Origin of the sequence: Microcoleus sp. T2B6, assembly GCF_036700475.1 — a bacterium.
Lineage (GTDB): Bacteria > Cyanobacteriota > Cyanobacteriia > Cyanobacteriales > Microcoleaceae > Microcoleus.
The window spans coordinates 1-49958 of sequence record NZ_JAUBOZ010000013.1 but is presented as its reverse complement, the minus strand read 5'-3'; the positions used below and the strand labels follow the sequence as shown (position 1 = coordinate 49958).

Below are 49958 nucleotides of genomic sequence, written 5' to 3'. Positions count from 1 at the left end.
GCCCCACAGTCTCTCTGCTGGTGGAACAGGCATCTTGCCTGTTGCCCATCAGAGGCAGGCAAGATGCCTGCCCCACAGTCTCTCTGCTGGTGGAACAGGCATCTTGCCTGTTGCCCATCAGAGGCAGGCAAGATGCCTGCCCCACAAGCAATCTCTCTGCTGGTGGAACAGGCATCTTGCCTGTCCATTAAAATTTTGCATCAAGCCTAGTAAATTCCTGTTATTGTTAGTTCAATGGAAAACATATCAATTCTAGAACAAGCCGCTAAATCGAATACAAAACCATCTCCCGACGCTGTAGTCGCCGCCCTCCTAGAAGCTGAGAAAAACGCGAAAAAAAATAAAATCCGCTATTCTTTCGAGCAGTTAATCGGCAACTGGCAACTCTGTTTTATCACCGGCACCAAAAAGACTCGACAAAAAGCGGGGATTGTTTTGGGTGCGGGACGTTACATCCCTCAGTGGATTGCTAAAATTCAAATTGCTTATTCTGCGGAACCTGTTGCTGAAGGGGGAGAGAATAGCGAAACCGGCAGGGTGGAGAATTCGGTGCAAGTTGGGGCGATCGCCCTAACTCTTTCCGGGCCGACTAAGCTTTTGGTTAATAAAAATATTTTAGCTTTTGATTTTACCAGAATTACGGTGGAATTGTTGGGTAAAACTGTGTATCAAGGATTTATTCGCGGTGGAGAAGCGCGGGAGGCGGAATTTTTTAGTTTGAGTGTGGGGAAGCAGGCATTTTTTGCATATTTTCTGGTAGAAGATGGGATAATTGCGGCTAGGGGAAGGGGCGGCGGCTTGGCTTTGTGGGGGAGAGTTTAGAGGAATTAAGGACACGGCAATTGAGGACACGGCAATTGAGGACACGGCATTGCCTGTCCTGACTGTGGGTAATATCTCTGGAACTAAATACGTCAAATACACGGTTTACTCTTCGGTATTAACTACCGCGCATCGCCAATTAAAATAAACGGCGACCAATAAAACGGATGGCGAGTAATTTGGCTCAACTTAGCTTGTCGCAAAGCTTCATTTTTACTCATCCCTTTATTGATATTTTGATAAAATTCAACCATCAAATCTTTAGTAGCGGCATCATCAACACTCCACAAACTCGCCATCACTGCTTGTGCGCCCGCACGCTCAAATACATAGGCAACTCCCGATATTTCTTCACCGTTAGAATTCGCTTGCATAGCAGTTTGACAGGCGCTTAAGGTGAGTAGTCTGGTGTTTTGCAATCCTAATAACGCCGCATCGCGAATATTGAATTGGCTGTCAGCAAATAGCAGTGTATTTTCCTCCATACCCAATTGTTGACAGCCTCCCTGTTGGAAACAGCCGTGAGTTGCTAGGTGTAAAAAAGGAAAGCGGGGTGCTTGAGTTTTGAATTGATCGAGGGTGGCGGCATTGCCGATATAGGCGGAACTTCCGGGGAATGATTGAGCGATATTTCTAACTTCTTCTTCTGTCCCTGGTAAATTTTGTGGAGCACGGGGGATGGGATTTCCTAATGCTAAGACTCCGCCTTGTAATGTCGAATCTGGAATTGACCTTGTGGAAATGCGGGTGAGATAGTTGACGGGATATTTCTGGATGAGGAATTCATCTGTTTGTTCGTCATACAGGGTTTCAAAGGGGATGTAGCGCAGTTTTCCCGTAGCGATGATGCTCAATTGTTTGGGAGAAAATGCCTTGATTTTGTCTTCAACCGGACGAATGAGGATGTCGTAAAGTTTGCCGCCTGTAACGGCGTAATTTTGGTTGCGATCGCAAATGCCTTGGTCGTCGCAGCCAAGATGTAGCTGTTTGTCATGTTCGGTGAGGAGTTGGTCGAATTCTGCGGGGTTTATAGGAAGTTTTTTAATACTTAAACTGTCTTTTGTCAAGACTAATAGGGCGACGGTATTGGGGACATTTTTGATATTTGTCAGCAAGACGGGTTGAATGACAACGGTATCTGGTGCGATACTTGCTTTCAGTTGGGCGATGTCTTTGGGTGTGGTTTCAAAGAGTTCGGCCACTTCTAGGAAGTCTCGGCGGATTTCTTCTGCTTTGCGGTAGACTTCTGCTTCTAATTCCCGCATTTGTCGGGCGAGATTGTCTGAGAAGTTTTCTTGGAGTTGGCGACGGAGGAATTGGAGTTGTTGATTTTTTTGATTCCACTCATCAATGGCTTTTTGTGCTTGGGGGTTGGCTACTTTGGCGTTGATGAGGCGGGTGTAGTCGGCGAGATCGGCTGTGGTGGCGATGTTGATCCATTGGAAAGCGCGATCAGGTTGGTTTTGGTCGATGAGAAGATCGACAAGTGCAACTGCGCTACCTCTTTCACCTTCTAAAAACTTGTGGCGATTTTCTCGCTGTAAACCACTTCGCATTTCTAAGGTGATTTGGACGGATTTCTCCCAATTGTCGATCGCTTGAGTTGGTTGCTTCGTATCGCGGTACACTGCACCAATATTAGTCAAAGTAACAGCTTCCCCCTCGCGATCTTTTACTTTCAGCCTAATTGGTAACGCTTGGTTAAAGTATTTCAATGCTTCTTGCGGTTGTCCGATGTTGTAGTAGACTAAACCAATATTATTCAAAGTAGAAGCTTCCCCCGCACGATCGCCCACTGACCGCCTAATGGGTAAAGCTTGGTTAAAGTATTTCAATGCTTCTTGCGGCTGTCCCATCCTGTTATAGACTGCACCAATATTATTTAAAGTAGCAGCTTCCCCAGAGCGATCGCCCACTGACCGCATAATTGGTAAAGCTTGGTTATAGTATTTCAATACTTCTTGCGGTTCTCCGATGTTGTCGTAGACTGCACCAATATTAATCAAAGTAGCAGCTTCCCCCGCACGATCGCCCACTGACCGCATAATTGGTAAAGCTTGGTTATAGTATTTCAAAGCTTCTTGTGGCTGGGAAATTCTCTCGTAGGCTGCACCAATATTACTCAAAGTAACGGCTTCCCCAGAGCGATCGCCCACTGACCGCCTAATTGGTAAAGCTTGGTTATAGTATTTCAAAGCTTCTTGTGGTTGGGAAATACTATCGTAGACTGCACCAATATTATTCAAAGTAGCAGCTTCCCCAGAGCGATCGCCCACTGACTGCATAATCGGTAAAGCTTGGTTATAGTATTTCAAAGCTTCTTGCGGTTCTCCGATGTTGTCGTAGACTGCACCCATATTAATCAAAGTAGCAGCTTCCCCAGACTGATCGCCCACTGACTGCATAATTTGTAAAGCTTGGTTATAGTATTTCAATGCTTCTTGCGGCTGTCCAATCCTGTTATAGACTGCACCAATATTATGTAAAGTAGCAGCTTCCCCAGAGCGATCGCCCACTGCCCGGCTAATTGGTAAAGCTTGGTTAAAGTATTTCAATGCTTCTTGCGGCTGTCCAATCCTGTTATAGACTGCACCGATATTATTCAAAGTAGTAGCTTCCCCAGAGCGATCGCCCACTGCCCGCTTAATTGGTAAAGCTTGGTTATAGTATTTTAAGGCTTCTTGCGGTTGGGAGATCCTGTTGTAGTTAAAACCAATATAATTGAGTGTTAGTGCTTCGAGCTTTTGATCTTTTACTTGTTGTGCTAGGGCTAGAACCTGTTGCCATGTTTCTATTGCTTGTCGCGCTTGTCCTTGTTTTGTCTGTTGTAGTGCTTGCTGTATGAGTCTGTTTATTGCTTCAACATGTGCATTTTGACTTTGCCCCCAACTAGGTTGAACCATTACCGGTATAGTCAGAGGAGTCAGACACACACCCAAAACTAAAACACTGCTAATAATTCGTTTCATCATTTTTATAATTCACCAAATCCGATTAATAGAATAGGTATCAAACGCAGAATTTTTACTTAATATAGGTATCCCTTCCGCCATTGCTTGTGCGATTAACAAGCAATATTTAGACATACCAATTTTCTATTTTCAATTCAAGAAAATCTGCAAAGTCTGAAACATTGTTCGTCACAAGTATCAATTCGTTTACTTTAGCGATCGCCGCAATTTGACCGTCTGCAAATGATGGAGTTTTTCCAATACTGGAGAGACGCGCTCTTTCTGTCGCGTGCCAGATGGCAGCATTAGTATCATAAGGCAGCAGAGGAATTTGAACTCGAACTGTCTCATAGAGATAACTTTCTAGAATTCGACGTTTCCTTGATTCAGGAAGTCGCTTACACCCAAATAAAAGTTCGTGAAATACAACTGTTGCCGTCGCAAATTCTTCTTTGTATCGCTCTAACATTTTGACCACATTTGCATTCGGAATTGGTCGAGTTGGTTCCGAAAGTACGTTAGTATCTAATAAAAATCGCAAAGTCACAAAATAACCTCGCGCCCTGGTGATGAATCTCTGAGTCCATCAAAAACTTCTGCCTCAATTCCTGCTTCTTCTAGATTGTTTTCTTGACGAAACTTTTGGATTGCTTCCCAAAAATTTTGAGGTTGCTCAATCTGGCGTTCTTTCTCAATTTTAGCAATGATTTCAGTTAATTCAGCAGATACTTTAGTCAATTCTTTAGCTTTTTCAAGCAAGCTATTGACTAACGGTGATGGCAATAACTCCAGCGGTTCATCAAAGTCATCAGAAGTTGTAATTATTCCTCGATCGCTCCCAAATCGGCTAGGTGTAGACAACCATTCTTCAACTTCATGCAAAGTTTCTGCTTCAACTGTTTCTGTGATACCTTTAACTTGAATTGATTGAGATGGCATCCTTTTTCTGAGATAAATTGCAGCTATCAGGTCAGACCAAGTAAAGTTTTCAGGTAATTTATCGATTAAGCTGCGGACTTCTTCTTTAAGATTTATGGTTTCCATCGGTTTTAGTAAAGAGAGTTAGGATTTTAATTTTAGTGCCACTAATATTTTACATTTGTTGCAACAGTCCGGCAAGGGTTAAAACCCCGGCCTCAAAGCTTAAGTCCTCGGTCGAGGACTGCAAGATCGAGAATCATGCAAGATTTGAAGTGAAATAGACAAGAATTACGCACTCCGACTCCTCGAAACCGGGTTTTTTACCGAATCTGCGGGCTGCACGAAATATTTTCGTAAAAAAACCCGGTTTCTGACCTACCGACGGACTCAATACGGAGTCGCGGCAATTGTCATCGTCTTTTTCTGCACATCAAACTGCATTTCATCCACGACAAATTGCCGTTTATTTTTCCCATCTCCCGTCATAACTGACCTGATACTGTCCAACTTGTCAAGAGAAAGAACAGACTCTAGCTTCACATCCGCTTGACCTTTATTCGGATCTAGCAAGCGAAAAGCGTTCATGGGAATACCGCGCCAAGTCTCTGGACGGCCTTTCGCTGGAGTGCCATCGCCCCGAAGAGCTGGCCCGCCATTTCTACGATAAACCACCGCACTTTTGGAAAACACGATTTTATCAATTTGACCCAACGGGATCGATCGCTTTTCCTGTCCTAGCTGTATCCATAATTGTTGCACTTTCTCATCAATCTGCATAACTCGACCGTCTCTTTTTCCGCCCCCTTTCATCACAATTTCCGCTTGCGTTGGCAACGCTACGGGTATCGGCTGACTAGCGTTAGCCTGTGCTTGTACCGATGGTAAATTCTGTTTCTGGACTTCCTGACTGGCCGCATTAACTTGTGCAGCCATACCCGCTGTTACCGTAAAAAGTGCTACAACTAGAAATGAAAGTGTTTTGCGTTTCATCGTCCCCTAGACCCCCTTCAAGGATAAGCGTTACCCGTGCTACTGTCCTAAAATTGTACTCCACATCCCTTGAAGGTGATTCCGTGACCGCTTCTCCCCAACCTACTCCCGAATCGAATATTTTAGGCAACTTTGCCAGTGTTGTTGGCTTACTCGGTGCCGCTTTGTTTTTCACGGGCTGGATTTATCGCTGGTCTTATTTTTACTGCTTTCAGCTAAATGTAATTACCCTCGATTTACCAGTAGAATCGTTTTTCCTAGTACCGCTTCAGGTATTTTTAGGAGATGGCTGGACAATACTCAGAAGTGCGATCGCCCTTCTGCTGACAGCCCTGGCGATTTACCTCAGTTTGTGGCTGGTTAATAGTATAAACAAGACAGTTGCTGTTAAAATTAATCGCAGAGCTAGACGTTGGCGTTTCTCTGCTCGCAGAAGAAGATTAGGGTTGCTTCATCGCTTCCTGAAGTCTTGGCAGCGATTTAATATCAATAGATTGAACTCAATCAAATTATTGCGATCGCTCGTTGACGAAATTATCATCGTCGGTTGGGTATTGCTAGTGTTGTTTTGGTCAGCATACCACCAAGGTATTGCCGATGCCCGACGCGATGCCGGGGAAAATTCATCTTTACCCGCCGTTGCCTTAATCGCCAAGCAAGACAACATTGCTTTAGGCAGAAAACTCGACGATCCAACACTCCGACTAGACCCCAAAGGATTTAAGGCGATCGGCGATGCAGGTCTATTTGCAGATTTGAGCAAAAGAGATTATACTGATATCAATAATCCCAAAGAACCTAGAGTTTGGCGGTTGCTTTTGGAGAGAGGGAACTGGATTTATCTGTTTCCGGCTTTAACAAAAGAACAGCAAAAAGACCCTAAAGCTCGCCCGCCTGTGATGGCAATTCAACAAAGTCAATCCGGCGATCAATTGTTAATTGTAAGTCCCGAACCTTCTAAACAGTCTAAATAAATTTGGGGCGGGTTTTCATCCATGATTATACACAGGTGGCCAGAAACCTCGGTTAGTCCGATAGTCCGCCAGTCCGCCAGTCCGCCAGTCCGCCAGGGGTTGAAACCCCTGTCTCATAGCTGAAGTCGTCTGAAGACGACTGAAAGAGTGATTTGTCATTTATAGTCCTCATAGCGAGGACTTTCGCTATGAGGCGGGGGTTTCAACCCCCGACGGACTTAATGCGGAGTGGCTACAATTGTTATCGTCATTTGTGTTTATTAGACATCTCCAGAAAAGCCAGTCTTGAACAGGCAAGATGCCTGTTCCACAATGATTATTCGAGAGGTTTATTGATTAGGTGCGATCGCACATAACAACTTCAAACACACCCCCTGGAATAAACCGACACAAAGCCCTCCGCCGATCGTCCGCATCTTGGCGGTTGACAAAACGCGCAATTGTATACTGCTCAGCATTCGATAAAATTCGGACTATCGCCCAAGAAGTGCGATCGCCTGTTTTCGATCGCGGATTTGGGTTGAGTTCGATAGGGGAAAATTGCTATTATCTGCATTGCAACCTATTAAACTAATCGGTAGTCCTGCATAAGTAATGATGAAACTCGATATAACCCTATCTGTGTAGGGATTGAGGAAGCAAAAATCCTAACTCTTGCACCACTACCCCGCAAATGAAGCCCTCTGAGTTTGAAAAATAAGTTGGCTAGCTTACCCGAATTCTCATCAGTTGATGGATGTCTGATTCTAGAGCCAACAAACATCGTAACCACACAAAATGATGCCTAAGTAACCCCAAATTTTCGGTTAGCACATACATTTAAAAATCTAGAATTTCTCGGATAACACTCTTTAGATCGTCATCAGCAGGCCGTTTGGCAAACTGCTCATGACTGTAAATCCAAACCAGTCTAATTGTGCAAGTAGTAGCGTTCACCAAGTACATCAGTCTAATTTGCCCCGACGCCCCTTTTGCAAACCTGATTTCCAGCTTATGAAATGTCCATTCTTCGGGTAACTGAGTTTTTCCCGGTAGAGGTTCATTACGAGAGTTGTTGGGGTATTGATCGTCTATCAAATCTTCCAAAGTTTTTCCAATCAGCGCAACAAAGCTATCTCTGTGAACTTTTGCAAGTTTTTTGAAAGAACGCTTGAAATTATCGGATGCTTCAATCGAGAAGGGAGTTGAGCCAGTCATGCACTTCTCCTTTGCCAATACGATTTAAGGATTCCGAAGCAAACGCATTATTCACAGTTTCAGACATTGCTAGTTCGTATGCAGGACGATCGCGTTCTATGCGATCGAGCTTTTGATAGCCTAATTCCTTCATGTCATTAAGCTGAATTGGCTCCGTTGAACTTGCTTGAGGTGGTAGACCTTTACGAGCTTTCTTCCAAGGAAATTCTCCGTGAGTCATATCGCTGAGTCGATAAGCATGGTAGCCACCGAAGTATTCCCAAATTTCTTCTAAAAGTTCTTTCTTCTCAGAGGGAAAATCAGACAAGGATTCTTTGGGAGGAATTGGTAATTGTTTAGCCTCAAAATCACAGTAGAATCTATAAGCAGGAGGACAAACAGGCCCATAGCGCCACGCTTGGATTTCTTCTGCAAACAATGGCTCATTGTACAGCGCCAAATGTAAGCTCTGAGCATAATATAAAAGCTTTTGAACCTTCATATTGGTCATTTCAGCTTCTATACCATCTTCATAAGCTCTGATAATGAAGTAGCGAGCAGCATTGAGACAGTCAATCATGGCTCAATCCACATCCTTAAATAAACGTTTTTTCTTTTAACAATTTTGCAAAATGTCAATATATAATTATTATATACGAAGCCTGTAAATAGTGCAATAATATATTTAAAATGTGTAACAAAACGCACCAGAAAGAATCTAAAATAGACATGGCAAAAAAATAAAATATCGCGCCCGGAACGATCGCCCCCACTGACAAGACTAAAGCATTTGGACATAAAGCCAGAGGTTTGAAACATAAATTTTCGCCCCTCTGCCTACCCCCTACATCTTCAGGGCGGTTTCATTCTCAAGAAAACGATGATTTTGTAGGGGTAGTGCTACCCCTACTCCCCGTGCCTACCCCCGCCACCAACTCGCCCCAAAATCACATCACCCGTTTCCCGCCGGTATCCGCACAGTGAAAATAGACCCTTTCCCCTCTTCGCTTTCTACCAAAATTTCCCCACCCATTATCTGACAGTAGTAGCGGCTAAGTGTCAGCCCCAATCCGGCGCCGTCGTAAGGTCGCGTTGTTGAACAGTCAGCTTGCACAAAAGCTTCAAACAATTTGTGCTGTTGTTCTTCCGACATTCCAATTCCGGTATCTTTAACAGATAAACAAATCCAATCCGACTCTTCAACATTCAGCAGGGGACAAGCGATCGCCCCAGAATGAGTTTCATCGGCCGCCATTGAATTGTCAATAGCCGATCGCCCTGCTGCATTCAATTTGCCACTTCCTGCAATGCGCCTGACACTCAGTTTCACCCTACCGTTTTTGGTGAACTTCGCAGCATTACTAAGCAGATGTATCAAAACCTGTCGCACTTTTTTGAAATCTGCGTGCATTATGCCCACAGTTCGATCGCACTCAATCTCCAAAACATTGCCATTTTTCTCTACCAACGGTTTCGCGGCACTCGCAACATTATCAACCAGGGATTCGATGTCAAACTCCTGGATTTCGAGTTTCATACCCCCCGCTTCAATTTTTGACAAATCAAGGATATCGTTAATCAAAGATAGCAGATGCGCGCCTGCTTTTTCAATCTTCTGCAAATCGGGTACAAACTCATCAAATCCCGCATCCTGGGCATCTTCTGAAAGTAGTTGACTGTAGCCGATAATCGCATTTAGAGGCGTCCGCAATTCGTGGCTCATAGTTGCTAAAAACTGGCTTTTAGCAGTGTTAGCGGCGACGGCGACTTCCTTCGCTTGTTCTAATTCTTTTGTATGTCCCGAAACTCGCTCTATTAGGTGATTGAGAGAGGCAGCCAGAGAGCCGATTTCGCCTTGTCCGGTGACGGGTGCTCGCAAGTCAAAATTAGACTCAGCGGCTACTTGTTGGGCCACCTGAGTGACGCTGATAACAGGTTGGGCGATCGCCCGACTCGTCCGGTAAGCCACAATTCCCGCCACCACTACCGACAGCAGCATACTAATAATAATTATGGCTTTTTCCATGCCTTGAGCGTCTTCCATCACTTCACCACCTTGGCCCTCTTGCCGCTGGGCAATCTCAAGGATTTTGCTCAATTCTTCAAGGCTGCTGTTGAGCTGTTTTACACCTTCTCCGCTTTCGATTGCGAGCAATTTTCTCGCCGACTCTATCTCCCCAGGCGACAGTTGCGATTGCTGGATTTCCTGCAAAGTTGACTTGAGACTATCGGCGTATGCTTCTAAATTTTTCGTGCAATCTTGCACTAAAAACTTGATAACTTCCGGTTTTGCTGCCAGCCAAGCGGGTTGGCTGTCGGCAAACTTTTCTATATGCAAACGCAGATTTTTTGCCTTAACAATACTCTTAACCAACTGCTCTTCTTGCTGTTTTAGCTTGACCGAATTATCTACAAAAGAATCAAGCTGTGAACCCTGCAATTGGGCCGCCAGCGCTGCCTCTTTAAAATTGCCGAGCAATTGCGCTTGTAGGTGAGCATCATTGAATTGCTTTAATCCTTGTCCTTGGTAGTAATCGGCAATCACCAGTCCGCTCAGCGAACCCAAAAAGCCGATTCCTATTGCCAGCAAATACCCGTAGCCAATTTTTTGATGGATAGGCAAACCGCCAATTTTCGATGGCAAACTTTTGCGGACTTTCCAGGATACTTTTTCTAGAAAATTATGGGTAATTTTTTTTGTTTTCACGGTTTCTACAGCACCCACTTCTTCCGAAATAAAAACTGGCATCTGTTTACCTAAATTCGTATCTTTTGGGTTAACATTTCGCGTTTTCACGTTTTTTTTCGGCGGGTTCAATGGTTCTAAGTCTGGATTCAATTCCCCCTGGTCTTCCCAAACGGCAACCGAGAAACTTGCTTCGTGTCCTGTTTTTTTTAGGAAGTTAATTTTTGACATATGCAACCCCTGTATTCTGTTAAAATCTATCACGTTCTTAAGTTCTCCAAACGGAAAAGCTTGTCTATTTGACGGTAGACATCTGCGAAAAAGCATCTGAAACTCTGGTCGAGTCAGAGGAGAAACTTAAATTCGGTTGATGTCTAAGAGATAATTAGGCTGTTGAGGACTGTTGCCCAATTACTTTTTCGACTCGTAAAAGTCTGCAGCAGGCAAAAAAATAAAAATTTATCCCCGCAGTGAATTATCCCCGCGTGGAATGTTACAGGCAGAAAATTCTCTCTGACCTGTTTTGCCTGTGATTCGCCCAAAGCTGATATTGTCTGTTGACAATGCACCCGATTCCTTCGCTTTGGACTTGGGCTGCCAGCAATGCGACGATTGCTTGACGGTTTTTGTTGAGCATCCGACAACTTCATAGCACAGAATGTCACAAATGCAGCAGCCGATCGAACTTTTGCACCCTGGCGATCAACTTTTGGCATCGTTGCCCCGCAAAGACAAGTCTGAGGTGAAGTGTCGTTAGTTGAGTATAACTGTAGGTCTTGTGAAAAGAAACCCGGTTTCTGCGAGTCAATCGATTTTAGATTTTAGATTTTAGATTTTAGAATTGAAGCATGGACCCCACGGATAAATTCGGGGGCAAGTTTATCGGATACAGGTTTTTTATTTCTGGACGGATGAATCCGGGGACTTGTATCCTGGATGCTTTAGGTCAATTTTTGGCAATTGCGAGTTCTGGAGTTGCGGTAGTCAATTCGATCGCCAGTGCTAGCTTACCGTCTCTACCCAAAGCTTCATCGGCCAAGTGTACCATCCAGCGATTCGGCTTGGCTTGGGGTCTGGCGGCAAGCACCAAGGCCCAAGCTTCCCGTTCTTTGCCACGACCCAACAGCGCAGCACAAACAGTCAAAGCTGTGGCCGTTGAACGGCTGATCCCACTTTGGCAGCAGATGAGCAAACTGCCTCCCTGGGACGATATTTTAAGGGCGAAATCAATAATTTTCAGTATATCCTCAAGGGTAGGCAAGATTTGATCGGGGTCGTCAACGGGGGTGTCGAGGTCGTTAAACTCCAGGCACATTCGGTTCGGGATTTGATGAAAATTTTTGGGTTCGGGCACACCCGGACTGCCGATCGAGATCAGGTATTTAATCTCGCGCCCCGCAGCGCGATCAACAATGTATTCGCTGGCTTCTACTTGCGAAGCAATCAGGATTTTCGGCAGTTTTTCACCCGATAAATCTGCAGAGACTGAGGGAGCAAAATCAACTGTTTCTGCCTCAATCCTGACATCCGCCAAGTATTGGGCAGCCAGCGCACGAACGTCAGCAAATTCGCGATTTAAAGCTGTTTCCAGAGCCAAAATAGCAGCCGTTGAGCCAATTTGACCGAGGGATTTAACAGCCTTTTGGCGCACTCCAGAAGCTTCGTCCCCCAGCAGCCGTACCAAACCTGCCACAGATTCCTCTGTCCCAATTTCCCCCAAAGCAGCAGCAACTCTCCACCGCACATAAGATTCGCTGTCGCCAATTGCGCTCGCCAGTCCAGCGACCACCATTTTTGGCAATTTCGCATCTCCCTCTGTATTGATGTTCCCAAGGGCAACCGCCGCCCTGCCGCGCACGAAAATATCTCGATCCGAGAGCGACCCGATTACGGCCACCATAGCCACCTCGCTGCTGATTTCCCCCAACGCAGAAACTGCACTGCCGCGCACGTCTGAATCGTCATGGTTGAGGGCTTCCACCAGCCCCGCCACAGCCGTTTCCGTGCCGATTTGTCCCAAGGCCTCGGCGGCCCTCAAAGAAACTGCATAGGAGTCGGGATCATCGTGAAGCAATTCTACTAAGCCTGGTACTGCCTCAGAATCGCCGATTTTCCCCAAAGCCGCCGCCGCCCTAGCGCGGACGATGTGATTTTCGTCTCTGAGGGCATTCAGCAGCCCGGGAACTACCTCAGAGACGCCGATTTTCCCGCAGTTGACGGCAGCCCGCCAGCGCACCTCCGAGTCTTGGTGTTTGAGGGCTTTCAGCAGCGCGGGGACGGCTATTTTCGGGTTAATTTTGCCTAATGCCCAAACAGCCCAGGCGCGCACCTTGGAATCTGGGTGTTTGACGGCTTTGAGCAGTGCTACGGCGGCTGGTTTCGAGTCAATTTCTCCTAAAGCCCAAGCCGCCCAAGCTTGGATTTGGGAATCTTTGGATTCGAGCGATCGGGCTAATTCAATTACTGCTGCTTCGGAGCCGATTTTCCCGATCGCCCGAATCCCATCAAGGCGCACTGCACTTTCTTTGTGGTTCAATGCGGCCACCAGCATCGGAATTGCCATATCCGAACTTGTGAGGGCCAGCAGTTGAATTTTGAGCAGCGGCGAAGTTGGGATTTTGTCGATTAATTTTATTGTAGCTATTTGAAATTCTGGCTTTACCGTTCCTGCTAGCTTCGAGCCGAGTTTTAAATTTACTTTTAGAGCTAATTTTACTGCCCGCAAAGCCAGACTTTGCTGTTCTACTTGCGGCAATATAGTCGCCAAGGTGTGCATCCCTTGTTTTTGTTTCAAATATTTTTGATGAAATTGAGCATCGCTGAGCTGGGGTAGCTGTTCGATGAGGCTTGCTGCTGAGGTCACTGATTTATCCTAATATTTTGGCGAGCGGTTGAGATTGCTCTTTTAAACTGTCTTTAAAAAATATGGCGTCTACAAAACGCTACTTCTAAAAAAAAGCTTGCACCACTTCTAAAATATGTCTTATTCCACTATTTTTGCAACTCCCCAATTATTAATTATCGGGTTTGTTTGGGCGATCACCTTGACAATGAGTAGCGCTTGCTGCTTGGCATCGCTGTGCTATTAACGGGCATAGCTCTGCTATATCATTTTATACTCACATCTTGAACCATTGTCAGCAACAGGCAAGATGCCTGTTCCACAAAGAGTGAATTTTCTTGTGGAACAGGCATCTTGCCTGTTCATAAAAGCTTACTGAGAATGGTGCCACATCCTAAGTTTATACCAACTTGGCTGGAAATAGCGATCGGCACGGTTGACAATCAAGCATCCAGGATACAAGCCCCCGGATTCATCCGTGGGGTCAATACTTCAATTCTAAAATCTAAAATCTAAAATCTAAAATCTAAAATCGATTGACCGCAGCCAACCGCCAACTCCTTGATTCCGGGACAATCTCTCAACGAGCATAGGGCCCTTTTTTTAAAACCTTAGCCAAAGCATTATCGTTATCTCGCAAACCTTCGTAAAAAAACATCACTTCTCCTTGAATCCCGCAAGACCGGTTGTAAGCAATTACTTGCAACAACAGTTCGGGAGTTATGCTATATTTACTGCCTCGATTCGTCAACAAAATACCGGGCGACACGCACTTTACTTGCTGCCCGCTAAGCTGTCCCGAAATCATTTTATCGACCAATTGTTTGTAAGCATTAAAATCGCGGCGATAAAACTGCGGGTGAAGCAGATCCACCAAATTTTTGTCAACCCAAGCTTTAGAATCTTGCAAATATTCCACCAGCCCCCAGTCATAAGGACTCGGCGACATCGATAGCAACAAATCAGGATTAATCGCTTTCACTTCTCGGTGTAAACGAGCTACAAACTCAGTAATAATATTAGCACGCCACTGCACCCAATGTTGCTCTTTACAATCCGATGGTGCTGCTCTACCGCACTCTTCTCGATAGCGTTTAACCGTTTTTTCGTCGTAACCGCCTTCTACCGGGAACGCAATGCGATCGTCTCCTTGAACGCCGTTTACTGGATAATTCTTAGCAACTTCCAGCATCAACCCCAGCACAAACTCTTGGACTTCCGGGTCAAGAGAATTCATCCAGTCAAAGTTATTTTTCTTAAGTAAATTGCCGCTGGCATCACGGCCGGCCCACTCAGGTTTTTTCGCCAGCAAATGACCGCCCTTGCGATTGTAAGAACTCACAAAGCCGTATTCAAACCAAGGAATCACTTTTAAACCAACTCTCTTTGCCTCAACAATTAATTCTGCCAAGGGGTCGCGACCGCGATACCGCACGTCAATTTCCGCCCCAAATTGTTGGCACATAATTTGAGAAGGATAAGCCGTAAAACCCCCGTTCCAAACTACAGGAAAAACGGTATTAAATCCCGTATCGGCGAGAAAGTCCATTGCATCAGCAATTCGCTGTTTTGAGGTGAGAACTTTGCAGTCAGTGCTGGGTATCCAAACGCCGCGAATCCCACCAGGATTGTCAGCCGGTAACGAACTTGGCAGCCCTGATGGATTTGGTGCAAAAAATCCAGTCGCCAACCGCTGTTGGAACGAAGAGACCAAACTGCGAATTGCAGATTGGAAAGGTGTGAAAAATCGCATTTATTTATTCTTTTTTTTTGTAAGGTGCGGAGTACGCACGCTACGTTATTAATTTGTAGCACCCGATATTATTTATGGATAAGGTGCGCCGAAGAACACCCGATATTATTTATGAATAAGGTGCGGAGTACGCACCCTATATTGATTGGTAGCACTCGATATTATTTATGGATAAGGGGCGCTTCGCGCACCCCAAAATTGTACTATCCAGCTACTCCCGACAACTTCTGGCTCAAAGCTTCTTTCAAAAGTTCCGCCTTATCAGTTGCCTCCCAAGGCAAGTCTAAATCAGTGCGTCCGAAGTGACCGTAAGCCGCCACATCTTGATAGAAACGGCCGCCTCTTTCAGCAGGCAAATTCTGCAAGTTAAATGCCTGAATGATGCCCGCAGGACGCAGTTCAAAATGCTGCTTCACAACTTCTAAAAGGCGATCGTCATCAACTTTTCCAGTGCCAAAAGTTTCGATCATCATGCTAACAGGGCGCGCAACCCCGATCGCATAACTCAACTGCACTTCGCACTTTTGGGCCAAACCGGCCGCTACGATATTTTTAGCAACGTAGCGACAAGCATAAGCCGCGCTGCGGTCTACCTTAGTGGGGTCTTTCCCAGAAAAAGCGCCACCGCCGTGGCGGGAATAGCCACCGTAGGTATCCACAATAATTTTGCGGCCCGTCAAACCCGAATCTCCTTGAGGCCCGCCGACCACAAATTTGCCGGTGGGGTTGACAAGGAAGCGAGTTTCTGCATCCGGCTGCACGCTAATATCGGCAAACACAGGTTGGACGACTGCAGTCCAAAGGTCTTCTTTGATCTTGGCTTGAACTGCGGCCGTTTCTGTGATGTCGCCGATCGTCTCGGTGTGCTGGGTAGAAATTAAAATCGTATCTATGCCAACAGGTTTGCCGTCCTCGTAAATCACCGTAACTTGGCTTTTGCCGTCGGGACGCAGGTAAGATAACTGACCGGTTTTGCGGACTGCGGCCAGTTGACGGCAAATTCGGTGCGCTAAACTGATCGGCAGAGGCATCAATTCCGGCGTTTCGTTGCAAGCAAAGCCGAACATCAAGCCTTGGTCGCCAGCGCCGATGGCGTCTAATTCCTCTTCACTCGATTGTTCCCGGCTTTCGTGGGCTGTATTCACCCCTTGAGCAATATCGGGAGACTGAGAATCAAGAGCCACCAACACTGAGCAACTATTGGCCGAAAAGCCGTTGTCAGCGTGGATGTAGCCAATATCGGCTATTTTTTTCCGGGCTAATTCTATGTAATTTACCTGAGCTTTCGTGGTAATTTCGCCCGTCAGCAGCATTAAGCCGGTGTTGACGACAACTTCGGCTGCGACGCGGCTTTTGGGATCTTCAGTCAGTAAGGCATCTAAAATCGTATCTGAAATTTGATCGCAGATTTTATCGGGATGGCCTTCAGTGACCGATTCAGAGGTAAACAGGTAGCGGCGTGACAATGATTATTTCTCCTTAGATAGGGGCTCTTCCTGCGCGACCTCGACGACCGACGAGTTATTTTTCCGGTAAAGACCAAGAACGATCGCGTCTGGGCTACCGTCTAATTTTTGTCGATCTGCAGAGCCGTGTTGAAGCAGGGTTTGAGATTGGGTAAAGTGACACTACTATAGCAAAGTGAGTTCCGGGAAGTCCCTAAAAACTTAGATTTTGTAGGATTGTAGATCGATCTCGGACACCGCTCCTCTACCCCGTAACCTGACAAAGGTAAGATACAGTCAGGGTATCGCCTTGTGCAAGAACTATGGCAGGACTCCAAAAATCACCAAACTTGATGATCCAAACAGTTGCCGACCTAGAATTTCCCGGCGGCCCCATACCGCTTGACTCTCGATTTTATATTGAGCGCTCAGGGGCCGAAGCCCTCGCCTGTGCAGAAATTAGCAAACCCGGAGGCCTTGTTCGCATTAAAGCTCCCAAAAAAATGGGCAAAAGTTCGCTGATGCTGCGGATAATTCACGCGGCAGTCGATCGTGGATACCGCACAGTAACTGTAGACTTTAAGCAAGCCGACGCAGCGGTTTTTGCTAGTTTAGATAAATTTTTGCGCTGGTTTTGTGTCAATGTCGCTCGGCAACTCAAACTCGAACCAAATATTGATGAATTCTGGGATGAAGATATGGGCAGCAAAGTAAGCTGCACTATTTACTTTGACAACTATTTGCTCAAACAAATTGACAGTCCCATTGTCTTGGTTATCAACGAAATAAATCGCGTATTTGAACGCACCAACATTGCTCAAGATTTTCTTTCGATGCTCCGTTTTTGGTACGAACAAGCTCGCGCTAGCAAAACTTGGCAAAAACTCCGCACCGTTGTCATTCATTCGAGAGAAAATTATATTGCTTTGAATGTTAATCAATCTCCATTTAATGTAGGAATGCCGATTAAACTATCAGAATTTACTGCTGAACAAGTTCAAGATTTGGCGTGCAGACACGGACTGAACTGGAGCAATAGCGATCCGATAGAGCAATTAATGAACATGGTAGGCGGGCATCCTTATCTAGTACATTTAGCGCTGTATCACCTGGCAATTTTGCAACAAAATCGCCAGTCGGGCGATCGGGATGAGCCTGGGGAGGAACTGGGGCGAGCCGAGTTGGCAGAACTGTTAACAGCAGCTCCTACTCACAGCGGAATTTATAGCGACTACTTGCAAAATCAGTCGATCGCCATTCAACAGCAGCCCGAACTCGCCTCCGCATTCCAACAAGTTGTCGATGCTAAAAATAGCATTTACCTCGAACCTTTGATGGCTTATCAGTTAGACAGCATGGGACTTGTCAAATTAGAGGGAAATAACTGTAGTTTGTCTTGCGAATTATATCGCCTGTATTTTCAAGGGCAAAATTTGTGCGAGGAGAAGTTGTCGGTGGTTGGTTTTGAGGAGTTGCTGCAGGAAAATCAAAGGCTGCAAACTTTGGTGAATGTGGACGAACTTACTCAAATTGGTAACAGACGGCATTTTGATAGTTGCTTGCGAGCGGAATGGAAACAGATGGCTCGTGAGGGGTGTCCGATATCTTTGATTTTGTGCGACCTGGATTATTTCAAAATATATAACGATACCTACGGACATCAAGCAGGAGATGAGTGTTTGCGAGCGGTAGCTCAGACAATTCGCCGATCGCTCCAGCGTCCTGCTGATGTAGCTGCTCGCTACGGGGGCGAGGAATTTGCTGTGATTTTACCGGAAACTGATGCGTCGGCTGCTCTGGTTGTTGCCGAACAAATTAGAGCGAAAGTGAAAGCTTTGAATATTGTTTTTAACCCGGAGACTGTTGACGGTCTACCTAATTCTGTGGTAACGATTAGTTTGGGAATTGCCAGCGTTGTTCCGGGGCCGGAAAATGATGCGACAACGCTGCTACTGGCGGCTGATGAGGCTCTTTATGACTCGAAAAGGCACGGGCGCGATCGGCTCACTATGAGTACGCTTTTAAATTTTCGATTTGCTGCTGTTAATTAGCTAATTCCGGGGAAATATAATTCGTTTCTACACATACAAAGTCCGCCCGCGCGGACTCTGAAAAAAATGATAGTTAAGAACTGGATTTGATGTTAATAGCGGGGGACGGTTCGATCGACCACCATTGAGTAAGCATCGATACCACCAACGATATTTTTAACGTTAGTAAATCCTTGAGTGGCTAACCAGTGGCACATTTGAGCCGATCGCACTCCGTGATGGCACAGAACGAGGGTTTCTGTGTCGCGATCGAGTCTAGCGTCAATTTCACCAGACCATTCGGCAAACTCGCTCAACGGAAAAGCTACAAATCCCGGCAGCGCCGCGAGTTCAATTTCGTAAGGTTCCCGCACATCTACAAGCTGCAATTTCTCAGCATTGGTTTCTGCTAATTGGCGAGCTAATTCTTCGACTGTAATTTGAGCAAAAATTTCTGACATTTGATTAAAAAAAAGTAGTCATTAGTCATATCATGTCCGGTCGAGCGACCGCGATTTTTGTAGGGGCGGGTTCACCAACAATACCTGCCAATAATGGACAATCTCAAAAACCCGCCCCGACCAGGATATTATTGTTAATCGATCGGACATCAGTCATCAGTCAACAGTCATCAGTCAACAGTCAACAGTCAACTGTTAACAGTAATTAATTGAGAGGCGCAGGCGGTGAAATTAGCTCCACAGGAGGGGTAGGTGCAGGGCGCCCGTCCAACTGGCTCACGCTGCCCCTCGGATCGAGACAAGTTGCGATTAAGCTGTCAGTGGGAAAGTCGAGCCTGCCGCTCAAACCGACTACGCATTCAGCAAACTCTTGTGGCAATAAACTGCGGCGGCATCCATCGAGCACTAGCAGGGGATCTGCCGGTTGAGTTCGAGTTTTGCCGTTAATATTCACTACGCAAGTAGCCAATTCTTGGGGACGCCTCACCCGCCGACAGCTAGAGAGCGCTTCGACACCCGAAATATTGGTTTTGCGGTTGATTTGGAGGGCACATTTAGATATGTCACGGGGGTGGAGGGCGTCAGCACAAGCGGCGGCGGCGGCCTCTGCCCCCACTCCGGCTTCGATTAGTTCCAGGGCGCAGACGCGATAGGGATTCCTAGAGCGAGGGATTCTAATAGTAATGGCTGATGCTGGTGAGATTGGCAGTGCTGCTGCCAACAAACCTAGTGCTGCTAGCTGCGTGCCGAGAGCCAATATCCAGCGCGCGGTAGGCTTTGAGCCTGTCGGTGCTGGCTTTGGGGAAGAAGTGCGGGAAAAATTGCGGTTGTGCATGGCAGATCGAGTAGTGAGTTTTTTTGGCTGATTGGGGCGATCGATCGGCTTTTCCTTCAGAATTTACCGCACATTATGGATCGCGCTGCGGTCGATCGTTTTTTTATCGATCTTTATTTTAATTTTGACCGTTACCAACATATAATATAGAGTCTGCATAAATATTGCATACAGATATTAGAGAGGAAAATAAATGTCTCGATATCGAGGCCCCCGATTGAGAATCGTCCGTCGCCTGAAAGAGTTGCCGGGTCTAACCCGCAAAACCCCCAGACGAGATTATCCGCCTGGACAGCACGGTCAAAACCGCAAAAAGCTCTCTGAGTATGCGGTTCGCTTGCAAGAAAAGCAAAAACTCCGTTTCAATTACGGTGTGACGGAACGCCAACTGCTCCGTTACGTCCGCAAAGCCCGCCGTGTCACGGGCTCCACAGGTCAAGTGTTACTGCAATTTTTGGAAATGCGCTTGGACAATACTGTGTTTCGGATGGGAATGGCTCCAACCATTCCGTCCGCTAGACAATTGGTAAATCACGGTCACATAACTGTCAATGACCGTGAAGTCAATATCGCCAGCTATCAGTGCAAGCCTGGTGATGTGGTTGCTGTGAAAAATAGAGAGCGCTCGCGCACAATGGTAGAAGCTAATCTCAAAGACCCAGGCTTGGCTCACTTGCCAAATCACTTGGAATTTGATAAGCAAAAACTAATTGGCAAAGTTAACGGCGTTATCGAACGCGAGTGGATAGCTCTACAGATTAACGAACTGCTAGTCGTGGAATACTACTCACGGCAAGCTTAAGTTATTAGTCATCAGTCGTTGGTCATTAGTCATCAGTTGGTTGCTAGCAGAATAATTAATAATTGGGTAGGAACCCAGTTATTGATTAATTGCTACTGAATAATGAGGACTAAGGACTGAGGACTAAGAATTAAAAATTTTCAACACTCCCACCCCCTAAAAAGGGATGGGATTTTTTGAAGGTTTCGCTTGTTAAGTTCTTTGAGTTGCCATTTGCTCAGACGACACCTGGCTGATGGCATTAAATGATGTCCCCACCTCAAATTATTTCCTTAAAATGTTTCTTCTCCGGTTGGTTCTTGGTGGACAAGACCTCGCTTTTGAAGGCGATAATTCGCTACAACCGGGTAAACAACACCGCGTATCCGATTGATCGCACCTACTGGACGATGAACTGCTAAGCCGTTCCAAGGAGAATATCTAAGGTTTTCGTTGAAATCAGATTGTTTTTCATAATCAATAATCTGATGCTTGACGGTGAGACGACCTACAATCATTTTTGGAGTTGGTTTGCGTCAATTCGTTTGCGGTTTATTGGGGATTTTCAGGAGTTGGCGAGCCTGGATTTATAAACATTAGGAAGCCTCGAAAAATATCAGTATAGCTGATTATTCCATCGAAGGTAAATTTACCACTATCAGAGTCTTTTGTGCAAACTACAAGAGCAGTAGGTCTATCCTTAGAATTATCTGGAACAAATGTTTCAATCACTTCAGAGGTACGATCTCCAGGACTTACGCTGTTTCTCTCATTCACCGGAAGCATAATATATTTTAACGGCAATTTTGAGTATTGAGTCAAAGTTATATCGTGTAAAAAAGTATTAACAATTACATCATCAACTATTCCTGTCACAAATCTACCATCTGCTGTTGTGATAGGAATATGAGTAAAGGAATTTTCCTTCAAAATTCTTCGGGCACGCAACAAATTGTCATCCTCAGTTAATACAGTAAGATCCTCTCTTTTCTTAAATAGGCTATTTTGACCTATAGTTGCCCTTAAGAACTGTGTATGACTTGTTGGATCGTTGATTTTACGCAATACATCGGTGTAGGATATTGTTCCTACGATAAGCTTATTATCTCCATATACACATAGAGTCCGATATCGTCGAGTAAAATTTTCTCCTTCGGGTTTTACAGGATTCATTAAATCCTTAAAAACATCTTTAACTTTACTATTTTTGAGAGAAAGAGTCTTGACAGGTATCGTCATAAGTTTTGCAAAATCCTCAATTTCATTAAGACATTTTGCACTAATTTCTTGATTGAATTTTCGCAGTTGTAATTTTTGTTGAGGTGTCAGAGGGAATTCTGGCGGATATAGTTCGTTGGGAGGAGTTAAAATTTTCACTAGGTCTGTCTTGCTAATGACAGTTTTTAACTCCCCTTTTGGTTCATCACTTTTAGGATCAATAGGCTCAATAATTGGGACGTGCCTGATTTTAAATTCATCCATCATAGCGTCTAAATAGTCCACTGTGTCAGTTGGCTGTAACCACCATAAGGGTCTATTCTGTTGGAGTGCAGGGAACTCCTGATCGATACGTGCTTCCATATTATTAATAGACATGATTAAAATCCTCCTTTATTGTTTAATTTTGACGGTAAACTTGTACGCGGAATTGTAAAATATCAATAGGTGTTACTACCATTTTTGGGTAAATATTGCCTAGCAATTGTTCAACAATAACTACTTCCTTAAATTCCAAATTTAAGTAAGCATTAATACACTCTTGCAAGGTTTTACTTTTCTCAACCAAACATAATTTAGTTACAGGTTTCATTATTTCCGATAAAGATATACCCATTAAACTAAAATACATGGGATGAGTCAGTGTTGTCACCTGCTTTTTATCAACCATTCCTAGCAAATTGCCATCGCGATCGCAGATAGTTATATGCTCTATCGGCAAATATTTCATCGCAAATCGGGCTTGAGCTAGGGTATCTGATGGTAGTAGAGTATATGGTTGTTCCATACCACTCGCTTCCGGTAACGCTAAAAAGCGTTCGGCTTTCAATTGACAAAATTTTTGATTAGATTTAATGTGACTTAAGATGCTTTCGGGAGAAGCTACGCCATAAACTGTTTCGTCCTCATTGATAATAGGTAAAACTCTGATTGCTGAAGTTGATTTATAGGATTCCACTAATTTATCGATCGCATAAATGAGCCTCTGATTTTTAGAAGTATAAGGCTGGATTTTTTCTAGTTTAAATACCTCTTTTATCTGCTTTTTTAAACTATTAACCACTTCCTCATTTAACTGTTTGCGAAGTTTAGGGGGTTTAATTCTAAACTTAACAGGTACATCTAAAGCTGGCGGTGGTAATGATCGTAAAATTGATAAGTCAGTTAGGATACCCGCAAATTTTTTATCCTCATCTACAATAACAATTTCACTCGCATTTTGCAGAGTAACTAAAGCTAATGCTTCTGCTACTGTATCTGTATCTTTTAAGATACAAAAATCATTGGTTATGACCTTCGTATCTTCTATACTTCCATCGCTATTTTCCATGATTTTTCAACGATTACATATAAGTTACAGATTGAGATAATTTTTGAATCGCTTTCCAGTCATCACTATTTGTGATTTTACCATCATTATAGTAGGTAACTATAAAGTCTATTAAATTTCGATTTTCTAAGAATTGTGCAAATATTGGATGTTTGTTCGTAGACTTGATTAAATTATCTATGCCAATATCTATGCTATCATCTGTTCCACATTCCTTTTGCCAAGCACTGTATATTTGATCCATAAGTTGATGATTGTTAGCTAAACGATCGTAAAAATCAGGAAAATTTAACTGAAGTAAAATTATTTTGCAAAATTTATACTTGTCATCAGTATTCCAGTCTATTTTTTTATTTTCAAGTATGCTTCGATGATCGTCGGTTAATCGGGGTTGTGCGAGCTTATCAGCAATCGTCGAGTTGTGTTTTTTTACAATCTCTTGAATCATATAAAAAGCCGTAATAAATTGTTGCATTTTACGGATATTTGAATTAGTCGCTTTAGAAATCATCCCCCATATTTTTTCATCATTACTATACTGAGCAGTTAAAGAACCTTGAAGCAGTCTATCTTTAACTTCATCTCGATTTTTATCAGATAGAAAAAAGTTAAGATTGATTATTTTTTCTATATATTCCCTACCAGTAATACCAAGCTCTTTAGGGTATCTTTGTCCCACCGCTTGCTCAATAATTCTTTTATCAAGTCCAATGACAAAGATACAGTTAGACTGATCTAAATGCAATTTCAAGCATTCTAGGACAGATAAAGCATTTTCTGGTAAGCAACGATCCAAATCATCAATAAATATCATCAATCTACCATCGTTACCCACATAACTTTGCACTGCATTTTTAAAGACATTTTCAAAGTTGTTGATAAATTGATAAGGATTAATGAGGTGAGGTTTTCCATCGGGATTAGCCCACATTTCTAATTCTTTAGCTATGTCTTGTGTATTAACAAGACCTGCTGTTTGAACATTAATATATCCTCTGGCTAAAATGCCAGCTAATTTTAAAGCGCAAACTGAATAGGTTAAAGCCGCTTTTGTAATATTCTTGCGCTCTTCTACATTAATACTTGTGTCTTCACATATTTGACTGAGAATAGTCTGGATTATGGCATTTTTAATGTCCTGTTTATCGTCATATTTCCAAGCATTAAACCAAACCGTTTTATATTTTTGGGCAGAACGAGTTCCTAATTGTTCAAAGTCACTTCTCATTCGTGCCATGAGGCTGGTTTTGCCGCTCCCCCAAGAACCAAAAATACCAATGGTAAAAGCACTTTCTTTATGATATTGATTTTGCATCAAAATACGATGTCGTTCTTGTTCCGAAAGTGGTTGTGTAGCCTCGATCGCCATATTACACAGTAATTCTGCGTAAATATCATAATTAAGCTCACTGCTACTTCCTGGGCCACCACGAATGATATTTCTATCAACTTGATTAAAAGACATAACTTGTGTACTCCTTGATTTATCAATTAAAGGACTTACCCAGTACGAAAAACATGGGTTTGAGATGGCGACGCACAGCGAACAATGACAGAATTACGCTAGGTATGCGTAAGTCTTGAATTAGGACTTAGTGGGCTTTTTTACTTCTGACAAAACTTCTTTAATTGCTGATGTAACTGCCTCTTTAGACATAAACCCGTTGATGGTTTCTAGCAACAACCACTCACTATATAAGTTGATTAAAGGTGCAGTTTCTTCCTGAAAAATTTGGATGCGTCGCCGAATAACTTCTGGAGTATCATCTGTACGATTTTCCTTAATGGCCCTCTTTCTCAGTCGCTGAACTAAAACTGAGTCTGGTACATCAAAATTGATAACACAATCACAACTTGGCCGATCTAAATCCCTTAATAATTTGTCTAAAGCTCCTACTTGAGCGACGTTCCGAGGAAATCCGTCTAATATCCAACCTGGTGTTGCTTCTTTTTTAGTTAATTGTTCTTTTACAATATCTAGCACAATGCTATCAGGGACTAATGATCCTTTATCTATATAAGATTGTGCTTTTTGGCCTATCTCAGTTTTGTTTTTTCGCTCCTCGCGCAGTAGTTCGCCGGTTGAAATGTGATGAATCCCGAAGTTCTTGGCTACGATCGCAGCTTGAGTGCCTTTGCCTGCGCCATTCGGGCCTAAAAATATAATTCGCATACTTTTTATGATTCAACTGTTGGATAAGCTAGGATTGTTTTGTTGATAACGAACTTAAAGCTAACAAAGACTACCAAATTACCCTATCATTACATTAGCATTTTCCCAAAGCACTAGAAACGGTCACAAAAAAATATGACCAGAAGCATGAAAGACCAATGTAATATCTACCTTAAAACAAAAAATAATCATCCGCAACTATGGAACATTATCAATTTATGCTACCATTACGTTAGCAATTTCCACCAAGACTAAAAATGGTTACACGAAAACCTACTAGAAAGGATCTATTTGCCGAAGCTGCCCAAACTTGGGACTTGAATCGCATCTATGAACTATTTACCGAAGCTAAACGCCGCATTTTCCCCAACGCCCGCCAAGGGCTCACTGATACAGAAAAATTATATTTGCGTGGTCTTTTGTGCAATTTCAGCCCTAGTGATATTGCGCGTCAATTGTCGAAAAGTGCTAGGGGGGCTGAGGTTTATATGTGCAAAACTCTCTATCAATATTTTAAGGGTATTCCTGAAACTCCTAGTGATGATGTTGGTAATTGGCGCAATGTTCATCAATGGTTGGATAAAGCTGGTTATAAAGTAGATTTATCGGGTGATTCTACTGTCGGTAGGTCTTTACCAAAAGACGCTAAAATACATATAACTGATATTAATTTTTTTAATGACAATAATAATGCAACAATTTCTATAGATATCAATATTAAGTTATCGTTTCCTTCAGATGTGACAAATCAAGGTGAGGATAAAATAGCAAATGATTAAAGATAAATTTAGGAAAACAACGTGAAACAGGCTACATTTAAAGGGTTTGGGGAACGCCAAAAATGAGAATGATACCAAATCCGGTCTTGTTACCCCCTGTATGATTCGGCGGTTGAAACCGCTACTACAAAAACGAAGTCCGCCTCCGCAGACTAAGAAATAAACGGGGTTTTTAACTCGGATTTGATATGAAACAGCCTTGGAGTAAAAAAGGGGATTTGGTATAACTAATCCGACTTTTCCCCAGACACCAAAATTCCGATCGTGAAATCGTAATTTTTTTAACAATGTGTGGGCTTTTCTGGTTTCTCGATCGGCAAATTTGTGCGAAAATTTCCTAGCCCCGGTTAAATTTGAAACGTCCAAAAGTGGGGACGATCGACCGCAGCGACTGGCTACGAGGTTCTCGCACCAAAACCAAAGGCAGCAAGCCTACCAACCGCACAGCAGCCGAGAGGGCAAACAGTGAACCCAAACTCATGCCCGGAAGTTCGGCAAGAAAGCCGCCGACGGTAGTTCCCAAAGCCCCAGCTACTCCCGCAACCGCTGCGGCGATCGCAAAATAAGTCGAAGGTTGCTCGATCGACGCTATCTCCATTTGAATATTGTTAGTACACAGCCCGATCGCCCCTAAAGTCGTTCCCCCCAGCAAGTGCAGCAGCGGCAGCCACACCCACACCGCAAACGGGTAATTCCCCGTACCCAACCACAGCAAAGGCGTTAGGGCCACCACCAGCCCAACCGCAATTAGCAGGGGGCGATTTCCCCAGCGATCGGCCAACTTACCCCAAAACATCAGCAGCAGTAGATTTGCGCCGGAACTCAAGCTGGTGTAAATCGTTACCAAACTCACATCCAAGCTTAAATCTTTCAGCAGGTAGATATTAAAAAAAGGCGCGCTGAGATTAATAGCAAATGTCCACACACTGAAGTAAAGAATAAACATTAAAAAATTATAATCTTTCAGCACAGAAGGCACAAAATCTGTTATTTTTTTTGCTTTTTTCTCTGTAAGTCGATCGCTCTGTGTATCTTTTTTGTATACCTGGGGATTCACATCAACCATGAAGGATTGACAGCCCAAACTAATCATTCCCGCCAAAACACCCACCAATAAAACAATACCGTAGCCCACAATTGGACCGCCGTCCCAAGTTGACACTCCCAATCCCATCAACGGCACTCCCAGCAAAGTGATGAGGCTGACAGCACTGTTGCGAAAGCCAAAATAGCGTCCCCGCAAGCGCTGAGGAACCACAGCAGCCATCCAACTGAACCAGCTAGAATTGGCAAAAGCTGCCAGCACGCTAGCTGCTACGACTGTTACCAGTGTCCAGTGCAGCAGTTGGTGGGGATCTGCGTGCTGGGAACCCCAAACAATTGCCACCGCCAGCACCAGCCACAGCAGCCGCGAAACGCTGAATACAAATAGGTTGTACCAGCGGCGGCTGGTTGTCCGGTCTGCGATGTAGGCTCCTAATGGTTGCAGGAGATTTACCACCATCGGAATAGCAGAGAATATACCTATTTCCACGCTACTGGCGCCGAGTTGCAGCAAGAAGTTGCTCAGCAGCACGCCACCGGTCGCCGACTCGAAGACAGCGGCAAAAACGCCGTCTAGAGTTGAGGCTTTCAGGGTCGATCGAACGTCTTTTTTGGAAAATTTGATATCTGTTTTTGGAGATAAAACGAGCTGAGATATTTGATTGTCTAGTATTTCAGGAGTCGGAAGAGATAGAGGTTCATTTAACTCTGCAACTGGTTCAAACATAAGTAATAGGATTTTAGTCGTAGATTAAAGAATTGCCCAATCCTGGTGTGGCAAGGGTTTGAGGCTGGCCGATCGTTAAATTATTTTTCACGCGCAGGTGTCAATAAAATTTAATCTTTATGCTCAAAATTTCTGAGCTAGCCTCTTAAGATAAAACCAGCCCAGCCTTCAAGGTGTGAGCTTGAAAGCTAGACTGGCACTTCCGGGTAATGGTTATTAATATAGATGGCAAGCGATCGCTGGGACATCAACCGCTTGGGAGATTTGACACTCCCCAGCCTAAAGGCGTAGGGATTCTTAATTCATCGACTGACCTTTAAGCGCTATGTCCTTTCGGCACTTCTTAAACCTTTCAACCGTACAAAATACCAATTGACGAGTTCAACTCACAGCAACCCCAGAGGGTCTATCTCCAAAAGCGTACTAGGATATTTACCTAGAGTTGGGGTATGCCCTACCCTACTTAACAACACTAAATAGTTTGTTTCTGTGGTTAAAGGAACTGTGTTAAGCCCCTAGCTGTTTAGAGAGTTTTCGCCGCTCTTTGTCCCCCGGTTTACGCCTGAAAGTGTGTCGTTAACTGTTTTTATGCACTCCGGGCGCAGGAGTCTAACCTTGACAACTCTAGTATACTAGAAATTTCCTGACTTTTAGGAAGGGATTTAAGAAATTAAAGCCGTCCTAGAAGGACAGGGTTTTAGACCCAATTTCCTTGATAAATTTGCCAGTTGTAAAAAAGTAGGTTTTAGGGCTTAACAAGGAAGCGATCGCAGCATTTCGCCTGCCAAAAATAGCTCGAGTTCGGCCTCAAACAACTCCTCCCAAGGGCCAAAACAATTTTCGCCCCAGATCCTCGACTCGGCTCTCAAACCTTTACGGCTAGCTAAATATTGTGAAAAGCGCCCGCACCGGCCCGTAAGCCTTCGGAGTCGGTTGTTGGCGATCCTCTAGGAGAGTTCCGCTAACGCACCTCAACAAAAGTGTGGCTGCGATCGGCAACTGGCAGGACAAAATTATCACTTGACAAAATTTACGCTAACTGATAATAATAGCAAACCCTAGAATTAAACTTAAATGTTTGAGGGCTATCAGTGCTAAGGCGTGATGTCGATCGCCCGCAAACTTACAGATTTCTGCATTTGATCGTGACTAAAACTCAACCTTTATCGGGGTATACGTTGCCAGTATTTGCCTGTGCGGCTGCACTTGCAGCTTTGCGGTGCTTGCGTGAGGGTATTCAGTCTCTAGATAGCGTATCAGTAAATTTACTGGAACCGCAAATAACGGCAGAAATTCCGATCGAACAGGCGTCTGTACTCAAAACTGGTACGGCTTTAGGCGTGACTCGCTCCGATCCGGGGGACAATCTCGATCTGACTCGCAATACCCCCGTTTGGGCAATGGTGGAATTGGGGAATTGGGAAGAGGGAGAGAGGGAGAGAGAGGGAGAGAATCGGGGAGAGGGAGAGCAGATTGTGATTCTCGGCGGTGAAGGTATAGGGCGTCACACAGTCGGTGGAGGGGCGGCGATCTATGATTACGCAATGCGGCTGCTGCGATCGAATCTGAGCCTAGACCTCGCACCGTCCGAAAAAATTACTGTCACCCTGATTCTGCCGTCAGGGCGCCAACTAGCCACCCGCACTTCTAACGAAGCTTTCGGCGTGGTAGAAGGACTTTCGCTGCTGGGTACAACTGGCATTTCTCAACCGCTGAGTGCCCCTGGACAGTTGGAAGTTTACCGCGAACAACTGCAACAAAAAGCCGAACTGTTTGACTGTTTGGTTTTTTGCATCGGCGAAAACGGCTTGGATTTAGCGCGACAACTGGGGATTAATCCTGATAGGCTCGTCAAAACCGCTAACTGGCTCGGCCCGCTGCTGGTAGAAGCAGGATATCAGGGCGTGCAGTCAATTTTGCTGTTTGGCTATCACGGGAAACTGATGAAATTGGCGGCGGGGATTTTTCACACTCACCACCACCTCGCTGACGGGCGCAGGGAAATTCTCACAGCTTACTGTGCTAAAGCTGGAATGCCCGCCGATGCGTGTTCCGCAATTTTTGCCGCAGCGACAGCCGAAGAGGCTCTTGGGCAACTGCGGGCTTTAGACGCCGAGTTTGGGAGCAATTGGGTCGATCGAATTTACGGCGACATCGCCCGACAAATAGACTTGCGCTCATCGGATTGCATTTTTACTCACACTAACTTGCAAATCCCCGTGGGCTCGGTCATGTTCGGGCGCGATCGCAAAATTATTGTTAAAAGTGATATAGGAGATACATTTTTGACTCAAATTTGTTAATCTAGTGTGAATATCCCTGAATTCTGTTTAAAACATCGCTCAGGGATAATATTTAACAAGTAATAATTCTTTGTCCCTAGACCTTAATTATACTAGGTTGCTTCGGGACGCAGTTTTTGAAGCAATAATTCTATTAATTAGGGTAAGGCTCGAAGTAAATCTATGCTTGCCCTGTACCCGATTAATCGACTAACATCGCTGACTGCAATCTAGTATGAATAAGATTTATTCCTAGCGACTAATGGTTCCTCGCCTTCCTTAGAATTGTACTGAGACCGCGACAGATACCTCCGCTACTTTCGACCCAATTAGCAATTAGCAATTACGCAATAACCGTGACTACTCAAATAAAAACTGAATCAGACCTCACAAACTCTTCTCTGGGGAAGATCGATCGCCAGATGATCGTGATTCTCGACTTCGGTTCGCAATATTCCGAACTGATTGCTCGTCGCATTCGCGAAACTCAAGTATATTCCGAAGTTATTTCTTACCGCACTACTGCAGAACAGTTAAAAGCTATCAATCCTAAAGGAATTATTCTTTCAGGAGGGCCGAGTTCTGTATACGATGAAAAAGCACCCCAATGCGACCCAGAAATTTGGAATTTGGGAATACCGGTGTTGGGAGTGTGTTACGGGATGCAGTTGATGGTAAAGCAGCTCGGAGGCACGGTTGAGCGCTCTAAATTAGCGGAATACGGCAAGGCATCGCTATTTATTGACGATCCTACGGATTTGCTGACCAATGTCGAAGAGGGAAGCACGATGTGGATGAGCCACGGAGACTCCTGTACTCAACTGCCGACGGGTTTTGAGATCCTCGCCCACACCGACAATACTCCGTCTGCTGCTGTTGCTAACCACGAGAAAAATTTGTACGGGGTTCAGTTTCACCCAGAAGTAGTTCACTCGATCGGGGGAATAGCTTTAATTCGCAATTTTGTTTACCACATTTGCGAGTGCGAACCGACTTGGACGACTGCTACTTTTGTGGAGGAATCGATTCGGGAAATTCGAGAGCTAGTCGGAGAGAAACGAGTTTTGCTTGCTCTATCCGGTGGTGTAGATTCTTCTACTTTGGCTTTCTTGCTGCACAAGGCGATCGGCGACCAACTTACCTGTATGTTTATCGACCAAGGGTTTATGCGGAAGTATGAACCAGAACGGTTGGTAAAATTATTTAAAGAGCAATTCCACATTGATGTTGAGTATGTTAATGCTCGCGAACGCTTTTTAGCTCAACTTGAAGGGATTACTGATCCTGAAGTAAAACGCAAGCGGATTGGTCACGAGTTTATCAACGTATTTGAAGAAGAATCGAAGCGTCTAGGCCCCTTCGACTACCTGGCACAAGGTACTCTTTATCCTGATGTGATTGAGTCGGCTGACACTAATGTAGACCCGAAAAGTGGCGAGCGAGTTGCTGTTAAAATTAAAAGCCACCACAACGTCGGCGGTTTGCCGAAAGATTTGCGATTTAAGCTGATTGAACCGCTGCGAAAACTGTTTAAGGATGAGGTGCGAAAAGTCGGCCGGTCGATCGGGCTTCCCGAAGAAATCGTCAACCGACAACCTTTCCCCGGCCCGGGATTGGCGATTCGGATCATAGGAGAAGTTACCGCAGAGAGACTAAATATTTTGCGGGATGCTGACTTCATTGTTCGCCAAGAAATTAATCGGCACGGATTGTACGGTGAACTTTGGCAAGCTTTTGCAGTTTTGCTGCCGATTCGCAGTGTAGGCGTGATGGGCGATCAGCGCACTTATGCTTACCCGATCGTCTTGCGATTTATTAAGAGTGAAGACGGGATGACGGCTGATTGGGCGCGGGTTCCTTACGATTTGTTGGAACTGATCTCGAATCGGATTGTGAATGAGGTTAAGGGGGTGAACCGGGTAGTTTACGATATTACTTCTAAGCCACCGGGAACGATCGAGTGGGAGTGATTTGTAGTTAGCGATTAGGTAGGCGGACTAATTTTTTGTCTGTCTACTTATTTTGATTTTGGATAAAAGGGCGATTCCCCATATTCCGCCCTTTGACTCTCACATTTAGGTATTTTTGACCAAGCCATGAGGTTTGCGTCAATTTTGAGGGAATTCCCAGTCAACAGTGGCTCAAAGGGCAGAATGTGGGTTCTAATTGTTCCAGCGCTGCATTGGTTTCAATGTTGTGACTTCGATCACTGGTAAGACGGACTTGGTTCACCGAAGATTTTCAGTATTATCACGGAAAAAAACCAGCACCATCACTTGCTCTTAGGAGAAACCACGAGATGATTAAGGTGTCGAGTTCAAAACAATCCCATGTATCCAGTTAATCTTCTCCCCGGCGCTATCAACGAATTAATTGCCACTGTCACCGATACTCACCGCGTTACCAAGGCTGACCGCTACGGGATGATGGCCGCCATCCTCGATGAGTCTATCAGTGAAGAAGAACGTGGCTCACTCGATCGTCTGATTCGCTCCCTGGTCAAAGGTAGGATTCAAGTCAGTGATGAACTCTCCATCGTCTCGTAAGCAGAAAGCTCGTTAAGAACTCGACACTCTACAAGAGCTTTCGATTGGGAAAGTTTAAAGAAGTCACTGATACAATTTTCTAGAAAGAGCTTTTTGTATAATGCAGTTTTGACATAGACAATTAGCCCTTCCCGATGAATACGAAGAAACCGACCCCTGGTTTCGGCATCATCCGGCAACTGAACTTCCTGTTTGGGAGGATGCAGGAGGGCTGACACCCGTAGAAAAGCGGCATCTCTGTGGCTTGCTGTGCGGCTACAGCCCAGCCGAAATTGCGGTTTTTCTCAACAAACAAATCAAAGGTGTAGAAGTTGATTTGTCAAAAACTTTGTACAGATATATAGAATTATTGACAAATCGGCCCCGAAATGCTCTCAAAAATTGGAGAGATGCGATCGACTGGCTGGAAATAGCCGGATATAAAACGCAGCCAAAAACCTCAACCGGCGCCATATTAAAAGCTACTCTCCACCATTCAGACAGGATTTTGTCTGCGGCTATCAGTCCCGACGGACAATTCCTCGCAACGGGTTCTGAGGATAGTACAGTGAAAATTTGGAGTTTGCACAGCGGGGAACTGCAGCAGACGATTTTCGGACATTCAACAGCCGTGTTGCTAGTGGCTTTCAGTCCCGCCAGCAAAACGCTGCTGACACGATCGCGCGCGGGCACAGTCAAACTCTGGAACCTGCAAAACGGCGAACTGCTGAAGCGTTTGGCAGAGGTGCACCGCCACGAATCCGTCGCCGTTACGCCATGCCTGTGGGTTTTATCTAGGATCTATTGGTCATGACACCATAGCTATTCAGGCTTATCTGGGACACAAGAATATTCAACACACTATTCGCTACACGGAGTTATCGCCAGACCGCTTCCAGAATTTCTGGCTCCACTGAAACTATTTTTGGTTCAAAATCTCTACAAATCAATGGTTTCAACTGCCTTGCTTTACAAAATTTTACAACCTGTCCTCTTTGGCGCGTATCCCGGCTGAACCCCATTGAGACTGTGGTTTAATTAATGTCTAAAAAGTTACCCAAATTTTTTTTGCTTCTTCTAAAAAGCTTTTACAGCAATGGTTTTAGCCTATCTTGCCTCTGGTAACAGCTTCGCTAGCTCCTTGCCACCCTGCAATTTTCTTGACATCTTCCTTAAGGAGGAAGTATATTTGTTTATGTTGTAGTAATGCTACTTCGGTTTTTACTAATATCCCTCACTAGACTCTAATGATGAAAAATCTATACAGCTTGCCTTCCTTGACAATGAATTATTCAGTTCCAATCGCTAAAATCCTTCAGAGTTTAATGGTTGCTACGGCCTTAGCCTTACCACTATCCGTAATGACAGCAAAGAGTGCTTTAGCTGAAACTTACGTGTTTAGTATTACTAACAAAACTGCTACTAATATAACAAGCTTTCATACCTCTCCCACGGGAGTAAATGATTGGGAGGAAGACCTTCTTGGTATAGATATACTGAAACCTAGAGCATCTACAAACATAAGTTTTACCGACACGAGGAATGTCTGTACTTACGATATCAAAGCTGTTTTTGATGATGGGGAAGAAGTTATACAATATAAAGTTAATCTTTGTACAGAAGGAAACTTTACGTTCACCGGCCAATAACGCAAGTTGCTAGTTATACGAAGCGGTTTCCGAGCGCGTAGGGCCTGTCGTCGGGCGCTACGCGCTGTCAAGCTGTTCAATAAATCGCTATAAGATGCTTCGCTTGAGTCATTTAAGCAATACAATTGGATCTATAGCCTTTCTCAGTAACATGAGGTGCTCATAGGGCATAGGGCATAGGGCATAGGACATAGGACTCGCCCCCATACCTCACCACGCTTGAGAACCGCTATGGGATTGCTGATTCTTGTAGTACAGTCGTTGCCACTGCTTTTTCTCTAGGCTTACCTACGGCAATTGTTGACTCAGATTCATTTCTCTTACTCCCTTTTTTTCATTTTACCTCTCTCTATATTCTTTGGGCGGGAAGGGAGTAAGGATCTGCAGATGAATTGTATGGAAATGGGACGGCGCCTTGTCATGAGTGTGGGTAATATTTATTCTGATGTCGCCAGATTTGATATAAAACTAAGGCCGATGGAGATACCCGAATTATTCCAAAAGTCGGGTATCTGAACCGCATACTGACAATTTATATCGCCCTTTTAAGCAATAAAAATCAGCGTTCCCTTGCTCATTTCCAAAGTATCGCCCATTTGCATACCATTGTGAAAAGCACCCAAAATCACCTCGCTAGTTTTGCCAAAAGCGATCGCACCGCTAGCATCAATTCCAATTGCGCCAAAATCCCGTTGACGTTCGTCAGCTTCAGCAAAAGAACGCTCAAAAGCAGTTTTCAAACTCAAACCATCCGTTACCCGAATCACAATTCGCGCCGCCAAACACTCGTCCATAATGTGCTCGCCAATCCCCGTACAGCTTACCGCCGCACTCCCTGCCGCGTAATTTCCCGCCGGCATCGCCGAGTCGCTAACCCGGCCAATGCGCTCAAAACCCTTGCCACCAGTCGAAGTCCCAGCAGCCAAGCGTCCATGCACATCCAAAGCTACGACTCCGATCGTACCCATACCGGCCGGTTCGGCAACCACATCAGCCATTGCTTTGCTAAAATTGCCTTGGCGTTCCTGCATCCACTCGTGCAAACGCAAATCCGTCATCGGATCGTAAATCGGCAATTGAAGTTCTCGCAGCAATTCCGCCGAACCAAAATCAGAGAGAACCCGATCGTCCGAATTCTGCAAAAATTGAGCAAGTTCGATCGGATGTTGAACGCGAGAAACATTAATCGCCCCGCTGAAACGCTGCATCAAACCGTCCATCAGCGAAGCACTCATCCGAATTTGACCGTCCGACTGCACTACAGAACCAGTACCGGCATTGAATCGCGGGTCATCTTCCAACAATTGGCAGCCCCGCACCACTGCATCTACGGCACTTGCACCGTCTTTCAGCAGCGGATAAACTTCCTCCAAAACATCGTAAAGCGATTTCCGCACCGCCTCAATTCCGCCTTTACTGTGTAGAGAACTGCCGGCACCGCCGTGAATAACTAGCTTTGGTTGCACTTGTTGCGATGCCATAATTTATAACCTAATAACCTAAAATTTTTCCTTTGCAATCTTAGCTTCGATCGAGCAACTTGCCCTAAATTCTTAATCTTGAGCCGCCAAACGGCGGCGACGACAACGTTCGGAGCAGTATTTGACCTCATCCCAGCAGTCCGCCCATTTTTTGCGCCAAGTAAAAGGTCGATCGCACACCGGGCACATTTTTGTCGGTAAATCAGATTTCGATCGTTGCTTTGCCATGCTAATTTGGAAAGTATATTACTAACTCACATCTTGTACCATTTTCAGGAACAGGCAAGATGCCTGTTCCACAAGAGTTGAATTTGATTGTGGAACAGGCATCTTGCGATTATGAACAGGCAAGATGCCTGTTCCACTCATAGTTGAATTTGATTGTGGAACAGGCATCTTGCGATTATGAACAGGCAAGATGCCTGTTCCACAACAGTTGAATTTGATTGTGGAACAAGCATTTTGCGATTATGAACAGGCAAGATGCCTGTTCCACTCATAGTTAAATTTGATTGTGGAACAGGCATCTTGCCTGTTGCTAAGGAAACAACCTGCATCTTGCCTGTTGCTGAGGCCTGTTCCACTCATAGTTAAATTTGATTGTGGAACAGGCATCTTGCCTGTTGCTAAGGAAAAACCTACTTTCTGCCAAACACCTCCCCAAATAAAAATGCTCGCAACGGCCGACGCCAACATCCGAATAGTCTTAGTCGAACCTGCAGGCCCATTGAATGTGGGTTCAGTGGCCCGCGTCATGAAAAATATGGGTTTGCACCAATTAGTTTTGGTAAATCCCCAATGCGATTATTTAGGGGAAGAAGCCCGACTGATGGCTGTTCGCGCCGCCGACATATTGGAAACGGCTAAAGTAGTCGAGAGTTTGCCCGCTGCTTTGGTTGGGTGTGTCAGAGCGATCGCAACTACAGGGGATGATAGTCGATCGTTGCCAACACAACTAGAAGAACCCGCAGATGCCTTGCCTTGGCTCCTAGAAGCCCCCAGCGCCCTAATTTTCGGCCGAGAAGACTGCGGCTTAACCAATGCCGAATTAAACCGCGCTCAACGCCTGATCCGCATTCCCAGCAGCGATGCCTACACATCTCTAAATCTCGCCCAAGCCGTCGCTATCTGCTGTTACGAACTATACCAAGAAGAAGGAAGAAGGAAGAAGGAAGAAGGAAGTTCGGCAACGGATTCTGTAACGGATGTAACGGATGTAACGGATGTCAGTCCGAGGGAAGTCGGAAGAGGGAAGAAGGAAGAAGGAAGAGAGAAGCAGGAAGAAGATGCCTCGTTCCCAGGCTCAGCCTGGGAACGCATATCCAGAGGCTCTGCCTCTTCAATACCCGATGCCACAGATAATTTATCAACTTGTTACCAAGAAAAACTTGCCACCAGTCAGACAGAAAATCCCTCAATTCCCCTCCCCAGTGCTCCCTTGGAAAATTTAGAGGGATATTACCAGCAACTAGAAACGCTGTTACTCAAAATAGGATATTTGCAGCCGCACACAGCAGCAAGCCGGATGGAAAAATTTCGGCGTTTGTACAACAGGGCTTATCCGACAGTGGATGAAGTCGCCATGCTGCGGGGCGTCCTCCGCCAAACACAATGGGCAATCAAAAGTTACCCACGAGAGGCAAATTCTGATACTCTGGATGGAGCGTTGCCGGAAAATCGAACGGAGCGCTAGGAGAAATGCTGATAATTGGGGATGTGAGATTGAGGATTTTTTTCACAGAGAACTTTCCTGCACCCAGTTGTCACCTTCGTAACAGGGTTTCTTGACTAAAAACCTAAGCTTTGCGATAATTAGCGGGCCATAAACCCGGTTGCTGATACCATGCAGCGTCTGGGGTAAATCTAAAATCTAAAATCTAAAATCTAAAATTGATTGGCTGACAAGCTGAAAAATCTTAAACTTGAACTTTACATTAGTGATGAAGGAGTAAGACGTGGCAGAGCGGTTTCCCAAAGGATCGATATTATCGGTGATATCCTCGATATCCTCTCCCAACTCCGGCTCAAAGCAGCCTAAGTCCGGCAAAGCAAGTCAGTCTGGCAACTCCGGCCGCCGCCGCCCTCCCCAACCGCAAAACGGCAACCCAGAAATTCGATCGCCCGAACCTGCGACTGTGCCACCGCAACAAAGCCGCGGCAGCAGAATTGGAGCCAATTCTCCCACATCTTCGGAAGAATTTACTACACAAGACTTTTTATCCGATCCTCGATCGGCAATTAACCCCAGAAAACCCAGAACCAGCAAAACTCCACAGTCGAAGACTCGCCAACCACGCAAAAAAGGCCTCGCTGCTGTCGATATGTTCGAGTTTCCGAACCCGACTCTGGAGCGGGAAAATGTGAGTGCGATCGCCAGCAATCCCAACAACCAGCCCCCAACAGCCACTCCCCCTACCACCCGTGGAAGTCTTCCCAGTTCGCCCCCAGTTCGCATTCCAGACACGGTAATCCCCCCAGATGCCAAAAAACCCCCCGTGCCTAAACCGCGCCCACAAGCGAGCCAGAAGCCGGGTAAACGACCAGCATCTGCGAGCGTGCCGCCGTTGGTGTATGCTACTCGCTTGCTGATTTTGGGAGTTGGGATAGCGGTGATTGGCGGGACGCTGCTGTCGGTGGTAAATGCTGTGAGTCGAGCATCCACTGTAGCGACAGAAGAACAAACCAGCACAGGGCAGAACAACCCAGCCGATAGCGCATCTGCGGCACCTGCAGCCCCAGAAGTGCTGCAACTGAATCAAGAATTAGCGGCTTTGAAAACGCAAGTTCAGGTTTTAGCAACAGAAAATTCTAGTTTGACAGCCGGAATATTTCTAGTCGATTTAGATACTGGAAGCTACCTAAATTTTAATGGCGATACTGCTTTTGCTTCAGCTAGCACAATTAAAGTGCCAATTTTAGTAGCTTTTTTCCAAGCAGTCGATGAGGGCAAAGTGCAGTTAGATCAGATGCTGACTCTGAAGTCGGAACACATTGTCGGCGGTTCTGGGGATATGCAAGACGAATCTCCGGGCAAGAAGTATTCGGCTTTGGAAGTGGCCCAAAAGATGATTGTTGTCAGCGACAATACAGCGACAAATATGATGATTGAGTTGTTGGGAGGTGCTGAGGTTTTGAATCAGCATTTTGCAAATTGGGGTTTGAGTACCACGGTTCTGCGTAATAATTTGCCAGATTTGGAGGGAACTAATACTACCAGTCCGAAGGATTTGATTAATATCATAGCCCAGATCGATCGGGGTAATTTGGTATCGGTGAAATCGCGCGATCGCATTTTGCAAATCATGCGCCAAACTAGAAATGATTCTTTGCTGCCGAAAGGTTTAGGCGAAGGTTCAGTTATTGCTCACAAAACCGGAAACATTGATACACTGCTTGCGGATGCGGGGATGGTGGATTTGCCGAACGGTAAGCGTTATTTAGTGGCGGTGATGGTGAAGCATCCGCCGGAAACGGAAAAGCCAGCTCAAACATTGATTCGGGAGATTTCTCGGATGAGTTACCGCTATTTGTACGGTGGGGAAACGCCAGCCGATTCACAAGTGAAAATTAAAAATTGAAAATTTAACCGGGTTTTTTAGGGCAAGTGTTGTAGACTTTATCAAACTATAAATCAGTTTGTATTATGAAACTAAACATTCGACTTGCTTGTCTGGTAGCGCTTTCAACTTTAGCTGTTGGAGTCTCCCCCGCCTTGAGCAATCCTGCTCCTGAATATGAAACCGACGGCGTGACAGTGATTAACAATAATATCGAACTCAATCGGGCAAAAAACTTAGCCCGTCAAGCAGCAGAAATTGCTAATGGGGGTTTAGGCAACTATCGAGCTGAAGCTTCTATGCACGGTACTTCTAAGGAATCGCCGTTTGTTGACAATGGCGATGGAACTTGGACTTTTACTTTTAAGGGTAACAAGCCTGGTTCGTCTGTCTATACTGTAGAAACGGTTGTTACGGTTTCTCAAGATGGGAGGGTGAGAGTCGATTACAACGGGCGAATCCGCGAGTCAAGCGGAATTTAACAATACTTCGGACTTACTCATCGGTAATCAGAAACCGGGTTTTTCAATGATGGGGAGTGGGGAGTGGGGAGTGGGGGAATGTGGAATTATTGGCCTTGACTTTATCATTCCCATGCAACCGGAAACGATATGAACTTGTGAAATAGCGATCGCCCGATTAGAGAAATCCTTGATTAAGCTTTCGTCGCGGGCGATCCGCGCAACATTCTTTCGGTACTGAGATCGCGAGCAATTTTCTTTGTTAAGCCGAGAGCCGGAGCTGTCAAATAAACGAATGAGGGCACTCCGGTCACGCTTTCAAGTTGCTTGTTACCCCGTCAGGCAAAATAGAAGCAGGTTGATAAGTTTGCTCGTGATAAGTAGTTACATCTAAAAAAATGTAATATAAAGAGAGATAGAGTTTACTAGATATATCTTAACAAAAGCTATGAAACTGAAGCATTTTATCAATCTGCACAAAGGACTCACCTTTCCATTTGTTTTGACACTGATGTTCATTTACCAAAATTTTAATTTTGGTGCTTGGGTTTATTTGGCTCTGCACGGTACTTATGGTTTGTTGTGGCTGCTCAAAGACCAGATCTATCCAGATAAACAGTGGGAACAAGAAATCTCTGTCGGAACGGGAATATTAGGCTTTGTGTTACTTAGCCTCTATTGGATAGCACCTTTTATTTTGATTAGCAGCGGCTCACAACCACCTCTGCCGTTAGTGGCAGCAGCAATTTCCCTAAATATTATCGGTGTCTTTCTACACTATACTGCTGATGCACAGAAGTATTACACCCTTAAGTACCGTTCGGGACTAATAACTGAAGGATTTTTTGCCCGATCGCGCAATACGAATTACTTAGGAGAAATCCTAATCTACGGAGCGTTTGCGATGCTAGTTCAGCACTGGCTACCTTTTTTAATTCTGGCAGCTTTTTTTGCTGGTGTTTTTATTCCTAACATGATAAAAAAAGATCGTTCACTCGGACGATATCCTGAATTTGCCGACTACAAAATTCGGTCTGGACTTTTACTACCTCGACTATTTGTATCGACATATCTCGAACAAAAAAAAGACTGTTTAGAGGAGAAAGTTGGTTAAAAATGGTAATTTAGGGCGTTGCGGAATTACAATATGAGTTGATGAGGGATAATAAGGCGAATTTTTAGGAAATGCCCTGAATGCTGCTCAACTCATATCCGCAAAATAAGATAAAGCTTCTAATAATAAATTTCCCGCCTTTGCCACACAGCATTAGCGATTGCCCCATACCCCTTTGGGAACTTTAACCGTCACGCTTGTAGGCGATTTAAAGCAGTCGGTAGATACTTTTAAACGATCGTTTTTTTCAGCATAGAGGCTCAAACCCTTGCCGCACAAGCCATACAGCCGAAAGATTTGACCCCTCAAAAAAACACCTACCCATTCACGGAAATTCCAGGAACCCGAAAGCGATTAAACACTCGCGACTGCTAACTGTTCTGCCGCCTCTTTCTCGTTCATCTCGTCGAGTTTCTGCCAAACTTGCTGCATCAATTCATCCAATCCAACTCTACTAACGGCAGAAATCAACAAAACAGGAGCGCCGCTAATTTCTTTAATTCGGCTGATTAAATTACCAATTTCTTCGCTTTCGAGGTCGATCGCATCTACCTTATTAAAAGCCAAAATCTGGGGTTTATCGGCTAAACCACGCCTGTAAGCCTTTAATTCTTCCTGAATTGTGACGTAATTGGCGATCGGATCTTCATCGGTAATATCGATCAGATGCAGCAATAACCGAGTTCGTTCGATGTGCCGCAAAAACTCGTAACCCAAACCCGCGCCTTCGTGAGCCCCCTCAATTAATCCCGGAATATCAGCAAAAACAGTACCGTCGCCGGTCGGTTTTCTGACTACGCCCAAATTCGGGACTAAAGTTGTAAACGGATAATCTGCTATCTTGGGGCGAGCCGCAGACAAAGCTGAAATTAAGGTGGATTTGCCAGCATTCGGCATCCCCAGAATTCCCACTTCAGCTAATAGCTTCAATTCCAAACGCAAAAATTTGTGTTCTCCTTCTTTTCCCGGCATCGCATAATCTGGAGCGCGGTTAGAATTGGTCAGAAAACACTTATTCCCCAAACCGCCTTTGCCGCCTTTGGCTACGCAAAAAGTCTGTCCGGGCGTCACTAAATCTGCTAAGATTGCCTGAGTTTCCGCGTCGTAAACCACTGTACCGCAGGGAACTTCGATCGTGCGATCGTCCCCACCGGCACCAGTCATATTTTTCGGCGCGCCCCGCTTCCCGTCATCGGCTTTAAAAATCCGGTTGTACTGAAAATCTAGCAGCGTTTGCAGGCTTTCCACCGCCACCATATACACGGAACCGCCTTTGCCGCCCGTCCCGCCAGAGGGGCCGCCCGCCGGTACATACTTTTCTCTGCGAAAAGCTACCATGCCGTCGCCGCCTTTGCCGGCTGCGACTTGAATATCTGCTCGATCGATAAATTGCATAATTTAGTCAGTAGTCAATAGTCAGTTGTCAGTTGTCAGTTGTCATATCATGTCCGATCGAGCGATTAAAAGGGCGGGTTTTTGAGATTGTCAATTATTGGCAAATATTTTTCGTGAACCCGCCCCTACCTTATTAGGGGTAATCGACCGGACATCATATCAGTTGTCAATTGTCAATTGTCAATTGTTAGTTGTCATTAGTCAGTAGTTATTATTATACCCGATCCAAGTACCATATTGCTCTTTTTCTTTAGCCCGGGTCGGCGGACGACAGCCAAGTTTAGTGGCTATTTACAGTTGCCGGAAAAATATAATTTTACCAATTCTGAAAAGTAGTGCAGAGCCAGAGATTGTACGCGAGCATTTGTAGGGAAACGGCAATGCCGTGTCCGGCTCCTAAATCGGCGACTTTTAATAATTTGTAAAGATTGAGGATTGTACTAAAACTTTTGTTGAATTAGTATTATCAAAGCAGATTTGATATTAGCAGGACTCACGCACAAAAACTGAATAAACCCGGTTTTTCTACTGGGGCGGATGGGTGTAATGATGTTTTTTCGTAGAAAAACCAGGTTTTTGCGTTCAGGACTAATAGTAGTCATTGGTTAATAGTTACAATCATTAATCCAAAATTTCACAAGAATGACTAATGACTAATGACTAATGACTAATGACTAATGACTAATGACTACTAACAATATGAGGATATATCTTCCTTACATTCATCTGCCAAATAGCAGAGAGCTCGAAAGCGCATCCCGACTAACTGTTCGTAAAGCGGGTTAATCTGGCACATCGCCGGAATGTGGACGATTTTGTGACCAAATAACACGACATCTCGCTCAAACGGACACTGGGGCGGAATAATTTTACAGACAAAGTGTGCCACTTTGGGGTCGTGAATTTCCCAGGCGTCAAGCCAGTCTTTGACAGGCTGCAGGACATTTTTGTGGTGAGGTTTAGGTAGCCGAGATGAAAGCGGTGTTCCGGCGACGGGGGCGACATTCGCATCAAAGACGATTTGGCTGCTGGGCCCCTGCGGATCATCGCACTTGCTGTCTTCGATGGTGTGTCGCAGAGCTTCGATCGCCTCTACATTGTGCCCCAAAGCTGTGCAAAACTTAGAGATTACCTCGTCTTCGCTGAGCGAGTAGGTACCGTCTGCCAAAGCTACCATGACTGCTGTCCTCAAAAAATCCTCGCCTTTGGCGGTGTCTTTCCCTAACACAGCGACTAATTCCTCTGCGGTAATGGGTTCAAAACCCTCCTCAAAAGATACCGGGTGTAGTTCATCCTGAGTTAGATTTGCAATCATTTTTTGCTCGTCTTCGTCAAAGTTGCCGTCTGCCCAAGCAATTGTCAGCAATCCCCGCAGCCAAGCAGTAATCTCTTCATTGGTGCAGGAAGATTTAGCGTTACTCATTAGCATTTCCACTTGGATGTACCAGTCAATTTGTTCGTTTACAGCGGACTCAATATTCCCCTCCCAATAATTTTTACTGGTTTTGTGGTCGATGGATGATCTATTTGTGGAAGGTTTGTGCCCGAAGATTGCTCCAAACGCTTGTAGTGGATGTGTTAAAAGCATATTTGTTTTTCAGCAGCATCGCTAACTAGCGAGCTAATCTATTGGTTAATCCTATTCCCTAAAAAGTCATCTATCGGGAGGAATAGGTTTGTTGAATTCATCTTAACTCTAGTTGCACCCATTGAGATGACGATCGACTTTTATTCAAGCCCGATTGCCATTAGCCACCCAATTTTTCGCAAGAAATAAAAGGTTGGCAAGCGTTGGATCTAATCAGACACTGGGTTTGTCACCCAGAGGCGATCGAACTTCGCTCTCTTTACATTTTAATATATATTTTTGTAAATTTTTCTGTCCAGGCTGGACAATATTAACAGCGAGCCGGCTTTAAGCTGTTGAAATAAAAATATCTGAGGAAACTGTTACTGCCTGTTAACAGTTATGATTGCTGTGTCCGCCTAAAAATGACCGATTTTTTTTAACTTCGGCGACACAAAATCCAGCGCAATTCCATTGGCGGGCGTGCGTTTGCCATCGGGAAGACATCTCGACCGGTGGCCCAACTGGGAAACCAAGGCGTCGGGGGCCAGGCTCCTTCCGGCAGGTGGTGGCGTTCGTACTCAAACACCAATTCATCGGATATTTGGACTAAGGGCAACCCTTCCATTGCGGTGGCGAGTTCTTGGGGTGTAAATAAAGTAGACCAGGAGAGTTGGGCAACTTGTCGCACGAGGGCATCAGGCTGGTAGTCGCCGACGGTTAAAAACGTGCTGAACAGCAACAAGCCTCCGGGAGACAGGGAATCGCACATTTTAGCGAGGAAAAGCCGTACTTGATCGCTGTCTCGAAAATGTGAGATGACTTCGGCGGCAACTGCTAACTGGTAGCGGGCCGGTTTCATCCGCATTAAGGGGTCGAGCACGTCGCCTTCAGTCACTGTGACGGGAAGGTTTTCGGCTGTTACTGCAGCTTTCAATTGTTCTGCAAAAGCTGGGGCTAGTTCGATCGCATCTACAGAATAGCCCAATCTCGCCAGCGGCAAGGTATTGCGGCCGGTACCAGCCCCCACGTCCAAAATCCGCACTCGATCGGGTGTACCCAATTTAGCAGCCGTTGTCATCAATTTTGCATCGGGATGAGAACCGAAAAGCGGAGGTTCTCTGGTGTCTACCCAGCTTTTGTACTGTTCTCCAACTGTTGAGGTAGTAACAATGACTTTGCAGGCTAAACCGGTTTGTGGCGGCTGTACTGATTCGTATTGCAGGATCAGCATCGATGCTGTGGAGGTGCGGTAGCCTTGTTCTAACTTGGTGGCTAAAAGCTTGCTGAGTTCGTCTCTGCGGTCTTCGGGCAGGGGTCTGTCGAGAGTGCTAAATAGCTTTTCTATCGACTTGACATAGTGACTTAGCATTCCCGGTACGCAGGGGAAAATTAATTCTCCGCGAGCATTTACGCGGGTATTAATTTTGTAGAGGATAGCTTGCTGGAGAATGTCGGGATTTACTACCAGCGGTAGCTGTTCGGTCTGGTTGATTGTACTTTCGGCGCCCATAGATTCCGCGAAGAGGTGATTAGTTGTTAGTTGTTAGCTGTTAGTTGTTAGTTATTAGTTATTAGTTATTTGTTATAACTCACATTTTGCACCCTTTTCAATAACAGGCAAGATGCCTGTTCCACTAAAGAGTAGATTTTCTTCTTGTGGAACGGGCATCTTGCCCGTTCAAAAAGCTTATTGACAATGGTACATTTCAGTTATAACTCACATCATGTCCGAGCGATTGACCATAATATCCCGGCAGGGCGGGTTTTTGAGATTGTCAATTATTGGCCGATATTGTTGGTGAACCCGCCCCTACCTGATTTCGGGTAATCGACCAGACATAGTATCACATCTTGCACCCTTTTCAATAACAGGCAAGATGCCTGTTCCACAAAGAGTAGATTTTCTTCTTGTGGAACGGGCATCTTGCCCGTTCAAAAAAATCTATAAGCAGCGCGTCAAACCACTTTTCGCGTAAGTATTAATTATCAAAACAACGCCGATTTTAGAGCTTTATTTTCAATAAATCTCAAATCGACCAAGCCCAAAACGCGAGTAGGTTCCAAAATCGGAGTCACTATCAAGATAAGCTGTAGCGAATTCAAATTTTATCTTTCACGGCGAGGTGGAAAAAGCGTCTAATCCTCTCGCCTTCTCCCCTCTTTCCTTCCCCTTGTCAGCCATAACAGGCAATGTATATGGGTAGCAACTACAAGCTGGGCTTAGTTGCTGCCGGTAAAAGTCACTTGGGGGAATCTTGACTGAGCTTCAGTCATCGGGCGCCGTCTGCCTTCCTCTTGCCAGTAGTTGATTACTTCTGTGGCTTGGTTGAGGATTTCGACGCGATCGTTGTCAGCAATCCAGTGTTTGGCTTCGAGTTCGTTTTTGAGGTCTTCCCAGGCATCTTTGCGAGGCCAGAAAAAGTAGGATGTCAGCGGGCTAGTTCCTTTGCCGACAACTTGGTCAACGGCGAGGGCAACATTCTCTTCTAGCCAGAGAACTTTTAAGATGAACTTGGACAAGCAAACCTCCAGGGTTCCGATCGAACTTGTTAAAAATTTCTACAATCGCTAAGCGTAGCACACTCTGTTCGATAATTGGTCATCGGCTATGAAAAGTTTTGTGGCGCGGCTGGTTTTAGCGCCACTCAGGGGCTGGGAACCGATAAAATTTGGGTTCTCGCCCGCCCTAGGTACAAGGATGGTTAAATCGTGAACAGAGTTATTTTAGTCTTCGACATTGACGGTGTGGTGCGGGATGTGTCCGGTTCCTACCGGCGGGCGATCGCCGATGCGGTGGAACATTTCACGGCGGGTGCTTTTCGCCCAAATTCTCTCGATATCGACTCTCTGAAGTCTGAGGGTGTGTGGAATAATGACTGGCAGGCGTCTTTCGAGTTAGTTTGCCGTTATTTTGAGGGGATTGGACGATCGAGAAACGAACTCGCTGTCAACTATGACGAATTAGTGGCTTTTTTCCAAAGTCGCTATCGCGGGCCTGACGAGGAAAATTGGACGGGTTACATTTGCGATGAACCGCTGCTGTTAAGTTCGGCTTACCTGGAAAATTTAACGGGTGGGGGCATTGTTTGGGGCTTTTTTAGCGGGGCGATGCGGGATGAAGCTGCTTATGTTTTGTCAGGGAAACTGAGTTTAAATTCCCCGGTGTTGGTGGCGATGGAAGATGCACCGGGAAAACCCGATCCGGCTGGACTTTTCGCGGCAATTGAACAGTTGGAAACTCTGCACGGTTTAGAAGAAAATTTGCCCGTGATTTACGCGGGAGATACTGTTGCGGATATTTACACGGTTGTGAAGGCGCGGGAAGTGCAACCAAATCGCGTTTGGCTGGGGGCTGGAATTTTGCCGCCTCATGTTTTGGATGATGCTGGGCGCTGTGAGGCTTATGCTGCGGGGCTGGAAAATGCGGGTGCTGCAGCGGTTTTTAGGAATGTTGAGGAGTTGACGGCTGCGCGGATTTGGGAATTAGTCAGTTGTTAGTTGTCAGTTGTCAGTTGTCAGTTGTCAGTTGTCAGTTGTTAGTTGTCAGTTGTTAGTTGTCAGTTGTCAGTTAACTAATAATCAATAACCAATGACAAACAAATGTAATTTTGTTAAAAAATTTTGCAGCTTATTCTATTGACAAGTAAATGTAGTTTTGTTACATTTATTTGTCAATTTTTGCATCGTTGAGTTGACAATATCTGCTGCGGCGGCTTAGTACAGAGTAGAGGTCAATCTCTAGGAGAATGCAACTATGTTAGTTTCGCGATCGACTGATAAACAACCTACCCTGGAAGAAACTCGGCAACTAGAAAAGCTCCAAGCCCAAATCGAGCGAGCTGTTGCTAACGGCAAGATATCTAAGCAAGAAATGGAAGACATTAAGAGAGCAATTTGTGCGGACGGAAAAGTTACTGTGGAAGAACTGGAACTGTACAGAATATTGGTGACAGATAGGATTGTTGCTGGAGAAGTTGAATACGAGTTTTGAGAAGAGAATTCAACGGAGGAAACGGATTTAAGGGATGAATATTGAGGAAATAAGAAACCTGCAAGAAGAGTTTGAATTGTTCTTCAATAGTTTATTTCCTGCTATAGAGATTCTAAATGAATTGTGTAATTGTTGTAGGGGCAAACCCCCCGTGGTTGCCCCGATCCGTCGCAGGGCTGTTTCATTCTCTTGTAGGGGCAATCCCCCCGTGGTTGCCCCGATATCTGAAACGACAACCAAGGAGAAAATTCATCGCCACCCAACAGGGCAATCCCCCCGTGGTTGCCCCGATATCTGAAACCCCTACCCGCTCGTCTATGGGCTGGGCGGGCACGGGGAGTAGGGGTAGCACCGCCCCTACAAAACCCTGGTTTTCCGTAGGGGCAATCCGACCCCTACTCCCCGTGGTTGCCCCGAAACAGCCCTGCGATCCGTGAGGGCTAGGCACGGGGAGTAGGGGTAGCACTACCCCTACATATAGCAATCCTAAATCATTTGTAAAAATATGTAGGGGTAGTGCCCCCGTGCCTACCCCCTATCTATCGGGGCGGGCACGGGGGCACCGCCCCTACAAGAATTACACGAATCATTTAGGATTGCTATATTTGTACAACTGATGGGAGGATTGCTATAGCTTAGGATGATATTTGGCAATTCTTTGGAGCATCCCTTTTAGGAATTATACCCCACAATCATGGGGATGCTCGCAATTTTTTATTGGCGTTTTGAGATTATTTCAAGTGCAAGAATTTGTCTAATGCACTGACTGCAAGTGGCGGCCAGCGGCGGTTATTGGCAACCCAATCGAGGTCTTTGTAGCGGGAGTCGAGGCCGATCGCTGCTACCCAATTACTCTCTGCTTCGCCGCGATTTCCTGTTTCCCAAAGACAGGCGCTGAGGGCGGCTCTCATGTCGGCAAATTGGGGGTATCTGCGGACGATGTTTTTCATGTTGCGAATTGCTTCTTTGGTTTGCCCGTTTTGATAAAGTGCGAGGGCGTGGTTGGCGCGGGCAAAGGCGTATTCGGGGGCTAGTTCAAAGGCTTTGCTGTAGTCGGCTATTGCTTGTTCCCATTTTCCTAAACCTGCTTCGGCGTTGCCTCGGTTGTTGTAGGCGGCTGGATCTTGGGAGTCTAATTCTAGTACATGATTGTAGTCGGCGATCGCCTCTTCCCAACGTCCTAAACCTTCTAGGGCGGTGCCGCGGTTTAGGTAGGGATCGGGGGCGTCGGGTGCTAGTTCGATCGCTCTTTCGTAGTCGGTAATAGCGGCTTGTAGTTTGTTTTGGCTGACTCTAGAGTTGCCTCGGTTGCTCCAAGCGGCGGCTTCTAAGGGAAATTTGTCAATGATTTGAGTCCAAAAAGTTTCTGCGGCGGGAAATTTGCCTTCATTTGTAGCTTCAAAAGCTTTTTGAACGAGTTCTCCCAATTCCTGTTGGGGATCGGTGATATCTGTTGGTTGTACTTGGGCGGCAACGGGTGCGATATTTCCCAACCACACTAACCCGGTTACAATTAATACTGTAAAAAATGTGAAAAGTGGGCGAATCATTGTTGTTGGTCGTTTAAACTTGACTAAGCATATTATTAACCGAAATTGCGGGCGTTGGTTAGAAGATGTTTGAAAAGTCTCGGCGACTTAAGTCGCAGCTACACAGACAAAACCTGCCTCCGCAGGTTCGGGATTTGGTTTAGGCGGCGTAGGCGGACTTTGGTTGGGTAGTTGCGGGTTTAACTGATATCATGTGCGATCGATTGACAATAATATCCCGGCCGGGGCGGGTTTTTGAAATTGTCAATTATTGGCAGATATTGTTGGTGAACCCGCCCCTACCTGATTTTGGGCGGGAAGCGGAGGGAATCGACAAACCCGCCCGACCCCACGAAAAGTCCTCTTATTGATATTGCTGCAAGATGTCTGTTATAACTGAGATATTGTACCATTCTCAATTAGCCGTAGGGGCGGGTTCGCCAACAGCCTTAAAGCTTGCAAATAG

General features: G+C 45.2%; 47 protein-coding genes. 19 read left to right on the top strand and 28 right to left on the bottom strand.

Annotated elements, in window-relative coordinates:
* The first annotated feature begins 234 nt into the window (after nt 1–234).
* The gene (locus QUA00_RS08470) at nt 235–822 is read left to right on the top strand and encodes a hypothetical protein (protein ID WP_333409321.1); all 588 of its coding nucleotides are present in this window, start codon (nt 235–237) and stop codon (nt 820–822) included.
* A gap of 122 nt (nt 823–944) precedes the next feature.
* On the opposite strand, the gene QUA00_RS08465 is transcribed toward QUA00_RS08470, so the two are convergent.
* The 4 genes from QUA00_RS08465 to QUA00_RS08450 all read right to left on the bottom strand — a co-directional run bounded on the left by QUA00_RS08465 (nt 945) and on the right by QUA00_RS08450 (nt 5684).
* A complete protein-coding gene (locus QUA00_RS08465; protein WP_445305725.1) occupies nt 945–3791 on the bottom strand; it encodes a CHAT domain-containing protein in 2847 nt (948 codons plus the stop codon).
* A gap of 109 nt (nt 3792–3900) precedes the next feature.
* On the bottom strand, nt 3901–4320 hold the full coding sequence (locus tag QUA00_RS08460) for a type II toxin-antitoxin system VapC family toxin (RefSeq protein WP_333409319.1): 420 nt from the start codon (nt 4318–4320) through the stop codon (nt 3901–3903).
* On the bottom strand, nt 4317–4817 hold the full coding sequence (locus QUA00_RS08455) for a hypothetical protein (protein WP_333409318.1): 501 nt from the start codon (nt 4815–4817) through the stop codon (nt 4317–4319). The genes QUA00_RS08460 and QUA00_RS08455 overlap by 4 nt, the downstream gene beginning before the upstream one ends.
* Nucleotides 4818–5081: 264 nt before the next feature.
* On the bottom strand, nt 5082–5684 hold the full coding sequence (locus QUA00_RS08450) for a hypothetical protein (RefSeq protein ID WP_333409317.1): 603 nt from the start codon (nt 5682–5684) through the stop codon (nt 5082–5084).
* Nucleotides 5685–5767: 83 nt separating this feature from the next.
* On the opposite strand from QUA00_RS08450, the gene QUA00_RS08445 reads away from it, so the two are divergent.
* Nucleotides 5768–6658 (top strand): hypothetical protein, encoded by an 891-nt coding sequence (locus QUA00_RS08445; RefSeq protein WP_333409316.1) that lies wholly within the window; start codon nt 5768–5770, stop codon nt 6656–6658.
* Between the two features lie 329 nt (nt 6659–6987).
* Here the strand turns inward: QUA00_RS08445 and QUA00_RS08440 are convergent, their stop codons facing one another.
* The 6 genes from QUA00_RS08440 to QUA00_RS08415 all read right to left on the bottom strand — a co-directional run bounded on the left by QUA00_RS08440 (nt 6988) and on the right by QUA00_RS08415 (nt 13383).
* Nucleotides 6988–7116: a hypothetical protein gene (locus QUA00_RS08440; RefSeq protein WP_333409315.1), complete on the bottom strand. Its 129-nt coding sequence runs from the start codon at nt 7114–7116 to the stop codon at nt 6988–6990.
* Nucleotides 7117–7477: 361 nt separating this feature from the next.
* Nucleotides 7478–7855, bottom strand: coding sequence for a hypothetical protein (locus tag QUA00_RS08435; RefSeq protein ID WP_333409314.1), 378 nt, complete (start codon nt 7853–7855; stop codon nt 7478–7480).
* Nucleotides 7827–8414: a type II toxin-antitoxin system antitoxin SocA domain-containing protein gene (locus QUA00_RS08430; protein WP_333409313.1), complete on the bottom strand. Its 588-nt coding sequence runs from the start codon at nt 8412–8414 to the stop codon at nt 7827–7829. The genes QUA00_RS08435 and QUA00_RS08430 overlap by 29 nt, the downstream gene beginning before the upstream one ends.
* A gap of 372 nt (nt 8415–8786) precedes the next feature.
* Nucleotides 8787–10751, bottom strand: coding sequence for a HAMP domain-containing sensor histidine kinase (locus QUA00_RS08425; protein WP_333409312.1), 1965 nt, complete (start codon nt 10749–10751; stop codon nt 8787–8789).
* A 143-nt stretch (nt 10752–10894) separates the two neighbouring features.
* Nucleotides 10895–11236, bottom strand: a complete 342-nt coding sequence (locus tag QUA00_RS08420) for a hypothetical protein (protein WP_333409311.1) — start codon at nt 11234–11236, stop codon at nt 10895–10897.
* 230 nt (nt 11237–11466) lie between these two features.
* Nucleotides 11467–13383 carry a HEAT repeat domain-containing protein gene (locus QUA00_RS08415; protein WP_333409310.1) on the bottom strand — a complete coding sequence of 639 codons (1917 nt, stop codon included), beginning with the start codon at nt 13381–13383 and terminating at the stop codon, nt 11467–11469.
* A 333-nt stretch (nt 13384–13716) separates the two neighbouring features.
* On the opposite strand from QUA00_RS08415, the gene QUA00_RS08410 reads away from it, so the two are divergent.
* A complete protein-coding gene (locus tag QUA00_RS08410; RefSeq protein ID WP_333145379.1) occupies nt 13717–13878 on the top strand; it encodes a hypothetical protein in 162 nt (53 codons plus the stop codon).
* 64 nt (nt 13879–13942) lie between these two features.
* On the opposite strand, the gene QUA00_RS08405 is transcribed toward QUA00_RS08410, so the two are convergent.
* Together QUA00_RS08405 and metK are read right to left on the bottom strand one after the other, a co-directional pair.
* Nucleotides 13943–15115, bottom strand: a complete 1173-nt coding sequence (locus QUA00_RS08405) for a family 10 glycosylhydrolase (protein ID WP_333409309.1) — start codon at nt 15113–15115, stop codon at nt 13943–13945.
* A 203-nt stretch (nt 15116–15318) separates the two neighbouring features.
* Nucleotides 15319–16581, bottom strand: coding sequence for a methionine adenosyltransferase (gene metK / locus QUA00_RS08400; RefSeq protein WP_333108577.1), 1263 nt, complete (start codon nt 16579–16581; stop codon nt 15319–15321).
* Between the two features lie 302 nt (nt 16582–16883).
* Between metK and QUA00_RS08395 the strand changes: the two genes are divergently transcribed.
* A complete protein-coding gene (locus QUA00_RS08395) occupies nt 16884–18611 on the top strand; it encodes an AAA-like domain-containing protein (RefSeq protein WP_333145384.1) in 1728 nt (575 codons plus the stop codon).
* A gap of 92 nt (nt 18612–18703) precedes the next feature.
* On the opposite strand, the gene QUA00_RS08390 is transcribed toward QUA00_RS08395, so the two are convergent.
* Both QUA00_RS08390 and QUA00_RS08385 read right to left on the bottom strand, forming a co-directional pair.
* The gene (locus tag QUA00_RS08390) at nt 18704–19051 is read right to left on the bottom strand and encodes a rhodanese-like domain-containing protein (RefSeq protein WP_333145386.1); all 348 of its coding nucleotides are present in this window, start codon (nt 19049–19051) and stop codon (nt 18704–18706) included.
* 205 nt (nt 19052–19256) lie between these two features.
* Nucleotides 19257–19886, bottom strand: coding sequence for a hypothetical protein (locus QUA00_RS08385; RefSeq protein ID WP_333145387.1), 630 nt, complete (start codon nt 19884–19886; stop codon nt 19257–19259).
* Nucleotides 19887–20079: 193 nt separating this feature from the next.
* Here QUA00_RS08385 and rpsD point away from each other — a divergent pair, with 193 nt between their 5' ends.
* On the top strand, nt 20080–20688 hold the full coding sequence (gene rpsD, locus QUA00_RS08380; protein WP_193975783.1) for a 30S ribosomal protein S4: 609 nt from the start codon (nt 20080–20082) through the stop codon (nt 20686–20688).
* A 272-nt stretch (nt 20689–20960) separates the two neighbouring features.
* Here rpsD and QUA00_RS08375 read toward each other — a convergent pair whose 3' ends face one another.
* From QUA00_RS08375 to QUA00_RS08355, 5 genes are all read right to left on the bottom strand, one after another.
* Nucleotides 20961–21185 carry a hypothetical protein gene (locus tag QUA00_RS08375; protein WP_333145388.1) on the bottom strand — a complete coding sequence of 75 codons (225 nt, stop codon included), beginning with the start codon at nt 21183–21185 and terminating at the stop codon, nt 20961–20963.
* Nucleotides 21186–21219: 34 nt separating this feature from the next.
* Complete coding sequence (locus QUA00_RS08370; protein ID WP_333145390.1) at nt 21220–22263, bottom strand: CBS domain-containing protein; 1044 nt, start codon at nt 22261–22263, stop codon at nt 21220–21222.
* A 22-nt stretch (nt 22264–22285) separates the two neighbouring features.
* Nucleotides 22286–23215 carry a CBS domain-containing protein gene (locus QUA00_RS08365; RefSeq protein ID WP_333145391.1) on the bottom strand — a complete coding sequence of 310 codons (930 nt, stop codon included), beginning with the start codon at nt 23213–23215 and terminating at the stop codon, nt 22286–22288.
* A 13-nt stretch (nt 23216–23228) separates the two neighbouring features.
* On the bottom strand, nt 23229–24680 hold the full coding sequence (locus QUA00_RS08360) for a P-loop NTPase fold protein (protein WP_333145392.1): 1452 nt from the start codon (nt 24678–24680) through the stop codon (nt 23229–23231).
* 120 nt (nt 24681–24800) lie between these two features.
* Nucleotides 24801–25388 (bottom strand): adenylate kinase, encoded by a 588-nt coding sequence (locus QUA00_RS08355; RefSeq protein WP_333145393.1) that lies wholly within the window; start codon nt 25386–25388, stop codon nt 24801–24803.
* A gap of 257 nt (nt 25389–25645) precedes the next feature.
* On the opposite strand from QUA00_RS08355, the gene QUA00_RS08350 reads away from it, so the two are divergent.
* Entirely contained in the window at nt 25646–26167 is a 522-nt protein-coding gene (locus tag QUA00_RS08350) for a DNA-binding response regulator (RefSeq protein WP_333145394.1), read from the top strand.
* Nucleotides 26168–26504: 337 nt separating this feature from the next.
* On the opposite strand, the gene QUA00_RS08345 is transcribed toward QUA00_RS08350, so the two are convergent.
* Entirely contained in the window at nt 26505–27938 is a 1434-nt protein-coding gene (locus QUA00_RS08345; protein ID WP_333409308.1) for an MFS transporter, read from the bottom strand.
* Nucleotides 27939–28817: 879 nt separating this feature from the next.
* On the bottom strand, nt 28818–28958 hold the full coding sequence (locus QUA00_RS08340) for a hypothetical protein (RefSeq protein ID WP_333108289.1): 141 nt from the start codon (nt 28956–28958) through the stop codon (nt 28818–28820).
* Between the two features lie 125 nt (nt 28959–29083).
* On the opposite strand from QUA00_RS08340, the gene cbiD reads away from it, so the two are divergent.
* The 6 genes from cbiD to QUA00_RS08310 all read left to right on the top strand — a co-directional run bounded on the left by cbiD (nt 29084) and on the right by QUA00_RS08310 (nt 34394).
* On the top strand, nt 29084–30241 hold the full coding sequence (gene cbiD, locus QUA00_RS08335; protein ID WP_333145404.1) for a cobalt-precorrin-5B (C(1))-methyltransferase CbiD: 1158 nt from the start codon (nt 29084–29086) through the stop codon (nt 30239–30241).
* Nucleotides 30242–30576: 335 nt separating this feature from the next.
* Nucleotides 30577–32190: a glutamine-hydrolyzing GMP synthase gene (gene guaA, locus QUA00_RS08330; RefSeq protein ID WP_333145396.1), complete on the top strand. Its 1614-nt coding sequence runs from the start codon at nt 30577–30579 to the stop codon at nt 32188–32190.
* Nucleotides 32191–32550: 360 nt separating this feature from the next.
* The gene (locus tag QUA00_RS08325) at nt 32551–32766 is read left to right on the top strand and encodes a hypothetical protein (protein ID WP_333054638.1); all 216 of its coding nucleotides are present in this window, start codon (nt 32551–32553) and stop codon (nt 32764–32766) included.
* A 244-nt stretch (nt 32767–33010) separates the two neighbouring features.
* Nucleotides 33011–33559: a hypothetical protein gene (locus tag QUA00_RS08320; protein WP_333409307.1), complete on the top strand. Its 549-nt coding sequence runs from the start codon at nt 33011–33013 to the stop codon at nt 33557–33559.
* The gene (locus tag QUA00_RS08315; protein WP_333308263.1) at nt 33549–33662 is read left to right on the top strand and encodes a hypothetical protein; all 114 of its coding nucleotides are present in this window, start codon (nt 33549–33551) and stop codon (nt 33660–33662) included. Before QUA00_RS08320 ends, QUA00_RS08315 begins: the two co-directional genes overlap by 11 nt.
* Before the next feature lie 330 nt (nt 33663–33992).
* Nucleotides 33993–34394, top strand: a complete 402-nt coding sequence (locus tag QUA00_RS08310; protein WP_333409306.1) for a hypothetical protein — start codon at nt 33993–33995, stop codon at nt 34392–34394.
* A 545-nt stretch (nt 34395–34939) separates the two neighbouring features.
* Here QUA00_RS08310 and QUA00_RS08305 read toward each other — a convergent pair.
* A complete protein-coding gene (locus tag QUA00_RS08305; RefSeq protein ID WP_333308239.1) occupies nt 34940–35875 on the bottom strand; it encodes an isoaspartyl peptidase/L-asparaginase in 936 nt (311 codons plus the stop codon).
* A 72-nt stretch (nt 35876–35947) separates the two neighbouring features.
* Nucleotides 35948–36103 (bottom strand): DUF2256 domain-containing protein, encoded by a 156-nt coding sequence (locus QUA00_RS08300; RefSeq protein WP_006631540.1) that lies wholly within the window; start codon nt 36101–36103, stop codon nt 35948–35950.
* Between the two features lie 388 nt (nt 36104–36491).
* On the opposite strand from QUA00_RS08300, the gene QUA00_RS08295 reads away from it, so the two are divergent.
* From QUA00_RS08295 to QUA00_RS08275, 5 genes are all read left to right on the top strand, one after another.
* Complete coding sequence (locus QUA00_RS08295) at nt 36492–37568, top strand: RNA methyltransferase (RefSeq protein ID WP_333409305.1); 1077 nt, start codon at nt 36492–36494, stop codon at nt 37566–37568.
* Between the two features lie 201 nt (nt 37569–37769).
* A complete protein-coding gene (locus QUA00_RS08290; RefSeq protein WP_333145401.1) occupies nt 37770–37913 on the top strand; it encodes a hypothetical protein in 144 nt (47 codons plus the stop codon).
* Nucleotides 37867–39453: a serine hydrolase gene (locus QUA00_RS08285; RefSeq protein WP_333145402.1), complete on the top strand. Its 1587-nt coding sequence runs from the start codon at nt 37867–37869 to the stop codon at nt 39451–39453. Before QUA00_RS08290 ends, QUA00_RS08285 begins: the two co-directional genes overlap by 47 nt.
* Nucleotides 39454–39518: 65 nt before the next feature.
* Nucleotides 39519–39914 carry a hypothetical protein gene (locus QUA00_RS08280; RefSeq protein WP_333289283.1) on the top strand — a complete coding sequence of 132 codons (396 nt, stop codon included), beginning with the start codon at nt 39519–39521 and terminating at the stop codon, nt 39912–39914.
* A 427-nt stretch (nt 39915–40341) separates the two neighbouring features.
* Nucleotides 40342–41007: a DUF1295 domain-containing protein gene (locus tag QUA00_RS08275; RefSeq protein ID WP_333409304.1), complete on the top strand. Its 666-nt coding sequence runs from the start codon at nt 40342–40344 to the stop codon at nt 41005–41007.
* A 354-nt stretch (nt 41008–41361) separates the two neighbouring features.
* Here QUA00_RS08275 and obgE read toward each other — a convergent pair whose 3' ends face one another.
* From obgE to QUA00_RS08255, 4 genes are all read right to left on the bottom strand, one after another.
* Nucleotides 41362–42402, bottom strand: coding sequence for a GTPase ObgE (gene obgE, locus QUA00_RS08270; protein ID WP_333409303.1), 1041 nt, complete (start codon nt 42400–42402; stop codon nt 41362–41364).
* 691 nt (nt 42403–43093) lie between these two features.
* On the bottom strand, nt 43094–43990 hold the full coding sequence (locus QUA00_RS08265; protein WP_333409302.1) for a Mo-dependent nitrogenase C-terminal domain-containing protein: 897 nt from the start codon (nt 43988–43990) through the stop codon (nt 43094–43096).
* A 418-nt stretch (nt 43991–44408) separates the two neighbouring features.
* Nucleotides 44409–45050 (bottom strand): class I SAM-dependent methyltransferase, encoded by a 642-nt coding sequence (locus QUA00_RS36775; RefSeq protein WP_445305724.1) that lies wholly within the window; start codon nt 45048–45050, stop codon nt 44409–44411.
* Nucleotides 45051–46192: 1142 nt separating this feature from the next.
* The gene (locus tag QUA00_RS08255) at nt 46193–46504 is read right to left on the bottom strand and encodes a 30S ribosomal protein PSRP-3 (RefSeq protein ID WP_278187374.1); all 312 of its coding nucleotides are present in this window, start codon (nt 46502–46504) and stop codon (nt 46193–46195) included.
* Between the two features lie 177 nt (nt 46505–46681).
* On the opposite strand from QUA00_RS08255, the gene QUA00_RS08250 reads away from it, so the two are divergent.
* Nucleotides 46682–47470: a TIGR01548 family HAD-type hydrolase gene (locus QUA00_RS08250; protein WP_333409300.1), complete on the top strand. Its 789-nt coding sequence runs from the start codon at nt 46682–46684 to the stop codon at nt 47468–47470.
* Nucleotides 47471–47726: 256 nt separating this feature from the next.
* Nucleotides 47727–47963, top strand: coding sequence for a hypothetical protein (locus QUA00_RS08245; RefSeq protein WP_333409299.1), 237 nt, complete (start codon nt 47727–47729; stop codon nt 47961–47963).
* A 731-nt stretch (nt 47964–48694) separates the two neighbouring features.
* On the opposite strand, the gene QUA00_RS08240 is transcribed toward QUA00_RS08245, so the two are convergent.
* Nucleotides 48695–49513: a tetratricopeptide repeat protein gene (locus QUA00_RS08240; protein ID WP_333409298.1), complete on the bottom strand. Its 819-nt coding sequence runs from the start codon at nt 49511–49513 to the stop codon at nt 48695–48697.
* Nucleotides 49514–49958 lie beyond the last annotated feature (445 nt).

Coding starts and splice junctions, on each gene's coding strand:
- QUA00_RS08470 (WP_333409321.1), top strand. CDS start 235: ATGGAAAACATATCAATTCTAGAACAAGCCGCTAAATCGAATACAAAA.
- QUA00_RS08465 (WP_445305725.1), bottom strand. CDS start 3,791: ATGAAACGAATTATTAGCAGTGTTTTAGTTTTGGGTGTGTGTCTGACT.
- QUA00_RS08455 (WP_333409318.1), bottom strand. CDS start 4,817: ATGGAAACCATAAATCTTAAAGAAGAAGTCCGCAGCTTAATCGATAAA.
- QUA00_RS08450 (WP_333409317.1), bottom strand. CDS start 5,684: ATGAAACGCAAAACACTTTCATTTCTAGTTGTAGCACTTTTTACGGTA.
- QUA00_RS08440 (WP_333409315.1), bottom strand. CDS start 7,116: ATGCTGAGCAGTATACAATTGCGCGTTTTGTCAACCGCCAAGATGCGG.
- QUA00_RS08435 (WP_333409314.1), bottom strand. CDS start 7,855: ATGACTGGCTCAACTCCCTTCTCGATTGAAGCATCCGATAATTTCAAG.
- QUA00_RS08430 (WP_333409313.1), bottom strand. CDS start 8,414: ATGATTGACTGTCTCAATGCTGCTCGCTACTTCATTATCAGAGCTTAT.
- QUA00_RS08425 (WP_333409312.1), bottom strand. CDS start 10,751: ATGTCAAAAATTAACTTCCTAAAAAAAACAGGACACGAAGCAAGTTTC.
- QUA00_RS08420 (WP_333409311.1), bottom strand. CDS start 11,236: ATGCCAAAAGTTGATCGCCAGGGTGCAAAAGTTCGATCGGCTGCTGCA.
- QUA00_RS08405 (WP_333409309.1), bottom strand. CDS start 15,115: ATGCGATTTTTCACACCTTTCCAATCTGCAATTCGCAGTTTGGTCTCT.
- QUA00_RS08395 (WP_333145384.1), top strand. CDS start 16,884: ATGGCAGGACTCCAAAAATCACCAAACTTGATGATCCAAACAGTTGCC.
- QUA00_RS08390 (WP_333145386.1), bottom strand. CDS start 19,051: ATGTCAGAAATTTTTGCTCAAATTACAGTCGAAGAATTAGCTCGCCAA.
- QUA00_RS08385 (WP_333145387.1), bottom strand. CDS start 19,886: ATGCACAACCGCAATTTTTCCCGCACTTCTTCCCCAAAGCCAGCACCG.
- rpsD (WP_193975783.1), top strand. CDS start 20,080: ATGTCTCGATATCGAGGCCCCCGATTGAGAATCGTCCGTCGCCTGAAA.
- QUA00_RS08375 (WP_333145388.1), bottom strand. CDS start 21,185: ATGATTGTAGGTCGTCTCACCGTCAAGCATCAGATTATTGATTATGAA.
- QUA00_RS08370 (WP_333145390.1), bottom strand. CDS start 22,263: ATGTCTATTAATAATATGGAAGCACGTATCGATCAGGAGTTCCCTGCA.
- QUA00_RS08365 (WP_333145391.1), bottom strand. CDS start 23,215: ATGGAAAATAGCGATGGAAGTATAGAAGATACGAAGGTCATAACCAAT.
- QUA00_RS08360 (WP_333145392.1), bottom strand. CDS start 24,680: ATGTCTTTTAATCAAGTTGATAGAAATATCATTCGTGGTGGCCCAGGA.
- QUA00_RS08355 (WP_333145393.1), bottom strand. CDS start 25,388: ATGCGAATTATATTTTTAGGCCCGAATGGCGCAGGCAAAGGCACTCAA.
- QUA00_RS08350 (WP_333145394.1), top strand. CDS start 25,646: ATGGTTACACGAAAACCTACTAGAAAGGATCTATTTGCCGAAGCTGCC.
- QUA00_RS08345 (WP_333409308.1), bottom strand. CDS start 27,938: ATGTTTGAACCAGTTGCAGAGTTAAATGAACCTCTATCTCTTCCGACT.
- QUA00_RS08325 (WP_333054638.1), top strand. CDS start 32,551: ATGTATCCAGTTAATCTTCTCCCCGGCGCTATCAACGAATTAATTGCC.
- QUA00_RS08310 (WP_333409306.1), top strand. CDS start 33,993: ATGATGAAAAATCTATACAGCTTGCCTTCCTTGACAATGAATTATTCA.
- QUA00_RS08305 (WP_333308239.1), bottom strand. CDS start 35,875: ATGGCATCGCAACAAGTGCAACCAAAGCTAGTTATTCACGGCGGTGCC.
- QUA00_RS08300 (WP_006631540.1), bottom strand. CDS start 36,103: ATGGCAAAGCAACGATCGAAATCTGATTTACCGACAAAAATGTGCCCG.
- QUA00_RS08280 (WP_333289283.1), top strand. CDS start 39,519: ATGAAACTAAACATTCGACTTGCTTGTCTGGTAGCGCTTTCAACTTTA.
- QUA00_RS08275 (WP_333409304.1), top strand. CDS start 40,342: ATGAAACTGAAGCATTTTATCAATCTGCACAAAGGACTCACCTTTCCA.
- obgE (WP_333409303.1), bottom strand. CDS start 42,402: ATGCAATTTATCGATCGAGCAGATATTCAAGTCGCAGCCGGCAAAGGC.
- QUA00_RS08265 (WP_333409302.1), bottom strand. CDS start 43,990: ATGCTTTTAACACATCCACTACAAGCGTTTGGAGCAATCTTCGGGCAC.
- QUA00_RS36775 (WP_445305724.1), bottom strand. CDS start 45,050: ATGACAACGGCTGCTAAATTGGGTACACCCGATCGAGTGCGGATTTTG.
- QUA00_RS08245 (WP_333409299.1), top strand. CDS start 47,727: ATGTTAGTTTCGCGATCGACTGATAAACAACCTACCCTGGAAGAAACT.
- QUA00_RS08240 (WP_333409298.1), bottom strand. CDS start 49,513: ATGATTCGCCCACTTTTCACATTTTTTACAGTATTAATTGTAACCGGG.